The sequence below is a fragment of the Variovorax sp. YR752 genome (assembly GCF_943372545.1).
In genome coordinates this window covers 1-55,242 of sequence record NZ_CALRZC010000012.1, presented here as the reverse complement: position 1 = coordinate 55,242, position 55,242 = coordinate 1, and the positions used below count along the sequence as shown (strand labels likewise).

Annotated in this window: 59 protein-coding genes; 36 read left to right on the top strand and 23 right to left on the bottom strand. The window is 67.9% G+C overall.

Annotated features, from left to right (window positions below):
• Positions 1–93 precede the first annotated feature (93 nt).
• Positions 94–996: a LysR family transcriptional regulator gene (locus tag AAG801_RS04695; protein ID WP_341887387.1), complete on the top strand. Its 903-nt coding sequence runs from the start codon at positions 94–96 to the stop codon at positions 994–996.
• Positions 997–1,014: 18 nt separating this feature from the next.
• Here the strand turns inward: AAG801_RS04695 and AAG801_RS04690 are convergent, their stop codons facing one another.
• Entirely contained in the window at positions 1,015–2,016 is a 1,002-nt protein-coding gene (locus AAG801_RS04690) for a tripartite tricarboxylate transporter substrate binding protein (RefSeq protein ID WP_341887386.1), read from the bottom strand.
• A 125-nt stretch (positions 2,017–2,141) separates the two neighbouring features.
• Here AAG801_RS04690 and AAG801_RS04685 point away from each other — a divergent pair, with 125 nt between their 5' ends.
• Positions 2,142–3,032, top strand: coding sequence for a LysR family transcriptional regulator (locus AAG801_RS04685; protein ID WP_341887385.1), 891 nt, complete (start codon positions 2,142–2,144; stop codon positions 3,030–3,032).
• 342 nt (positions 3,033–3,374) lie between these two features.
• Here the strand turns inward: AAG801_RS04685 and AAG801_RS04680 are convergent, their stop codons facing one another.
• From AAG801_RS04680 to flgA, 5 genes are all read right to left on the bottom strand, one after another.
• The gene (locus AAG801_RS04680) at positions 3,375–4,211 is read right to left on the bottom strand and encodes a winged helix-turn-helix domain-containing protein (protein ID WP_341887384.1); all 837 of its coding nucleotides are present in this window, start codon (positions 4,209–4,211) and stop codon (positions 3,375–3,377) included.
• A gap of 121 nt (positions 4,212–4,332) precedes the next feature.
• On the bottom strand, positions 4,333–4,764 hold the full coding sequence (locus AAG801_RS04675; RefSeq protein ID WP_341887383.1) for a YadA-like family protein: 432 nt from the start codon (positions 4,762–4,764) through the stop codon (positions 4,333–4,335).
• Positions 4,765–4,772: 8 nt separating this feature from the next.
• Positions 4,773–5,228, bottom strand: a complete 456-nt coding sequence (locus AAG801_RS04670) for a flagellar protein FlgN (protein ID WP_341887382.1) — start codon at positions 5,226–5,228, stop codon at positions 4,773–4,775.
• A complete protein-coding gene (flgM, locus tag AAG801_RS04665; protein ID WP_070061524.1) occupies positions 5,225–5,521 on the bottom strand; it encodes a flagellar biosynthesis anti-sigma factor FlgM in 297 nt (98 codons plus the stop codon). Before flgM ends, AAG801_RS04670 begins: the two co-directional genes overlap by 4 nt.
• A gap of 96 nt (positions 5,522–5,617) precedes the next feature.
• Positions 5,618–6,316: a flagellar basal body P-ring formation chaperone FlgA gene (flgA, locus tag AAG801_RS04660; protein WP_341887381.1), complete on the bottom strand. Its 699-nt coding sequence runs from the start codon at positions 6,314–6,316 to the stop codon at positions 5,618–5,620.
• A gap of 220 nt (positions 6,317–6,536) precedes the next feature.
• On the opposite strand from flgA, the gene flgB reads away from it, so the two are divergent.
• The 18 genes from flgB to AAG801_RS04570 all read left to right on the top strand — a co-directional run bounded on the left by flgB (position 6,537) and on the right by AAG801_RS04570 (position 25,686).
• A complete protein-coding gene (gene flgB / locus AAG801_RS04655) occupies positions 6,537–6,944 on the top strand; it encodes a flagellar basal body rod protein FlgB (RefSeq protein ID WP_341887380.1) in 408 nt (135 codons plus the stop codon).
• Positions 6,941–7,336, top strand: coding sequence for a flagellar basal body rod protein FlgC (gene flgC / locus AAG801_RS04650; RefSeq protein WP_153285680.1), 396 nt, complete (start codon positions 6,941–6,943; stop codon positions 7,334–7,336). The genes flgB and flgC overlap by 4 nt, the downstream gene beginning before the upstream one ends.
• A 44-nt stretch (positions 7,337–7,380) precedes the next feature.
• A complete protein-coding gene (locus tag AAG801_RS04645) occupies positions 7,381–8,067 on the top strand; it encodes a flagellar hook assembly protein FlgD (RefSeq protein WP_101489166.1) in 687 nt (228 codons plus the stop codon).
• Between the two features lie 85 nt (positions 8,068–8,152).
• Positions 8,153–9,367, top strand: coding sequence for a flagellar hook protein FlgE (gene flgE / locus AAG801_RS04640; protein WP_099792042.1), 1,215 nt, complete (start codon positions 8,153–8,155; stop codon positions 9,365–9,367).
• Between the two features lie 13 nt (positions 9,368–9,380).
• Positions 9,381–10,127: a flagellar basal body rod protein FlgF gene (locus AAG801_RS04635; RefSeq protein ID WP_341887379.1), complete on the top strand. Its 747-nt coding sequence runs from the start codon at positions 9,381–9,383 to the stop codon at positions 10,125–10,127.
• A 23-nt stretch (positions 10,128–10,150) separates the two neighbouring features.
• Entirely contained in the window at positions 10,151–10,933 is a 783-nt protein-coding gene (flgG, locus tag AAG801_RS04630; protein ID WP_062469245.1) for a flagellar basal-body rod protein FlgG, read from the top strand.
• A 107-nt stretch (positions 10,934–11,040) separates the two neighbouring features.
• Positions 11,041–11,628 carry a flagellar basal body L-ring protein FlgH gene (locus tag AAG801_RS04625; RefSeq protein ID WP_341887404.1) on the top strand — a complete coding sequence of 196 codons (588 nt, stop codon included), beginning with the start codon at positions 11,041–11,043 and terminating at the stop codon, positions 11,626–11,628.
• Positions 11,628–12,749, top strand: coding sequence for a flagellar basal body P-ring protein FlgI (locus AAG801_RS04620; protein ID WP_341887378.1), 1,122 nt, complete (start codon positions 11,628–11,630; stop codon positions 12,747–12,749). The genes AAG801_RS04625 and AAG801_RS04620 overlap by 1 nt, the downstream gene beginning before the upstream one ends.
• Positions 12,750–12,759: 10 nt before the next feature.
• Complete coding sequence (gene flgJ / locus AAG801_RS04615) at positions 12,760–13,752, top strand: flagellar assembly peptidoglycan hydrolase FlgJ (RefSeq protein ID WP_341887377.1); 993 nt, start codon at positions 12,760–12,762, stop codon at positions 13,750–13,752.
• 75 nt (positions 13,753–13,827) lie between these two features.
• Positions 13,828–15,393, top strand: a complete 1,566-nt coding sequence (locus AAG801_RS04610) for a methyl-accepting chemotaxis protein (RefSeq protein ID WP_341887376.1) — start codon at positions 13,828–13,830, stop codon at positions 15,391–15,393.
• 7 nt (positions 15,394–15,400) lie between these two features.
• On the top strand, positions 15,401–15,682 hold the full coding sequence (locus AAG801_RS04605; protein WP_341887375.1) for a hypothetical protein: 282 nt from the start codon (positions 15,401–15,403) through the stop codon (positions 15,680–15,682).
• 187 nt (positions 15,683–15,869) lie between these two features.
• Positions 15,870–17,444, top strand: a complete 1,575-nt coding sequence (locus AAG801_RS04600; RefSeq protein WP_341887374.1) for a methyl-accepting chemotaxis protein — start codon at positions 15,870–15,872, stop codon at positions 17,442–17,444.
• Positions 17,445–17,459: 15 nt separating this feature from the next.
• Positions 17,460–19,082: a methyl-accepting chemotaxis protein gene (locus tag AAG801_RS04595; protein WP_341887373.1), complete on the top strand. Its 1,623-nt coding sequence runs from the start codon at positions 17,460–17,462 to the stop codon at positions 19,080–19,082.
• Positions 19,083–19,098: 16 nt separating this feature from the next.
• Positions 19,099–19,605 carry a chemotaxis protein CheW gene (locus tag AAG801_RS04590; protein ID WP_341887372.1) on the top strand — a complete coding sequence of 169 codons (507 nt, stop codon included), beginning with the start codon at positions 19,099–19,101 and terminating at the stop codon, positions 19,603–19,605.
• Positions 19,606–19,615: 10 nt separating this feature from the next.
• Positions 19,616–21,334 (top strand): methyl-accepting chemotaxis protein, encoded by a 1,719-nt coding sequence (locus tag AAG801_RS04585; RefSeq protein WP_341887371.1) that lies wholly within the window; start codon positions 19,616–19,618, stop codon positions 21,332–21,334.
• Positions 21,335–21,459: 125 nt separating this feature from the next.
• The gene (flgK, locus tag AAG801_RS04580) at positions 21,460–23,412 is read left to right on the top strand and encodes a flagellar hook-associated protein FlgK (protein ID WP_341887370.1); all 1,953 of its coding nucleotides are present in this window, start codon (positions 21,460–21,462) and stop codon (positions 23,410–23,412) included.
• A gap of 35 nt (positions 23,413–23,447) precedes the next feature.
• Entirely contained in the window at positions 23,448–24,659 is a 1,212-nt protein-coding gene (flgL, locus tag AAG801_RS04575; RefSeq protein WP_341887369.1) for a flagellar hook-associated protein FlgL, read from the top strand.
• Positions 24,660–24,792: 133 nt separating this feature from the next.
• Positions 24,793–25,686, top strand: a complete 894-nt coding sequence (locus AAG801_RS04570; protein ID WP_341887368.1) for a DMT family transporter — start codon at positions 24,793–24,795, stop codon at positions 25,684–25,686.
• 15 nt (positions 25,687–25,701) lie between these two features.
• On the opposite strand, the gene kdsA is transcribed toward AAG801_RS04570, so the two are convergent.
• The 3 genes from kdsA to AAG801_RS04555 form a co-directional block, all read right to left on the bottom strand.
• Positions 25,702–26,553: a 3-deoxy-8-phosphooctulonate synthase gene (kdsA, locus tag AAG801_RS04565; protein ID WP_341887367.1), complete on the bottom strand. Its 852-nt coding sequence runs from the start codon at positions 26,551–26,553 to the stop codon at positions 25,702–25,704.
• Positions 26,554–26,651: 98 nt separating this feature from the next.
• A complete protein-coding gene (locus AAG801_RS04560; RefSeq protein ID WP_341887366.1) occupies positions 26,652–27,308 on the bottom strand; it encodes a dihydrofolate reductase family protein in 657 nt (218 codons plus the stop codon).
• Between the two features lie 80 nt (positions 27,309–27,388).
• Positions 27,389–28,576: a homoserine O-acetyltransferase gene (locus tag AAG801_RS04555; RefSeq protein WP_341887365.1), complete on the bottom strand. Its 1,188-nt coding sequence runs from the start codon at positions 28,574–28,576 to the stop codon at positions 27,389–27,391.
• Between the two features lie 238 nt (positions 28,577–28,814).
• On the opposite strand from AAG801_RS04555, the gene AAG801_RS04550 reads away from it, so the two are divergent.
• The 3 genes from AAG801_RS04550 (at position 28,815) to AAG801_RS04540 (ending at position 31,229) form a co-directional block, all read left to right on the top strand.
• Positions 28,815–29,879, top strand: a complete 1,065-nt coding sequence (locus tag AAG801_RS04550) for a histidine kinase (RefSeq protein WP_341887364.1) — start codon at positions 28,815–28,817, stop codon at positions 29,877–29,879.
• Complete coding sequence (locus AAG801_RS04545; RefSeq protein WP_341887363.1) at positions 29,876–30,670, top strand: LytTR family DNA-binding domain-containing protein; 795 nt, start codon at positions 29,876–29,878, stop codon at positions 30,668–30,670. The genes AAG801_RS04550 and AAG801_RS04545 overlap by 4 nt, the downstream gene beginning before the upstream one ends.
• 187 nt (positions 30,671–30,857) lie before the next feature.
• Positions 30,858–31,229 (top strand): hypothetical protein, encoded by a 372-nt coding sequence (locus AAG801_RS04540; RefSeq protein ID WP_101489190.1) that lies wholly within the window; start codon positions 30,858–30,860, stop codon positions 31,227–31,229.
• A 76-nt stretch (positions 31,230–31,305) separates the two neighbouring features.
• Here AAG801_RS04540 and AAG801_RS04535 read toward each other — a convergent pair whose 3' ends face one another.
• The 14 genes from AAG801_RS04535 to fliF form a co-directional block, all read right to left on the bottom strand.
• The gene (locus tag AAG801_RS04535; protein ID WP_341887362.1) at positions 31,306–32,187 is read right to left on the bottom strand and encodes a hypothetical protein; all 882 of its coding nucleotides are present in this window, start codon (positions 32,185–32,187) and stop codon (positions 31,306–31,308) included.
• 110 nt (positions 32,188–32,297) lie between these two features.
• Positions 32,298–33,095 carry a flagellar biosynthetic protein FliR gene (gene fliR / locus AAG801_RS04530; RefSeq protein WP_341887361.1) on the bottom strand — a complete coding sequence of 266 codons (798 nt, stop codon included), beginning with the start codon at positions 33,093–33,095 and terminating at the stop codon, positions 32,298–32,300.
• Positions 33,092–33,361 carry a flagellar biosynthesis protein FliQ gene (fliQ, locus tag AAG801_RS04525; RefSeq protein ID WP_099792007.1) on the bottom strand — a complete coding sequence of 90 codons (270 nt, stop codon included), beginning with the start codon at positions 33,359–33,361 and terminating at the stop codon, positions 33,092–33,094. The genes fliR and fliQ overlap by 4 nt, the downstream gene beginning before the upstream one ends.
• Positions 33,358–34,116, bottom strand: coding sequence for a flagellar type III secretion system pore protein FliP (gene fliP / locus AAG801_RS04520; protein ID WP_341887360.1), 759 nt, complete (start codon positions 34,114–34,116; stop codon positions 33,358–33,360). The genes fliQ and fliP overlap by 4 nt, the downstream gene beginning before the upstream one ends.
• Positions 34,113–34,604, bottom strand: a complete 492-nt coding sequence (gene fliO, locus AAG801_RS04515) for a flagellar biosynthetic protein FliO (protein ID WP_341887359.1) — start codon at positions 34,602–34,604, stop codon at positions 34,113–34,115. The genes fliP and fliO overlap by 4 nt, the downstream gene beginning before the upstream one ends.
• Entirely contained in the window at positions 34,601–35,029 is a 429-nt protein-coding gene (gene fliN, locus AAG801_RS04510; protein WP_099792001.1) for a flagellar motor switch protein FliN, read from the bottom strand. Before fliN ends, fliO begins: the two co-directional genes overlap by 4 nt.
• Complete coding sequence (gene fliM / locus AAG801_RS04505; protein WP_341887358.1) at positions 35,022–36,023, bottom strand: flagellar motor switch protein FliM; 1,002 nt, start codon at positions 36,021–36,023, stop codon at positions 35,022–35,024. The genes fliN and fliM overlap by 8 nt, the downstream gene beginning before the upstream one ends.
• 30 nt (positions 36,024–36,053) lie before the next feature.
• A complete protein-coding gene (gene fliL, locus AAG801_RS04500; protein ID WP_341887357.1) occupies positions 36,054–36,569 on the bottom strand; it encodes a flagellar basal body-associated protein FliL in 516 nt (171 codons plus the stop codon).
• 118 nt (positions 36,570–36,687) lie between these two features.
• A complete protein-coding gene (locus tag AAG801_RS04495) occupies positions 36,688–38,010 on the bottom strand; it encodes a flagellar hook-length control protein FliK (RefSeq protein ID WP_341887356.1) in 1,323 nt (440 codons plus the stop codon).
• A gap of 19 nt (positions 38,011–38,029) precedes the next feature.
• Positions 38,030–38,491 carry a flagellar export protein FliJ gene (gene fliJ / locus AAG801_RS04490; protein WP_341887355.1) on the bottom strand — a complete coding sequence of 154 codons (462 nt, stop codon included), beginning with the start codon at positions 38,489–38,491 and terminating at the stop codon, positions 38,030–38,032.
• Positions 38,488–39,912 (bottom strand): flagellar protein export ATPase FliI, encoded by a 1,425-nt coding sequence (fliI, locus tag AAG801_RS04485; protein ID WP_341887354.1) that lies wholly within the window; start codon positions 39,910–39,912, stop codon positions 38,488–38,490. Before fliI ends, fliJ begins: the two co-directional genes overlap by 4 nt.
• A gap of 4 nt (positions 39,913–39,916) precedes the next feature.
• A complete protein-coding gene (fliH, locus tag AAG801_RS04480; protein ID WP_341887353.1) occupies positions 39,917–40,681 on the bottom strand; it encodes a flagellar assembly protein FliH in 765 nt (254 codons plus the stop codon).
• Positions 40,668–41,669 carry a flagellar motor switch protein FliG gene (fliG, locus tag AAG801_RS04475; protein ID WP_341887352.1) on the bottom strand — a complete coding sequence of 334 codons (1,002 nt, stop codon included), beginning with the start codon at positions 41,667–41,669 and terminating at the stop codon, positions 40,668–40,670. The genes fliH and fliG overlap by 14 nt, the downstream gene beginning before the upstream one ends.
• Entirely contained in the window at positions 41,662–43,350 is a 1,689-nt protein-coding gene (fliF, locus tag AAG801_RS04470) for a flagellar basal-body MS-ring/collar protein FliF (RefSeq protein WP_341887351.1), read from the bottom strand. Before fliF ends, fliG begins: the two co-directional genes overlap by 8 nt.
• A 282-nt stretch (positions 43,351–43,632) precedes the next feature.
• On the opposite strand from fliF, the gene fliE reads away from it, so the two are divergent.
• From fliE to cheA, 13 genes are all read left to right on the top strand, one after another.
• On the top strand, positions 43,633–43,953 hold the full coding sequence (gene fliE, locus AAG801_RS04465; protein ID WP_101489201.1) for a flagellar hook-basal body complex protein FliE: 321 nt from the start codon (positions 43,633–43,635) through the stop codon (positions 43,951–43,953).
• A gap of 164 nt (positions 43,954–44,117) precedes the next feature.
• A complete protein-coding gene (locus tag AAG801_RS04460) occupies positions 44,118–45,767 on the top strand; it encodes a flagellin (RefSeq protein ID WP_341887350.1) in 1,650 nt (549 codons plus the stop codon).
• A 94-nt stretch (positions 45,768–45,861) separates the two neighbouring features.
• Complete coding sequence (locus AAG801_RS04455; RefSeq protein ID WP_341887349.1) at positions 45,862–46,299, top strand: flagellar protein FlaG; 438 nt, start codon at positions 45,862–45,864, stop codon at positions 46,297–46,299.
• 55 nt (positions 46,300–46,354) lie between these two features.
• Positions 46,355–47,803 (top strand): flagellar filament capping protein FliD, encoded by a 1,449-nt coding sequence (fliD, locus tag AAG801_RS04450; protein ID WP_341887348.1) that lies wholly within the window; start codon positions 46,355–46,357, stop codon positions 47,801–47,803.
• Between the two features lie 14 nt (positions 47,804–47,817).
• Positions 47,818–48,237: a flagellar export chaperone FliS gene (gene fliS, locus AAG801_RS04445; RefSeq protein WP_341887347.1), complete on the top strand. Its 420-nt coding sequence runs from the start codon at positions 47,818–47,820 to the stop codon at positions 48,235–48,237.
• Between the two features lie 2 nt (positions 48,238–48,239).
• A complete protein-coding gene (locus AAG801_RS04440; RefSeq protein WP_341887346.1) occupies positions 48,240–48,602 on the top strand; it encodes a flagellar protein FliT in 363 nt (120 codons plus the stop codon).
• Positions 48,603–48,633: 31 nt separating this feature from the next.
• Complete coding sequence (locus AAG801_RS04435; protein ID WP_341887403.1) at positions 48,634–49,848, top strand: flagellar hook-length control protein FliK; 1,215 nt, start codon at positions 48,634–48,636, stop codon at positions 49,846–49,848.
• Positions 49,845–50,129, top strand: a complete 285-nt coding sequence (locus AAG801_RS04430; protein WP_153285642.1) for an EscU/YscU/HrcU family type III secretion system export apparatus switch protein — start codon at positions 49,845–49,847, stop codon at positions 50,127–50,129. The genes AAG801_RS04435 and AAG801_RS04430 overlap by 4 nt, the downstream gene beginning before the upstream one ends.
• Before the next feature lie 299 nt (positions 50,130–50,428).
• Positions 50,429–50,857, top strand: coding sequence for a flagellar transcriptional regulator FlhD (gene flhD, locus AAG801_RS04425; protein ID WP_341887345.1), 429 nt, complete (start codon positions 50,429–50,431; stop codon positions 50,855–50,857).
• Complete coding sequence (gene flhC / locus AAG801_RS04420) at positions 50,854–51,444, top strand: flagellar transcriptional regulator FlhC (RefSeq protein WP_341887344.1); 591 nt, start codon at positions 50,854–50,856, stop codon at positions 51,442–51,444. The genes flhD and flhC overlap by 4 nt, the downstream gene beginning before the upstream one ends.
• Before the next feature lie 62 nt (positions 51,445–51,506).
• Positions 51,507–52,367: a flagellar motor stator protein MotA gene (gene motA / locus AAG801_RS04415; RefSeq protein WP_341887343.1), complete on the top strand. Its 861-nt coding sequence runs from the start codon at positions 51,507–51,509 to the stop codon at positions 52,365–52,367.
• A 13-nt stretch (positions 52,368–52,380) separates the two neighbouring features.
• Entirely contained in the window at positions 52,381–53,289 is a 909-nt protein-coding gene (gene motB, locus AAG801_RS04410; protein WP_341887342.1) for a flagellar motor protein MotB, read from the top strand.
• Between the two features lie 52 nt (positions 53,290–53,341).
• On the top strand, positions 53,342–55,242 hold a 1,901-nt coding region (gene cheA, locus AAG801_RS04405), incomplete at its 3' end, for a chemotaxis protein CheA (RefSeq protein ID WP_341887341.1).

Genomic DNA, 55,242 nt, shown 5'->3' with positions numbered 1-55,242 from the left:
AGTGGAGTGGCGGAGAAAACGGCTACTCTAGAAGTCACCTGAAGCGGCGTCCAATCCATACACGGGATGCTGCAATCCAAGAATTGAATCGCCGTGTTCCAGCTGACCCAACTCCGATGCTTTGTGGCCGTGGCCACTGAACTTCACTTCGGACGTGCGGCCGTCTCGCTGAACATGACCCAGCCGCCCCTCACACGTCAGATCCAGCTGCTGGAGCACGAACTCGGCGTGCTGCTGCTCGAGCGTTCGGGCGGCAACGTGCGGCTCACGCCCGCGGGTGTCGTGTTCCTGCGCGAGGCCGAAGACATCCTGCGCCGCAGCCAGTCGGCCGCGCTGGCCGCGCGTCGTGCGATGCGCGCCGATGCAGGCTGCGTGACGATGGGCTTCATTCCCGCGGCGAGCTTCACGCTGCTGCCGCAGCTGCTGGCGTCAGTGCAGGCGAAATTGCCCGATGTGCAGATCGTGTTGCGCGAGATGCAGACGCTCGACCAGCTCGAAGCCATCGGCACCGATCGCATCGAGCTGGGCATCGTGCGGCCGTTTGCCCCGCGCAGCTTTGCCGAATCGGCGGCGATCTTTCGCGAACCCTTTGTGCTTGCGATGCCCAGCGGGCACCGCCTGGCCGAGCAGGCGTGCATGCGCCTGTCGGACCTGGAAGGCGAGGCGTTCATCCAGTTCTGCCCGTCCGAATCGCGCTACCTCTACGAGCTGATTGCGGGCAGGCTGCGCGCGCAAGGCGTTGCGCCCGAAACGGTGCAGACCTTGAGCCACACGCATTCGATCCTGGCGCTCGTGGATGCGGGCGTGGGCGTGGCGCTGGTGCCGCGCTCGGCGCAGAAGCTGGGCTACGCGGGCGTGTGCTTCAGGCCGCTGGACGAGGTCGACAGCTTCGATGTCGAGGTCCACCTGGCTTGGCGCCGCCGGGGTCGCCAGGGCGTGGTGGATGCGGTGCGCCTCCTGATTCAAGAGGCGTACCCGGTGCCGGCCAAGGCGTAGCCGCCGGCATGCAAACGCTCAATCGAGCGTGATGTTCATGGCCTTCACGTCGCGGCCCCAGCGCGTGAGTTCGCGGTCGATCTGCGCGGCAAAAGCCTTGGGTTCGCTGGTGACGGGCTCCACGCCCTGCATGTCGAACTGCGCGCGCACCTCGGGCTTGTGGATGATCTTGTGCACCTCGCGCGCCAGGCGCTCGACGATGGCCGGGTCGGTGCCGCCGGTGGTGAACAGGCCGTACCAGGACGTGAAGGCGTAGCCCGGCAGGCCGGCCTCGGCAACGGTGGGCACGTCGGGCAGGGACTTCACGCGCTGCTTGCTGGTCACGGCCAGGATGCGGGTCTGGCCCGTCTTGGCCGACACGATCGCAGGCGGAATGCCCGAGAAAATCGCCTGCACCTGGCCACCGGCCACGTCGGTGAGGGCTTGGCTGTTGCCCTTGTACGGGATGTGCACGATGTTCACGTTGGCTTGCTGCGCGAACAGCGCGCCCGCCAGGTGCAAGGTCGAGCCGGTGCCCGACGACGCGTAGTTGATGAGCCCCGGCTCCTTGCGTGCCGCCTCGATGAAGGCCTTCACGTTCTTGTAGGGCAGCTTGGCGTTGACCAGCAGTGCGTTGCCCGACTCGGCCACCAGCGAGACCGGCGCGAGGTCTTTGCGCGGGTCGAAGCTGAGGCTTTTGGCCAGCACCGGCGCAATGGTGTTGCCGCCGATGGAACCCAGCAGCAGCGTGTGGCCGTTCTTCGGTGCCTTGGCGACGAACTCGCTGGCGATGAGGCCGCCGGCGCCCGCGCGGTTCTCGACCACCACGGTCTGCCCCAGGCTCTGCTGCAGCTCCTTGGCGAGGATGCGCGCCAGGATGTCGTTGCCGCCGCCGGGTGCAAAGCCGACGATCATCTTCAGCGGCTGCGTGGGCCAGGCCTCGGCGGCGGTGGCGGCAGTGCCCGCCAAGCCCATGGCGCCGGCGAGCAAGGCGAGCGTGGTGCGGGCAGCGAACAGTCGGCGGGTGGGGTGCGTGGTCAAGGGTGAGTCCGGAAACGGGGAAGGGCACCCGCGAACGCGCGAGCGGAAGCATCAATTCTGATGATGGAAAAGCTTTTGAGAAAGCGATAATTTCTTCGTCAACTTGAAAGAAATGCTTTCTCATCATGCCCAGCCTGCGCGTGCTTCGCACCTTCCTCGCCGTGGCCACCGAAGGCTCGTTCACCGCCGCCGCGCAGCGTGTTGCGCTCACGCAGGCGGCGGTCGGCCTGCAGATGCGCACCCTCGAAGGCGACCTCAAGCGCCCGCTCTTCGCGCGGCGCGGCAAGCTGGTCACGCTCAACGAGCAGGGGCGGGCGCTGGTGCCGGTGGCCACGCAGATCGTCACGCTGTACGAGCAGGCCCGGCACGGCACGCAGGCCGACGCGCCGCTGGCGGGCACCGTGCAGTTCGGCGCCATCGTGTCGGGGCTGGGGCAGCTGGTGCGCGCCACGCTGGAGCTCAAGCGCCGCCACCCGGCGGTCGACCTGCATGTGGTCTCGGGCAAGTCGAACCCGCTCATCGCGCAGGTCGAAAGCCGCGACCTCGATGCCGCGGTGGTCGTGCACAACCCGGCCGTCCATCGGCCGTCGCTCATCTGGACGCCGCTGTATGCCGAACCGATGGTGCTGCTCACGCCGGCCGCCTCGCGCCCGGCCAGCCCGCGCGCGATGGTGGAGCGCTACCCCTTCATCCGCTTCGACCGCGGCGAGCACACCGGCGAGCTGGTGGAGCGCACGTTGCGCCGGCTGCGCGCCAAGCCGCAGGAGTTTCTGGAGCTGAACTCGATCGAGGCGATCGTCGACCTGGTGCGCGACGGGCTGGGCGTCGCCGTGTTGCCGCACTTGGCGGAGCGTGACTGGGGCGCCGACCCGATGCTGCGGCTGCTGCCGATCCCGCAGGCCGCCGAGCGCCGCGAACTCGCACTGGTGCAGCTGCGCAATGCACCGCGGGCAGAAATCATCGCAGCCGTGGCGCAGCAGTTCCTCGCGGCCATGGCGCCGGACGGCCAACCTTAATCGTCAGGGTCCTGAGGCCCGGCCAGCAGCCCGAGCACCAACCCGCCGAGGACGATGGCCAGGGCAAGAATCAGCGATGCCTCTGCGAGTAGTCTCATGGTGTCCTGCAATGAATCTCCCCCTCACGGTGTGGCTTGTCATTGAACGCAAGTTCGCTGACCGGCGGCTGAGTGCGGAAGCAAGAAGGGTTTTGTGCGGGGCTTCAGCCAGGCTTCAGGTTGGCCGCCGATACTGGCGGCGACGGTCTTCTGGCGTTGGTAGAGGACGCTTCGGCACCCGCCCTTCGGGGTGGTTCCTCGAGGCCGGAGGTCGTCACAGTTTTCATCGCCGGGCCATGCGCTCTCAGGCCCGCGCGCTCTCGCCGAGCCACACCGGCTCGTTCGATGTGTCGGGAAAATCGGCGGTGTCGATCAGCGGCGCTTCATCAACTTCAGACACGCGCCGCGCCACCGGCGCCATGTGCCGCAGCTCGTAGCCCCGCCCATACACCGAGACCAGCACGAACTCGCCGCCCTTGTGCAGCGACAGCTTGCGGCGGATGCTGGCCACGCAGCAGTCCAGCGTGCGGCTCGTGCGTTCGATGCGCGCGTCCACCCACAGCGAAGCCAGCAGCCAGTCGCGCTCCAGCAGGCGTCCGGCATTGCGGAACAGCAGCAGTGCCAGTTCGAATTCGCGCGGCTTCAAGCGAACCTCGGTGCCGCCGTAGGCCACCACGCGGCGCTCGCCGAGGAACTGGTAGTCGCCGAAGCACGCGGCCGTGGCCTGCGGTTGCAGCAAGGTGCGGTTGCGCCGCAGCGATTCGCGCACGCGCAGTTCCAGCTCGAACTCGTCGACGGGCAGCACCGCGAAGTCGATGCTGGTGCCCTGCGTCTCGCCGCCCGCGGCCGACAGCACATCGACGAGCAGATCGCGCTGCGAGGCGCGCGCCACCAGAAAAATGGGAATGCGCAGCGCGCGGCACATCGCCGTGAGGATCGGCCACGCGCCTTCGTCCTTCAGCACGACCAGCAACAGGCCGAACTGCTGGCCCTGCGTGACGGCCAGCAAGAATTCGGTGCTGTCGCCGAAGCACACGGGGTCGCAGCCCATCAGGCGCAGGCGGTTGCCCCAGCCGGCCTCTTGCGCTTCGTCGCAACCGACCATCGCGATGCGGCGCGCGCCTTGCTGCGCGGCCATCATGCGCGGGCTCCTCGTCGTGCGACCTTCTCGTGGCGGGGCATTGGCGTGGAAAGAGGCGTCTTCATGTCGGTGGCATCCATGCGAAGGTGGTGAAGGGCGTCCCGGAGCGATGGCATGCGGGTCAGGGGCGTGCGGCGGCGGTGCTGCGCGGCAGCTTCCAGCCGATGCCCGCGTTGAATCCCCACGCCCGGCCCGTGCTCGACACCGCCATGCCCCAGGCCGTGTCGCCGTCGCCCGACGTGCGCTTGAAGCCCAGCGACGCGGCCGTGTAGCCCCGGTAATTGCCGAAGGCCAGGCCGACGGCCTGTTCGCCCGGCCGGTACGACGGCACATACGCGGCCGACATGGCGATGGCCATGGCCGCGCCCGAGTACGCGATGCGTGCCGTTTCGCCGACGGCCATGCGCACCGGGTGCAGCTGCCCCAGGTTGATGGCGTCGTCCGAGCGCACGGCGGGCGCGAGTTCGAAGGCATGGGCGCCGGCGCACGCGAGCCACAGCAGCACCAGCGAGATCGCGGTGCGTGCAGGGGCGAAACGTGCGGACGCGTTCACGAGACTGCTCAGCCGGCCGCCAGCCGGGTGCCCGCGCCGGCCTGCGTCTTGCGCACGCCGTCGGGGCCGTAGAAGGGTTGGGCGCGCGCCTGCAGGAAGTGCAGCGCCTGCTGCGTGAAGTCGAGGTGCGCGTACACCAGCGTGCCGTTGTGCAGGTTGCGGTTGCGCGCGTCTTCGGCGAGCGCGAGCAGTTCGCGCCAGGCCTGGCGCGTGGGTTCACCGCCCGCTGCAGCGGCCGCGTCCGCACCCGCGCGGCCGGGCGCAAAGCCCAATGCCGCCTGCAGCGATTCGCGCTGCTGGTCGAGTTCGGCCATGCGGTCCAGCAGCGCGGTCTTGCGGCCGGCAATGGCGTTCAGTGCGTCGAAGGCGCTGTCCGACATGGCCTGCGCCTCCTCGTCCAGCGCCACGAGAAATTCTTCGATGCAGCCCGCTTCCGCACGCAGCTGTGCCAGCAAGGTGGTCATGCCTCGCCCTTCGGTGCGAGCAGCTCGCGCACGCTGGCCAGCAGGCCGTCGGCGATGCGCTCGGGACGGATCTCGTAGCGGCCGGCGCGGATGTCCTCGCGGATCGCGGCCACGCGGGCTGCGTCGAAATCACTGCCTCCCACGGCGGCGGGCATCGCATGGACGAGCGCGGAGACGGGCGCTGCTTCCTTCGGGCGCTGCACGGCCTCGGCGGGCGTCGACGGAGCCGGCGCACCCGGTGCGGGGGTGCGGTGCAGGGGCGTGGCCGAAGGGGCGGTGGGATCGATTTTCAAGGTGATTCCTCAGGGGCTGACCCGTATATCGGCAGCCGGTGCAAGAACTTTAGGAAGGGCGTGCATGAAGTGAAGCCTGCGCAAACGCGGCGGCCGCTACTGCACCAGCCGGACCTGTCCTTCCTCGTCGGCCACGCCGCGAATCACCCGGCCGTCCAGGGTCTTGGCCTGTACCACCGCGCCCACCGCGGCGCCGCTCAGGGCCTTGCCCTCGGTGCTGACCACAAAGCCCGGCCCCTGCGCCACCACCTTCACAGCCTGGCCCTGCTGGATCACGGCGACGCCGCGCAGCAGTTCCTTGCGGATCGGCGCGCCGGGCGCGACGCGGTTGGCGCTCACCATCCCGGCCAGCTCGGCCGCGCTGGTGACCACCGAGCGCGGCAGCCGCGTGAGGTCGCCGGTGCGCTCGACCACATCGCCGGCGCCCAGCGGGCGGCCCGCGTCGATGGCACGCGCGGCCACCAGGTAGCGGCCTTGCACCGCAACGCGCGCCTGCACGAAGCGCGTCCACGGTCGTTCGGCGTGGCAGCGCACGCCCACCGAGATGCGGCCCCAGGGTGTGACGCCCGGCGGCAGGAACACCTCGGGCGCGTCGCACGGGGGCAGCGCCGACGTGCCACGCCCTTCGAGGCTGACCGTCACCTGGCCGGGCAGGCCGGCGCTTTGCACCTGGAGGTAGGTTTCGACGGCCGCCGCAGCCGCGTCGCCCGCGATCGCACCGGTCGACATCGCGCACGCCAGCCCCAACGCACATGCGGTGCGCAGCAGGTGTCGGCGAAGCGGCGAGAGGGTCATCGAAAGCGAAGGAAGTGGGCGAAAGATCGAAGGCACCGGTGCAAGGAAGCCACGACCGGCGCCCCTGGATTTTTATGAATTTGCCCTGCGAGCGAAGGTGCGAGCAGCAGGCGAAACCCCCCTTTGTTCGGGCGATTGCCAACGCGCGGCATGCATAGACTCGCTTTCCATCGGTCGCTGCGCCCCGTGCACTGGCGACGCCTCAACAGATGGAACAAAGATGATCGACAAGCTGGATGCGGCGTTTCGCTTCCACCGCGAAGCGCTCCATCTCCGGGCAGAACGCCAGGAGGTGCTCGCGGCCAACATCGCCCATGCCGACACGCCGAACTACAAGGCGCGCGACTTCGACTTCGGCGCGCGCCTGAGCGAAGCCGTCGAGCGCGGCCGCGCCGCATCGTCGGTGTCGATGGCCACCACCTCGTCGCGCCACCTCGCGGGCCAGGCGCAGGCCACGGCCGGCCACGACCTGCAGTACCGCGTGCCGCACCAGTCCAGCCTCGACGGCAACACGGTCGAGATGGACGTCGAGCGCGTGGCCTTCGCCGACAACGCGCTGCGCTACGAGTCGAACCTCACCCTCATCAACGCCAAGATCAAGTCGCTCCTGTCGGCGGTACAGCCATGAACATCTTCGACGTGGCGGGCTCCGCCATGACCGCGCAATCGCAGCGCATGAACGTGACCGCGAGCAACCTCGCCAACGCCGAGAGCGTGGCCGGCCCCGACGGCCAGCCCTACCGCGCCAAGCAGGTGGTGTTCGAGGTGGCAGCCTCGGGCCGGCGCGACATCGGCGGCGTCAGGGTGTCCGGCGTCATCGAAGACCCGTCGCCCGCCAAGCTGGTGTTCGACCCCAAGAGTCCGCACGCCAATGCGCAGGGCTACGTGGCGATGCCCAACGTCAACGTGGTCGAAGAGATGACCAACATGATCTCGGCCTCGCGCAGCTACCAGGCCAACGTCGAGGTGCTCAACACGGCCAAGACGCTGATGGTCAAGACGCTGACCATCGGCCAGTAACCCACGCACGCACGCACCCCCCCCGCAGGAAGAACCCCGACCCCATGGCCCTTTCCGACACCTCGTCCATCAGCGGGCTGAATGCGCCCACGGCGGCGAACAGCAACAACAACGTGTCCAGCGCCGACAGCGAGCAGCGCTTTCTCAAGCTGCTCGTCACGCAGCTGAACAACCAGGACCCGCTCAACCCGATGCAGAACGCCGAGCTCACCTCGCAGCTCGCGCAGATGAGCACCGTGAGCGGCATCGAGAAGCTCAACGCCACGCTCTCCGGCCTCGTCAACCAGACCGGCGCCAACCAGCTGCTGCAGGCGACCTCGCTCATTGGCTACAACGTGCTGTCGCCCGGCGACGTGCTCACCACCAAGAAGCCCGAAGACGGCAAGGACCCCGCCACGCAGGCCTTCGCCGTCCAGCTGCCGGGCACCGCCGCCGACGTCGAGATCAAGATCGTCGACAGCACCGGCAAGGTGATCCGCACGCTCGACGCGGGCGCCATGAAGGAAGGCGTCAACGCCGTCACCTGGGACGGCAAGGACGACCTGGGCGTCGCGGTGCCGCCGGGCGCCTACCGATTCACGGTCGATGCCAGCAACAACGGCACGACGGTGAAGGCCACCGCGCTCACCTTCTCGCAGGTGGCCGCCGTGAAGCAGGGCGCCGACGGCGTCACGCTCGAACTGGCCTCGGGCGCCAGCATCGGGCTGGGCGACGTGCGCCTGTTCCTCTGAGTCTTCGTCTTCGGCGTGGCCCACGCGGGCCGCGCCCTTCGCGCCCTTTGCACTCTTCTTCCTCGCATCGAACAAGGACCCTTTCATGAGTTTTTCCCAAGGCATCAGCGGACTCGGCGTGGCCGCGGCAAACCTCGACGTCATCGGCAACAACATCGCCAACTCGGGCACGGTGGGCTACAAGTCGGCCGCCGCCACCTTCCAGGATGTGTACGCCGGATCGCGCGTCGGCCTGGGCGCCTCGGTGTCGGGTGTGACGCAGAACTTCACGCAGGGCGTGACGCAGTCGAGCACGCGCCCGCTCGACGTGGCCATCCTGAACGGCGACGGTTTCTTTCGCCTGGCCAGCACCAGCGGCGAGGTCTTCTACTCGCGCAACGGCCAGTTCACGCGCGACAAGGACGGCTACATCGTCAATGCGCAGGGCCTGCAGCTCACCGGCTACGGCGCCAATGCCAGCGGCGGCATCAGCGGCGGCACGCCGGGGCCGATCCAGGTGCAGGGCGGCATGATGCCGCCCAAGCCCACGGCCAACGTCGACGCGCAGTTCAACCTCGACGCGCGCAGCACGGTGCCCGCCAAGACGCCGTTCAGCCCCACCGACGCGGCCACCTACAACTACCCGAACGCCATCGGGCCCATCTACGACTCGCTGGGCAACCCGCACGACGTGGCCGTGTACTTCGTGAAGACGGCGGCCAACACCTGGAACGTGTACGGCACCTCCGACGGCGCACCGCTGAACGGCGGCGCCGCGCTGTCCAACGTCACGTTCGACGCCAAGGGCGTCATGACCGCACCGGCCTCGGGCGCGTTCAACATCGGGCCGCTCACCTTCACCAACGGCGCCTCGCCGCTCACCACCTCGGTCGACCTCACGGGCACCACGCAGTTCGGCAGCGCCAACGGCATGAGCAAGCTGGGCCAGGATGGCTACAAGTCGGGCGAGCTCACCGCGTTCTCGATCAACCCCGACGGCACCATCACCGGCAAGTTCTCCAACGAGCAGACGCGCCTGCTGGGCCAGGTCGTGCTGTCGTCGTTCGCCAACCCGAACGGCCTGGAGCCCAAGGGCAACAACGTGTGGGCCGAGACGCAGGCCTCGGGCAATGCGCTCACCGGCACGCCGGGCGAAGGCACCAAGGCCGGCTCTCTGGCCTCGGGCGCGCTGGAGTCGTCCAACGTCGACCTGACCTCCGAGCTGGTGAACCTCATCGTCGCGCAGCGCAACTACCAGGCCAATGCGCAGACCGTGAAGACGCAGGACCAGGTCATGCAGACCCTCATGAACATCCGCTGACCGGGAGCATCGCGTGGATCGAATGCTGTATGTCGCCATGAGCGGCGCCAAGCAGGCCATGGAGCAGCAGGCCGTGGTCGCCAACAACATGGCGAACGTCTCGACGCCGGGCTTTCGCTCGCAGATCGCGACCTTTCGCGCCGTGCCCGTGGTCGGCGAAGAAGCGCCCACGCGCGCCTTCGTGGCCGCCACCACGCCCGGCGCCGACTTCACCCACGGTCCGCTCACGCAGACCGGCCGCGCACTCGACGTGGCCGTGGGCGGCGAGGGCTGGCTGGTGGTGCAGGCGCCCGACGGCGGCGAGGCCTACACGCGCGTCGGCAACCTGCAGATCGGCGCCGACGGCCAGCTCACGACGATGGGCGGGCGCCCCGTGGTGGGTGACAACGGTGCGCTCACCGTGCCGCCGGGTTCGGCCGTGAGCATTGCGTCGAACGGCCTCGTGGGTTCGCGCGACGCGGCCTCGACCGTGCTCACCGGCATCGCCGAAGTGGGCCGGCTCAAGCTGGTCAACCCGTCGACGACCGACCTCGTGCGCGGCGACGACGGCCTGTTCCGCATGCGCGCCGACCTGCCGCCGGCCGAGGCCGACGAGGCCGTCACGCTGATCTCGGGCGCCATCGAGGGCAGCAACGTGCAGCCGGTCGATGCCATGGTGGCCATGATCGCCAACGCGCGCAGCTTCGAGATGCAGATGAAGTCGCTGCAGACCGCCGACATCAACGCGCAGACCGCCAACAAGCTGCTGGCCTACGGCTAATCCCCTTCCCAAGAACTTCCGAAATGATCCGCTCCCTCTACATCGCCAAGACTGGCCTGGACGCGCAGCAGACGCAGCTCGACGTCGTGTCGAACAACCTGGCCAACGTCGGCACCACCGGCTTCAAGCGCAGCCGCGCCGTGTTCGAAGACCTGGTCTACCAGAACCTGCGCCAGGTCGGCGGCCAGAGCTCCGACCAGACGCGCCTGCCCTCGGGCCTGCAGGTCGGCACCGGCGTGCATGTGGTCGCCACCGAGCGCATCCACTCGCAGGGCAACCTCACCAAGACCGACAAGCCGACCGACGTGGCCATCAGCGGCAGCGGCTTCTTCCAGGTGCTGATGCCCGACGGCACCACCTCGTACACGCGCGACGGCTCGTTCCAGACCGATCGCGACGGCCAGCTGGTCACCGCCAGCGGCTTCCCGGTGCAGCCGGCCATCACCATCCCGGCCAACGCCACCAGCATCACCGTGGGCCGCGACGGCATCGTGTCGGTGGTGCAGGCGGGCGGCACCAACACCGTGCAGGTCGGCCAGCTGCAGCTTGCGACCTTCGTCAACCCCACGGGCCTGCAGAGCCAGGGCGAGAACCTGTACGCCGAGACCGACGCCTCGGGCGCACCCAACCAGGTGAACCCCGGCGTGGACGGCGCGGGCACGCTGAGCCAGGGCTATGTCGAGGCCTCCAACGTCAACGTGGTGGAAGAGCTGGTCAACATGATCGCCACCCAGCGCTCGTACGAGATCAACAGCAAGGCGGTCCAGACGTCCGACCAGATGCTGCAGCGCCTGGCCCAGTTGTGATGCGTGCGGGGGAGCGTCTTTTTTGCCGGGCGTCGGCGCTGCTGCTCGTGGCCTCGCTGGCCGCCGGCTGCGCGCAGGTGCCGCGCGAGCCGCTGGTGCACCAGCCGATGACGGCGCGTGCCGACCAGTACGCGGCCGTGCAGGCGCGGCGTGCGCCCGGCGCGATCTTCCAGGACGGCCCCGGCGCCAACGCGCTGTTCGAAGACCGTCGCCCGCGCAATGTCGGCGACATCCTCACCATCGTCATCAGCGAGAAGGTCAACGCGACCAAGAACTCGGGCGCCAACGCCAGCCGCACGGGCAACACGACCGGCGTGTTCGCGGCCATTCCCAAGCTCATCGGCGGCCTGCTCGACGGGCAGGAGACCAAGCTGTCGGGCACCAACACGCTCAACGCCAAGGGCGGCGCCAACGCCAACAACACCTTCAACGGCGTGATCACCGTCACAGTGACCGACGTGATGAGCAACGGCAACCTGCTGGTGAGCGGCGAGAAGCAGATGGGCATCAACCAGGGCACGGAGTACATCCGCTTCTCGGGCGTGGTGAACCCGCGCACCGTGTCGGGCAACAACACCGTGCCCTCGACGCTGGTGGCCGATGCGCGCATCGAGTACTCGGCCAAGGGCTACATCGATGAAGCCCAGCACATGGGCTGGATGCAGCGCATCTTCTTGAACGTGATGCCATTCTGATGACACACCTCCCGTTTTCACGCACCTCGAACCGCTGGCGCGTTGCCGCGTTGTGCGCGCTCCTGTTCATCGCGCCCGCACACGCGGAGCGCCTGAAGGAACTCGCCAGCATCCAGGGCGTGCGCGACAACCCGCTCATCGGCTACGGCCTCATGGTCGGCCTGGACGGCACGGGCGACCAGACGATGCAGACGCCGTTCACCACGCAGAGCCTGAACAACATGCTGCAGCAGCTGGGCATCACGATCCCGCAGGGCGTGAACATGCAGCTGAAGAACGTGGCGGCCGTCATGGTGACGGCCACGCTGCCGTCGTTCGCGCGGCCGGGCCAGAATATCGATGTCACGGTGTCGTCCATGGGCAATGCAAAAAGCCTGCGCGGCGGCACGCTGCTGATGACACCGCTCAAGGGCGTGGACGGCGCAACCTACGCCGTGGCGCAGGGCAACATGGTGGTGGGCGGGGCGGGTGCTGCGGCCAACGGCAGCAGGGTGCAGGTCAACCAGCTGAGTTCGGGGCGCATTCCCGCCGGCGCGCTGGTGGAGCGCACGGTCGAGGCGCCGGTGGGCGCGGAGGGCTCGTTCACGATCGAGCTGAACCGCTCCGACTTCGGCACGGCGCAGCGCGCCATGGACGCCATCAACCGCCAGTTCGGCGCCGGCACCGCCGAGGCGATGGACGCGCGCGTGATCCGCGTGCAGGCGCCCGAGCCGCAGCGGCGCGTGGGCTTTCTCGCGCAGCTGCAGGAGCTCGAGGTCACGCCCACGCAGGCGGGCGCGCGCGTGGTGGTGAATGCGCGCACGGGCTCGGTCGTGATGAACCAGGCGGTGCGCGTGAAAGACTGCGCCGTGGCGCACGGCAACCTGTCGGTGGTGATCAACACCGAGCCGGTGATCAGCCAGCCGGGCGCGTTCTCGGGCGGCAGCACGGTGGTGGCGCAGACCTCGCAGATTTCCGTCAACCAGGGCGGTGGTGCGATCCAGATGGTGCGCGGCGGTGCGTCGCTGGCCGATGTGGTGAAGGGGCTGAACAGCCTGGGCGCCAACCCGCAGGACCTGGTGTCGATCCTGCAGGCCATGAAGTCGGCCGGTGCGTTGAGCGCCGAACTCGAGATCATTTGAGGCCGACGGCATGACCATCTCCGCCAACACCGCATGGACCGGCACCGACGCGGCCAGCCGCAGCGGCGCGCTCGACCAGCGTTTTGCGCTCGACGTGCAGGGCGTCGATGCGCTGCGCCGCACCGTACGCACTTCGCCCGAAGAGGGCCTGCAGCAGGTCTCACGCCAGTTCGAGGCGCTGTTCATGAACATGGTGCTCAAGAGCATGCGCGAGGCGACGCCTTCCGGTGGCCTGCTCGACAGCCAGGACCAGAAGGTCTATTTGTCGATGTTCGACCAGCAACTCACGCAGAACCTTTCGGGGCGCGGCGTGGGGCTGGCCGAGGCGATGCTGACGCAGCTGCGGCGGCAGATGCCTTCGGCGGCGCCTGAAGCCGACGATGGCATCGGCACACGGCCCTTGTCGCTCGAAGCGCCTCCCGGCCTGCCGTACGGTCCGCGCGCGGGCATTCCCATCGGCTCGTCGCCTGGTGCGCGCGTGTCGACGGCGGCCGACCTCGGTGTCTATCAAATGAAGAGCGGCCCTGCACCGGCCGCGAACGCCTCGCTGCAAGGCCAGGTCGATGCGTTCGTGGACCGCATGGGCGCGTCGGCACAGGCGGCCAGCGCCGCCAGCGGTGTGCCCGCTCCGCTGATCCTGGCGCAGGCCGCGCTCGAATCCGGCTGGGGCAAGCGCGAGATCCGCGCCGACGATGGCACCCAAAGTTTCAACCTCTTCGGCATCAAGGCCGACAAGAGTTGGAAGGGCGCCACGGTCGAGACGACCACCACCGAATACATCGACGGCGAGCCGCAGAAGGTGCGCGCCAAGTTCCGCGCCTATGCCTCGTACGAGGAGGCCTTCACCGACTACGCGCGCTTCATCACGCGCAACCCGCGCTACGCGAACGTGCTGGCCACCGCCGACCCGGCGCAGGCCGCGCACGGCCTGCAGCGCGCGGGCTATGCCACCGACCCGAAGTACGGCGAGAAGCTGGTTCGCATCATGCAGAAGTTCGGCTGAGCCGCTCGCACAGCCTGACTTGACTGCCCGGACCCAAGAACAACGACACCAGAGGCCCCGAGAGGAGACAAGCGAATGACGATCAAGAATTGGACGACCGGAATGCGGCTGGGCGCCGGCTTTGCGCTGGTGCTGGCGCTGCTGGTGGCCGTGGCGGGCATCGGCGTGCTGCGGCTGCAGGATGTAGGCGAAGCCACGCAAGACCTGGCCTCGCGCACCCTGTCGAAGGAGCGCCTGGCCACGGCCTGGCAGCTGGGAACGGCCACGAACAGCGTGCGCACTTTCTCGCTGCTCAAGAGCGACGACGCGCAGGTGCAGGCCTACCTGCAAAAGCAGATTGCCGCGACCAGCGCCACCATCTCCGAGACGCAGACGGCGCTCGAGGCGCTGCTCAGCACGCCCGAAGAATTGGCGCTGAGCGCCGACATCCAGAAGCGGCGCGGCGACTACATCGCGCTGCGCAAGCAGATCCTCCAGCTCAAGGCCGACGGCCAGAAGGACGAGGCCGCGACGCGCACCGACACGCAGCTGCTGCCGATGCTCGACGGCTACGACGCGAGCATCCGCGCGATGGTGACGCACCAGCAGCAGCACATCGACAGCACGGCCGCCGCCATCGATGCGCAGTACCGCGCAGGCCGCCTCTACATCGCTGCGCTGGCCGCGGCTGCGCTCGCGCTGGGCGCGGTGCTCGCATGGCTGCTCACGCGCAGCATCGCCCAGCCGATCGCCGAGGCGCTGCTGATCGCCGAGACCGTGGCCGCCGGCGACCTGAGCCAGGAGTTCGAAACCGACCGCGGCGGCGACTTCGGCCGGCTGCTGCGCGGCATGGGCGAGATGGAAGACACGCTCACCGACCTCGTGACGCGCATCAAGGCATCGACCGATTCGATCGCGGTGGCGTCGCGCCAGATTGCAGCGGGCAACCAGGACCTGTCGTCACGCACGGAAGAGCAGGCCAGTTCGCTGGAGCAGACGGCGGCGTCGATGGAAGAGTTGACCTCGACGGTGAAGCAGAACGCGGACAACGCACGGCAGGCGAACCAGCTGGCCGTCTCTGCGTCCGAAGTGGCAGTCAAGGGCGGTGCTGTCGTGTCGCAGGTCGTGGACACGATGGGCTCGATCAATGCGTCGTCCAGGAAGATCGTGGACATCATCGGCGTGATCGACGGCATTGCATTCCAGACCAACATCCTCGCGTTGAACGCCGCTGTTGAAGCGGCACGCGCCGGTGAGCAAGGTCGCGGATTCGCGGTCGTGGCTTCGGAAGTACGCAGCCTTGCCCAACGCTCCGCCGCAGCCGCGAAGGAAATCAAGACCCTGATCGGCGACTCGGTAGAGAAGGTCGAAGAAGGCAGCAAGCAAGTCGCCGAAGCCGGCCGCACGATGGAAGAGATCGTGGGCAGCGTGAAGCGCGTGACGGACATCATGGGCGAGATCACTGCGGCCAGCCAGGAGCAGACCTCGGGCATCGAGCAGATCAATCAGGCGATCACGCAGATGGACCAGGTGACGCAGCAGAACGCGGCGTTGGTCGAGGAAGCCTCGGCGGCGGCGCAGTCGCTGCAGGAGCAGGCGAGCAACCTCGTGGAGGCTGTCAGCACCTTCAAGCTCGACGCCGACGAAGCCGTCGCGGCTTGAACGCCCCGTGTCTACGCATTTCCATCCGAAAGCCGTGCGCCGCGTCGGCATGGGCTTCGCTGCATTGCTCCTGCTGCTGGCCGTGGCGCTGTTTCTCGGCTTCCACATCGGCACCGGCTGCGCCTGGGCGCTGCGGGCCGTGTGGGCGCTCGCGGGTGCGGCCTGCCTGACCGGCCTTGGCCTCGCGGGCCTCGCAGCGCATGCGCGGGCCCGTGCGAGCCGCCACCACGTCAAGGTCGCCGAGCGGCTGGACCGGGTGTTCCAGCACGTCAACGCCACCGACGCCTGACAGAGAACGCATGCGCCCGCGCCCCGATTCGCACCAAACTTTAGAAAAAAGACTCAAGTCTGGCGCCGCGCTGCCGATAACAGGGAGACGGGGTGGCGCAGGCCGCCCCGCCATGCCGTCATGTCATGCCGGTGGCCCGCCGCGCGATGCGGCCACCGCTCCCCGTTATTGAAGGAAGAAAAGCGCAATGAGTTTGAAGGATCTGAAAATCGGCACCCGCCTCGGGCTCGGCTTCGCGGCGTTGCTGCTGCTGATGGCGTTCATTGCGGGCACCGGCGTGCTGCGCCTCACGAACGTGGGCCAGGCGACCGACGAGATGGTGCAGGGCGCGCTGGTCAAGGAGCGCCTGGCGACCGAATGGCTCAGCCTGCTCAAGTCGAACACCGTCGCCAACTACGCGATGGTGAAGACCACCGATCCCGAGATCGCGGCGTATTTCGCCAAGCTCCAGGCGGCCGGCTCGGCGCGCATCACGCCGGCGCAGAAGCAGCTGGAGGCGATGCTCGCCAGCCCGGAAGAAAAGGCCCTCTATGCCGCGGTGGTCGCGGCGCGCGTCATCGTGCTCGAGACCGTGGGCACGCTCAACAAGCTGAAGGACGAGAAGAAGCTCGACGAAGCCAATGTGCTGGTCGACACCAAGTTCAGCGCGGCGCTTTCCGTTTACGCCAACGCGGTCGAGAGCCTCGCGAACCACCAGCGCGAGAAGATCGACGCCGCCGCCAAGGGCATCGCGGCCGATCACACCGACGGCCGCACCACGCTGCTCGCGCTGTCGGCCATTGCCCTGGTGCTGGGCGCGCTGTTCGCCTGGCGCCTGACGCTGGGCATCGTGCGCCCGCTGGGCCATGCGCTCGAAGTGGCAGAGACCGTGGCGGCCGGTGACCTGAGTGCGAACATCCGCGTGGACAGCCGCGACGAGACAGGTCAGTTGATGCAGGCGCTGAAGGACATGAACGCGAATCTCGCCAAGGTGGTAGGTGAAGTGCGCACGGGCACGGAGACGATTGCCACGGCCTCGGGGCAGATCGCGTCGGGCAACCAGGATCTGTCGTCGCGCACGGAAGAGCAGGCGAGTTCGCTGGAGCAGACGGCGGCGTCGATGGAAGAGCTGACCTCGACGGTGAAGCAGAACGCGGACAACGCGCGGCAAGCGAACCAACTGGCGGTCTCCGCTTCTGAAGTTGCAGTGAAGGGCGGCGCGGTGGTGTCGCAGGTGGTGGACACGATGGGTTCGATCAATGCGTCGTCCAAGAAGATCGTGGACATCATCGGCGTGATCGACGGCATCGCGTTCCAGACCAACATCCTGGCGTTGAACGCTGCTGTTGAAGCGGCGCGTGCCGGCGAGCAAGGCCGAGGCTTTGCGGTGGTTGCTTCGGAGGTTCGCAGCTTGGCTCAACGCTCCGCCGCAGCCGCCAAGGAAATCAAGACCCTCATCGGCGACTCGGTAGAGAAGGTTGAAGAAGGCAGCAAGCAAGTCGCTGAAGCCGGCCGCACGATGGAAGAGATCGTGGGCAGCGTGAAGCGCGTGACGGACATCATGGGCGAGATCACGGCCGCGAGCCAGGAGCAGACCTCGGGCATCGAGCAGATCAACCAGGCGATCACGCAGATGGACCAGGTGACGCAGCAGAACGCGGCGCTGGTCGAAGAGGCTTCGGCTGCGGCGCAGTCGCTGCAGGAACAGGCCGGCAGCCTGTCGCAGGTCGTCGGCGTGTTCCGCCTCGGCGGCAGCAGCAGCCACGCCTTGGCGCTGGCTTGAGGCGACGCACCGGCCATGCGCGTCAATCTGCCCGTCACCGACATCGAATACGAACTCTCGAAGGAAGAGGCCCTGGTGTCCCGCACCGACCTCAAGGGCCGCATCACCTACGTCAACCCGGCCTTCGTCGCGGCCAGCGGCTTCACGGCCGCCGAACTGCTGGGCAAGGCGCACAACATCGTGCGCCACCCCGACGTGCCGCCCGAGGCCTTTGCCGACCTGTGGCGCACCCTGGACCAGGGCCTGCCCTGGACCGGCCTCATCAAGAACCGCCGCAAGAACGGCGACTTCTACTGGGTGCTCGCCAACGTCACGCCGATCCGCCACCAGGGCCGCGTGGAGGGCTACATGTCCGTGCGCAGCCGTCCCGCGCGCGAGGACGTGGTGGCCGCCGACGCGCTCTACCGCCGCATGCGCGAGGGCGAGGCCAAGGGCCTCGAACTGCTGCAGGGCGAAGTGGTGCGCAGTGGCTGGGCGCGTCCACTGGCGCGGCTGCGGCGCATTCCGGTGCGGCGGCGCGTGTTCGGCGTGACCGTCGCGGCGGCTGCGCTGTCAGCGGGCCTGGGCGCGATGGGCTGGATGGAAGCGTCCCGCCTGGTGGCCGCGTCCGGCGCGCACAGCTGGCTGCCCAACGCCGTGGCAGCGGGCAGCCTTGGTGCCGCACTGGCGTGGCTGAGCCTCGGCGCGTTCCTCGGGCGCACGGTCTTCCGTCCGCTCGACGAGGCCATCGAGGTCGCGCGAACCATCGCGGGTGGTGACCTGGTGCGTTTCACGGTGCGACCCGGCGACGAGATCGCGGGGCTGCTGCGCGCGTTGAATCAGATGAGCGCCAACCTCTTCGCGATCGTCGCGGACGTGGGTGCGAACGTGGCGGGCGTGATGTCGGCGTCGAGCCAGATCGCCTCGGGCAACCAGGACCTGTCGTCGCGCACCGAGCAGCAGGCCAGCTCGCTCGAACAGACGGCCGCGTCGATGGAAGAGCTGACCTCGACGGTGAAGCAGAACGCGGACAACGCACTGCAGGCGAACCAACTGGCCGTCTCCGCGTCGGAGGTCGCCGTGAAGGGCGGCGCCGTGGTGTCGCAGGTCGTGGACACGATGGGCTCGATCAACGCCTCGTCGAAAAAGATCGTCGACATCATCGGCGTGATCGACGGCATCGCGTTCCAGACCAACATCCTCGCGCTGAACGCGGCCGTGGAAGCCGCGCGCGCGGGCGAGCAGGGCAAGGGCTTTGCGGTGGTCGCGTCGGAAGTGCGAAGCCTGGCGCAACGCTCGGCGGCTGCCGCGAAAGAAATCAAGACCCTCATCGGCGACTCGGTGGAGAAGGTCGAGGCGGGCAGCAAGCAGGTGGCCGAGGCCGGCCGGACCATGCAGGAGATCGTCGGCAGCGTGAAGCGCGTGACCGACATCATGGGCGAGATCACGACGGCGAGCCAGGAGCAGACCTCGGGCATCGAGCAGATCAACCAGGCCATCGCGCAGATGGACCAGGTGACGCAGCAGAACGCCGCGCTGGTCGAAGAGGCCACGGCCACGGCGCAGTCGCTGCAGGAACAGGCCGAGGGCCTGGTCCGGGCCGCAGGGGTATTCAGGACCGGGGCGGGCGAGGGTGCCGGCGTCCGGGATGCGTATTGAACGAGGAGAAGAACACATGCTGAACCACACCAGAGACAACACATCGCCGTCCGCATCCGCCGTGGCCAACCGCCTGGAGGTCGTGACCTTCAAGCTCGGCGACGAGGAATACGGCATCGACATCCAGAAGGTGCAGGAGCTGCGCGGCTATGACGCCGTGACGCGCATCGCGAACGCGCCCGACTACATCAAGGGCGTGGTCAACCTGCGCGGCATCATCGTGCCGATCATCGACATGCGCATCAAGTTCGAGCTGGGCGCACCCACCTACGACCAGTTCACGGTGGTGATCGTGCTGAACATCTCGGGCCGCGTGGTGGGCATGGTGGTGGACAGCGTGTCGGACGTGATCACGCTCACGGCTGAGCAGATCAAGCCGGCGCCCGAGATGGGCTCGGTGCTCGACACCGACTACCTGATCGGCCTGGGCACGCTGGACGAACGCATGCTGATCCTGGTGGACATCGACCGGCTGATGTCCAGCGAAGAAATGGGCCTCATCGAATCCGCCGCCACCGTTTGAGGACCACCCCATGACATTCTTTTCGAACCTTCGCATCGGCACCCGCCTGACCATCGCCTTCGGCATCGTGTTGGGCCTGTCGGTGATCTCCAGCGCCGTGGCGCTGATCTCCGCACGCAACAACGCCGAAGCCACGCGGATCATGATGCAGAGCCCGCTGGCCAAGGAGCGGCTCATTGCCGACTGGTACGTGCTGACCTACTCGGCCATTGCGCGCACCTCGATGATCGCGCGCACCACCGACGAGGCGCTGCCGATGCTGTTCGCCGACGTGATCTCCGAGAGCGTGAAGAAGGGCACCGAGACCATGGCCAAGGTCGAGGCGCTGCTGGTCACCGACGAAGAAAAAGCGACCTACAAGTCGATCGTCGAGCTGCGCGCCAAGTACCAGGCCGCCAAGGACGACGTGACCCGCGCCAAGGCCAGCGGCAACACGGTCGAGACCGTGCGCGCCTACCAGCTGTCGTTCCAGCCGGCCGCCAAGGCGTATGAAAACCGCGTGCTCGAGCTGCTGGCCATCGAGCGCCGCGCCATCGACGACATGAGCCACGCCATCGACGCGGCGAATGCGAAGAGCTTCAACCTGCGGCTGCTGCTGACGGCGCTCACGGTGCTGCTGGGCGGCCTGTTCGCGTTCTTCATCTCGCGCAGCATCGTGCGCCCGCTGGCCAAGGCGGTCGGCGTGGCCGAGACGGTGGCCGCCGGCGACTTGAGCGCGAACATCCGCGTGGACAGCCGTGATGAGACGGGCCAGCTGATGCAGGCGCTGAAGGACATGAACACCAATCTGGCGAAGGTGGTGGGCGAGGTGCGCACGGGCACGGAGACGATTGCCACGGCCTCGGGGCAGATCGCTTCGGGCAACCAGGATTTGTCGTCGCGCACCGAAGAGCAGGCGAGTTCGCTGGAGCAGACGGCGGCGTCGATGGAAGAGCTGACCTCGACGGTGAAGCAGAACGCGGACAACGCGCGGCAGGCGAATCAGCTGGCTGTCTCCGCATCCGAGGTCGCTGTCAAGGGCGGTGCGGTTGTGTCGCAGGTGGTGGATACGATGGGCTCGATCAATGCGTCGTCCAAGAAGATCGTGGACATCATCGGCGTGATCGACGGCATCGCTTTCCAGACCAACATCCTTGCGTTGAATGCTGCTGTGGAAGCGGCACGCGCCGGCGAGCAAGGCCGAGGCTTTGCGGTCGTGGCTTCGGAAGTCCGCAGCCTCGCACAACGCTCTGCCGCAGCCGCCAAGGAAATCAAGACGCTGATCGGCGACTCGGTGGAGAAGGTCGAAGAAGGCAGCAAGCAAGTCGCCGAGGCGGGCCGCACGATGGAAGAGATCGTGGGCAGCGTGAAGCGCGTGACGGACATCATGGGCGAGATCACGGCGGCGAGCCAGGAACAGACCTCGGGCATCGAGCAGATCAACCAGGCGATCACGCAGATGGACCAGGTGACGCAGCAGAACGCGGCGCTGGTCGAAGAAGCGTCGGCAGCCGCGCAGTCGCTGCAGGAGCAGGCCGGCAGCCTCGTGCAGGCCGTGAGCGTGTTCAAGCTCGACGCGAACGCGGTCGCGACGACCCGCGCGAGCTTCACGCGCATCACGCCGATTCCCAAGCCGCCGAAGCCGACGCCCAAGCCGCGCGCCAAGGCGCTGCCCACGCGCCGCGAACCGACCGGCACGCCGCAGCTCGCGATGGCCGGCGACGCCAAGGGCGACTGGTCGGAGTTCTGAGAAAGACGGCATGAACGTACGCGCCCTCAACTTCGGGCGCGCGCTGCCGATAACTACGGGGAGGCATCGCGCGCGATGCCGCTCCCACACACCCCTTTGACAGGTAAAGCCTTATGTCCGGAAGCATGTTCTACACAGGTCTGAGCGGCCTCGCGGTCGCCCGCACCGCGCTGATGACCACGGCCCACAACACCGCCAACGTGTACACGGCCGGCTACAGCCGCCAGATCGCGCAGATCGCCACGGCCGGCGGCATTGCCAGCGGCTCGGGCTTCATCGGCTCGGGTGCCAACGTGACGACCGTGGCGCGCAGCTACGACCGCTACCTCACGGCGCAGCTGGCCACCGCGCAGTCGCAGTCGGCCGCGCTGGCCACCAACGGCGTGCAGGTCAACCGCATCGACACGCTGCTGGCCGACAAGACCTCGGGCATCGCGCCCCTGATGCAGAGCTTCTTCACCAGCGTGCAGGGCGTGGCCAACACGCCGGCCGACCCGGCGGCGCGCCAGCAGATGATCAGCGCGGCGCAGTCGCTGGCCAGCAAGTTCCGCGCAACCGACCAGTACCTGTCGGACCTGAACACCTCGGTCAACGAGCAGATCGTGGGCAGCGTGAGCCAGATCAACACCTACGCCGCCAAGATCGCCAGCCTGAACCAGCAGATCAGCCAGATGAGCGCCGTGGCCGGCGGCCAGGCGCCGAACGACCTGCTCGACCAGCGCGACCAACTCGTGAGCGAGCTGAGCCAGGTGGTCGACGTGCGCGTGCTGCAGCAGGACGACGGCAAGTACAACGTGTTCATCGCCACCGGCCAGTCGCTGGTGGTGGGCGACCATGCGTCGAAGATGGCGGCGGTGGCGTCGTCGTCGGACCCGACGCGCCAGGTGGTGGCGCTGTCGGGCTTTGCCGGCAACACCGTCGAGCTCGACGACAGCGCCTTCACCGGCGGCGTGCTCGGCGGCCTCATGGCCTTTCGCAAGGACACGCTGATTCCCACGCAGAACGCCATCGGCCGGCTCGCCATGTCGGTGGCCGACGCGGTGAATGCGCAGCACAACCTGGGCGTGGACCTGAACGGCGTGCTGGGCCAGAACTTCTTCTCGCAGGCCGTGCCGGGCACGATCGCCAATGCCGGCAACACCGGCACCCTCGAGTTCGGCGCCACGCTGACCGATGCGTCGAAGCTCACGACCAGCGACTACAACGTGAGCGTGACTGACGTGGCGGGCACGCTCACCTACACGGTCACGCGGCTTTCGGACAAAACGCCGATGGGCAGCTTCACCACCTTTCCGATCAGCTTCGACGGCGTGAGCCTCACGGCCGCGAGCGGCACGGCGCAGGCCGGCGATTCGTTCCTGGTGCAGCCCACGCGCACCGGCGCGCGCGACGTCGACGTGCTGGTGCGCGACCCGGCCAAGGTGGCCGCCGCATCGCCCGTGATCACCGGCAACACCGCAGGCAACAAGGGCAGCGGCGCACTGGGCGCGGCCACGGTCGACGCCGCCTACCCGGGCTCGCCGCTGGCCGGCAACGTCACGCTGAGCTTCAACGCGGGCACCGGCACGCTGTCGGGTTTTCCGGCCGGCTCGGCCGTGACCGTCACGCGCGCCGACGGCACCGCCACCAGCTACCCGGCCGGCACGCCCGTGCCGTACACGGCGGGCGCGAAGATGAGCTTCGACGGCATCACCGTGAGCATGACGGGCGCGCCCGCGCAGGGCGACACCTTCACCATCGGCAAGAACGCGGGTGCTGTCTCCGACGGCGGCAACGCATTGCTGCTGGGCGCGCTGCAGCGCAAGACCACGATGTCGAACGGCACCGCGACCTTCAACGGCGCCTACTCGCAGCTGGTGAGCGACGTCGGCAACCGCGCCATGTCGATCAAGGTCGCCGCCACCACGCAGGACAGCGTGACCGGCCAGATCAAGGCCAGCCAGCGCGCGATTTCCGGCGTCAACCAGGACGAGGAAACCGGCAACCTGCTGATGTTCCAGCAGATGTACCAGGCCAACGCCAAGGTGATCCAGACCGCCTCGGCGATGTTCGACGCGATCCTCGGCATCAGCAACTGAGCTCCACACCCCCCGCACAGATTTCAGGACCCGCGATGCGCATCAGCACCCAATCCTTCTTCGAACAGAGCCTGCAGTCGATGGGCCTGCAGCAGCAGAAGCTGTTCAGGGTCCAGCAGCAGCTGGCGACCAACTCCAAGTTCTTGTCGGCCGGCGACGACCCGGTGGGCGCGGCGCGCGCACTCGGCGTGAGCCAGACGCTGGCGGAGGGCGCCCAGTTCGCCACCAGCCGCCAACGCGCGGCGCTGGCGCTGTCGACCGAAGAGAACGCGCTCGACTCCGTGACGTCGATCCTGCAGCACGTGAAGACGCTGGTCGTGCAGGCCGGCGGTGGTGGCCTCTCGGATGCCGACCGCGGCTCGCTCGCCACCGCGATCCAGAGCAGCCTGGAGCAGCTCGTGGGCGTGGCCAACAGCGACAACGGCAATGGGCAGTACCTGTTCGCCGGCTTCAAGAGCGGCAGCCCGCCCTTCGTGATGGCCGACGGCGGTGGCGTGCAGTACGTGGGCGACCAGGGCGAGCGGCTGATGCAGATCGACGTGGCGCGCCAGATGTCGACCTCGGACGACGGCCGCAGCATCTTCCAGACGGTGCAGGGCGGCGCGGGCTATGTGGCCTCGGGCGCGCCCGCCAACACCGGCTCCGGCGTGTTTGGCGCGGTGAGCACCACCGACGCCACGGCCCCGAACTACGGCAAGGACTTCACCATCCGCTTCACCGGCACCGACTACACGGTGATGACCAAGGACACGCCGCCGGTCGTGGCCGCGAGCGGCACGTTCACCGCCGGAACCCCGATCTCGTTCGGTGGCGTGCAGATTGCCATCAGCGGCACGCCGGCCAACGGCGACAGCTTCGACGTGTCGACCGCGAAGAACGCCGGCACCGACATCTTCGCGGCCCTGGGCGAGCTGGTGACCGCGCTGCGCGCACCGCTCAACGGCGGCGGCGCCGCGGCTCAGGCGCAATTGCGCAACGCCTTGAGCACCGCCAACGTGAAGGTCACGAACGCGCACGACAACGTGCTCACCGTGCTGTCGTCGGTGGGCTCGCGCCAGGTCGAACTCGAGGCGCTCGACAGTGCGGGTGCGATGAACAAGCTGCAGGAAGAAAGTTATTTGTCGTCGATCGAGGACCTCGACCCGTACGCCGCGATCTCGGATTTCTATCAGCGGCAGTCGTCGCTGCAGGCGACGCAGATGACGTTTGCGCGGTTGAACAGCATTTCGCTCTTCAACTACCTGTAAGGGTGGAAGGGGCCGCCGTGGTGACTTGCGTCACGACGGTGGCCCATGCAGCACCAGGCGTTCGCAGGGCCTATGCTTGGCGGTCAAGAACAAGCCCCGTCTCTGCCGGCCACTGCCGCGAGACAACGTCACCATGCACCCGACCGGAACCCTGCGCGGCATCGCCGCGATGCTGTTGGCTTGCGCCTTCTTCGCCTGCATGGACGCGCTGCTCAAGAACCTGGCCGGGCACTACCCGCCGGTGCAGGTGATGGCGCTGCGCGGCCTCACGGCGCTGCCGTTGGTGTGCCTGTACATCGCCTGGCGGCGCGAGGCCGCCGGCGTTTTCAACCGCCGGCTGCGTTGGCCTTTGCACCTGCTGCGCACCGCGCTGAACATGACGATGCTCGTGCTCTTCGTGCACGGCTTGAAGTCCCTGGGCCTGGCCGAGGCCTACACCCTCACGTTCATCGCGCCGCTGCTGATGGTGCTCATCGCCGTGCCGCTGCTGGGCGAGTCGATTCTTCCGCGCCACTGGATTGCCATCGGGCTGGGCTTCGCCGGTGTCGTGATCGCATTGCGGCCCGAGCAGGGCGCCTTTCTCTCGACGGGCGCCGTGGCGATTCTGGTGGCCGCCGTCTGCTATGCGCTGTCGAACATGCTGGGCCGGCTCATCAGCCGCACCGAACCGAGCACCGCGCTGGTCTTCTGGACCACCGCGGGCATGGCGCTCGGCGGGAGCCTGCTGGCGGCACCGCAATGGGTGCCCCTCCAGGCCGAGCACACGTGGGTGCTGGCAGGCTTGGCCGTCAGCGGCTTTCTGGGCCAGCTGGCCATCGCCGAGGCCTTCCGCCACGGCCAGGCCGCGGCCATCGCGCCCTTCGAATACAGCGCCCTCGCGTGGGCGCTGGTGCTGGACTGGGTGTTCTGGCAGGCCGCACCCGATGCATGGACGCTGGGCGGCGGCGCGTTGATCATCGCGAGCGGGCTGTGGCTGGCGCGAAGCGAGGCACCCAGGTCTGCGCAGAAAAGGCGGAAGGCTGCCTGAACCGCGGCGCCTCGTTCAGGCGCGGATGTTCAGCGGCGCGAACGACTTCACCAGGTCGTCCAACGCCTTCAACTGCGTGAGGAACGGCTCCAGCTGGTCCAGCGGCAGCGCGCTGGGTCCGTCGCATTTCGCCTGCGCCGGGTCAGGATGCGCTTCGAGAAAGAGGCCCGCCAGGCCCACCGCCAGACCCGCACGCGCCAGCTCGGCAACTTGCTCGCGCCGCCCACCAGAGGCGACGGCGTTCGCCTCGCGTTGCTGCAGCGCATGCGTCACGTCGAAGATGACGGGCAGGTTCCCCGTGACCTTCTTCATGGTGCCGAAGCCGAGCATGTCCACCACCAGGTTGTCGTAGCCGAAACAGGTGCCGCGGTCGCACAGGATGACGGGGGAGGTGCCCGCCTCCTTGATCTTCTCCACGATGTTGAGCACCTGCGTCGGGCTCAGGAACTGGGGCTTCTTGACGTTGATGACCTTGCCTGTCTGGGCCATCGCGACGACCAGGTCGGTCTGGCGGGCGAGGAACGCAGGCAGCTGCAGAACGTCGACCACTTCGGCAACGGGTTTCGCCTGCCATGGCTCGTGCACGTCGGTGAGAACGGGCACGCCGAACGCCGCCTTGACGGCCTCGAAGATCTTCAGGCCCTCTTCCAGTCCGGGGCCGCGGTAGGAGTGGATCGACGAGCGGTTCGCCTTGTCGAAGCTGGCCTTGAAGACGTAGGGGATGCCGAGCTTTTGCGTGACGCGGACGTACTCTTCCGCAGCACGCAGGGCCATGTCCTTCGACTCGAGGACGTTCACGCCGCCAAACAGGACAAAGCCGTTGTTGTTGCTGACGTGGATGGCGGGGGTGATGGCGACGGTGGTCAAGGCGAGCTCCTCTGTACGGTGTGGGCTGCATTCTCGCGGTTCGGCATCTGGCCAGAAGCCGTCGATCGATCGAGCGGGCGAGGGCTGCCTTGCTGGCGTCAAGCCGCGTTGCGGCGCAGGAACATGTGCGTGGCGCGCTCGCCTGCGACCTGCCGTTCGCAGCGGTAGCCCAGTGCGGGCAGATCCAGGCCTGCGAACAGCGGCTCGCCCTTTCCCAGCAGCACCGGTCGCACGGCCAGGTGAAGTTCGTCGATGAGCCCGGCCTTCAGGTACTCACGCACGGTTGCCGCGCCGCCGCCCACGCGCACGTCGCGCGCACCGGCGGCCGCCTTTGCCTGCGCCAGCGCCTCGTGGATGCCGCCGGTGACGAAGTGGAAGGTGGTGCCGCCCTGCATCGTCAGGGGCGCGCGGGCATGGTGGGTCAGCACGAAGACCGGCACGTGGTACGGGGGCTCGTCACCCCACCAGCCTTTCCAGCTTTCATCGGGCCAGGGGCCGCGCACCGGGCCGAACATGTTGCGACCGAGGATCCAGGCCCCCATCTCGGCGAAGCCTTGTTCGGCCATCTCGTTGTCGATGCCGGTCTCGCCGTTGGCCTCGCCCGTCTTTTGCATCTGCTGCCAGACGCGCGTGGGAAAGAACCAGTCCATGAGTTCCGGGCCGCGAACACCCAGCGGGTGCGCCAGGCTCTGGTCCGGGCCGGCAGCAAAGCCATCGAGCGAAACGCCGAAGCTGCGCACGAGCAATCGGGTCATGGCGGGTCTCCTGAAAAACGGAGCCGCAGTTTAGCGCTGGGCGCGCCCGCCATTGGGGGGCGCAGCCCCTCACCGCATGCCTACTTCGCCAGGAGCGACGCAATCGCCGGCCCGGCCTGACCGATGGTGGCACCCAGTGCATCGGCATGGCCATTGGGACTGTTCATCTCGACATACTCAGCCGGCGTGCCCTGCGCCTTGAGGATCTCCACGGCGCGCTTCGAGAGGACCGGCGGAAAGATCTGGTCCGAGCTGATGCCCACGAACAGCGACTTGGCCTTGATGCGGTCTGGTTTGGCGCTGGGCAGCTGCAAGGCCTTCAGCGTGTACAGCCAGCTGTTGGCGTCCATGCCCTTGGCACGCGCTTCGCCGATCTTCTCGAGGGTGGCATCGACCGCAAACTGGTTCGCGGCCGCTTCGCCGGGGTTCTTGCCCGGGTCGGCCCACTTCTGGCCGAAGGCCTTGTCGGCCCAGGCGAAGCTGAGCGCGTCGAGCGTGACCAGCCGCATGGCCTGTGTCATGCCGGCCAGCGGCTCGGCCTTGCCGTGGTAGTCGCCGTTGGCCCAGTTCGGGTCCAGCTTCACGGCCGCGCCCCACGAGCTCATCTTGGCGATGGCGTAGGCCGGGCTGTCGACGCCAGGTCCCACGATGGACACCAGGCGCTGCACGCGCTCCGGGTAGGCCGAGGCCCATTCCACCGACATCCAGGCGCCGGCCGACGCGCCCGCCACGGCGTAGAGGGTTCGAATGCCCAACGAATCGAGCAGGGCCTTCTGCACCTCCACCGTGTCCCGCGCCGCCAGCACCGGGAAGCGCGGGCCATACGGTTTGCCGGTGGCGGCGTCGATGCTGGCCGGGCCGGTGCTGACGACGGTGGCCGATGCGCGATTGGGGTTGCTCAACGCGTCGGTCGCGATGACGAAGAACCGATCGGTGTCGATCGGCAGGCCGGCGCCGATGATCGTGTCCCAGTAACCCGGCGCGGCGTCGCTCGCCGCATACCGCCCGGCGGCGTGCGAGGTGCCGGTGATGAAGTGATTGATGAGGATCACGTTGTCTCGCGCCGCATTCAGGCGGCCATAGGTCTCATAGCCGATGCGCACGCCCTTGATGGCCTGGCCGTTCACGGTCGTGTAGGCGGGCAGGGTGAACACCTGCTTTTCCACGATGCCGTCGAAGGCCTGTGCGTTCGACGTGACGAGGGCTGCACAGACGGCGGCCGCGGCGCAGAGCAGCGTGTTCGAAAGAGAAAAAGAAGATCGTTGCATGGGGACTCCCGAGTGGTGAGGCACGCACTGTCGGCCGCCGCTGCCAGGCGTGCATCCGGTTTGGCGCCCAAACGCCCGGCGGAGGGTGCCAACGGTCGTGAGGCGGCATCGAGCGGTCGCCGTTCGGTCCACTAAAACGACGGCTCGAGGACAAACTCGCCCCCACGGGCCTCTGATCAGTAGCGACATGGCCTGCCAACCTCTACAGTGCCGCGATGCATGCAGCCGACTGCCGCCCGTGATCCGTGTTGACTCCTCCCTTCCCGCCCGCTGGCTTGGCGCAGCGCGGCTGACGGCCGGCGCGTTCCTGCTGTGCGCGATCGCGACCGGGCTGCTCTTCTGGGCCGCGCCTGCGCTCGGAACGCCGGCGCGCCTGTTCGTCTTCGTCGGATGCGTCGGCATGGTGTTCATCGCGTGCATCGCGGTGCTGGGCCGCTCTAGATGGCTGCGGCGAATGCAGGCGCTGCCCCGTTGGCTTCTGACCGGCGCGATCGCCATCCCGACGGGGTACTTCGGGGGCCACCTGGTCGCGCTCCTGATCCTGGGCGAACCGATCGGCCGCGTCGTGGGGCATGAAAGCGACTACATGGTGGCGTTCGCATTCGGCCTGGTGCTGGCCGTGTTCGTCCTCTACGTTGCTGCGACGCGTGACCAGCTTGCCAAGGAGGCGATCGCCCGGTCCGACGCCCAGCGCCTCGCCACCGAATCGGAACTGCGGCTGCTGCGCGCGCAACTCGAACCCCACATGCTGTTCAACACGCTGGCGAACCTGCGCTCGCTCGTCAGCGAAGACCCGCGACAGGCCGAGCGCATGATCGACCAGCTGATCGTCTACCTGCGCAGCACGCATGCAGCGTCACGCGACGAAGTGACGACGCTGCAGTCGGAGTTCGCCCAGCTGAGGGCGTACCTCGACATCATGTCCTTGCGCATGGGGCCCAGGCTGGCCTACCGGCTCGACCTGCCCGCCGAACTGGCGCGAATCGCCGTCCCGCCGATGCTGTTGCAGCCGCTGGTCGAGAACGCCATCCGGCACGGCCTGGAACCGAAGTTGGGCGCAGGAAGCATCGACGTGCTGGCGCGGGCGATCGAAGGGGGCATCGAGGTCGCGGTGGACGATTCCGGCCTGGGCCTGTCGCCGCACCATCTCGCTTCGAGTGATGACCAGGCCGGCGAGGTCTGCGGCTCCGGACTGAAGAATGTGCGTGACCGCCTCCAGGCCCTCTATGGCGTGCGCGCGTCCCTGACTTTGCAAGCGCGATCGCCATGCGGCGTTCGCGCCGTCGTGAGGATTCCATCGTGAACGCGTGGCGTGCCGTGATTGCCGAAGATGAACCGGTGCTGTCGAGAACACTGCAGCGGTTGCTGTTCGAAGCCTGGCCCGATTTGGAGATTGCGGGCGTCGCCGAAGACGGCCTGAAGGCGATCGAGCTGGCCCAGACCCTGGCGCCCGATGTGATGTTCCTGGACATCAAGATGCCGGGCAAAACCGGCCTGGAAGTCGCCGAGGCCGTCGCGGACGAGTGGCCCGACGATCAGGCCGAACCGCTCTTCGTCTTCATCACCGCGTACGACAATTTCGCGATCTCGGCGTTCGAGCATGCGGCGATGGACTACATGCTCAAGCCGGCGACGCTCGAACGCCTGCAGGTCTGCGTGCAACGTCTGAAGCAACGGTTGCACGAGCGCGCGCGAACACCGGCGGCCGGTGGCATGGCGGCCCTGATGCAGCGCGTTCAGTCGATCACCGACCCGGCCGACGCGCCTGAAAAGATCAAGGTCATCCGCGCCGGCGTCGGCAACACCGTGCGGATGATTCCGGTCTCGGAGGTGATCTGTCTGGAAACCGCCGAGAAGTACGTGAATGTCGTCACGGCCCAGGGTGAGGCGCTGGTGCGCATGAGCCTGCGCGATCTGGTGTCGCGCATCGACGCCGCCGACTTCACGCAGGTGCATCGCGGCGTGCTCGTCAACACCCACTGCATCGAAAGCGCCACCCGCGACGAGAACGGGCGCTACAGCCTGTCTGTGCGGGGCCTGCAGCGAACGCTCAAGGTCAGCCGTGCGTTCGGGCACCTGTTTCGCGCCATGTAGTGGCAGCCCGACGGCCGCGTTGCCGGACGTGGTGCCGACCGCCTGCACGCAGGGGGCTGCCGGCCCCCGCCCGGCCAGTTGGGAATGTGACATTTGGGAACGTTCTTCACCGTGGCGATGTACGCGGTGCCGCAAGGCCGGGCGTTGGTGATGCATCAGGGCGATTTCTTGCCCTCCTGGAGATGAAATGACTTTTTCCCGAACCGCTCTCAAGCTGGGTGCCGCAGGTCTCGTGGCTGCCGGCGCCTTGTTCACCGCCGCATCGGCCAACGCGGCCACCAGTTGGTCCATTGGCGTCAACTTGCCCGGCGTGGTCGTGAGCGAGCCCGCACCGGTCTATTACGAGCCGGCGCCGGTCTACTCGAGGCCGGCCCCGACCTACTACCAGCCTGCCCAGCCGGTCTACTCCGTGCCGGCACCTGTCTACTACGAGCCTGGATCTCGTTGGGAGGAGCGTCGCGCGCAACGCTGGGAAGAGCGCCGCGCGGAGCGTCGTGAATGGCGTCGCCGCCAATGGGAGCGTGAGCAGCACCAACGCTACTACGAAGAGCGTGACTGATGCCGGCAACGGCTGTCCGTGAGTGGATCGACGCGCAAGTTCGCATCGCGAAACCGACGGCCTGCTGCCTGCATGGTCAGCGCCTCGGGGCGCGCAATTTCGCGATGCCAAAGCCCAATGCCACGGCGACGCACAAGAATGACAGCACGGCCAGCCAGGTGGATTGGGTGAAGTAATAGGCGCCCAAGGCCGCACCCGCAGCCACGAAGGCGCCCAGCCATTCCAGGGCGGGGTCGAGCCAGCTCTTGGCAGCGTGCACCTTGGGTTCCGCGACCGCGCGATCGTGTGCGTCGATCTGCTGTGTTGTCGGCGGTCTGCGGGCCTTGCTTTTTTGTCGCGGGTCGGGAAAGTGTTCTCGCAACGCCGGCGTGGGCCAGGCGCCATCGCTGGATGAAGCGATGCCGCTCAAGGTCCAGGCCGGGTCCACATCGTGCCTTGCAAGATCCGACATCAGGCTGTCGAGCGCCTTGCTGTCGTGGAGACCGTCGATGTCCTCAAGATCGGCGCGCAGCCATGGCTCGGCGTCGGCCGCATCTGGCAAGCCAGAGGTGCGCAGCAGGAGGTAGTCCCCAAAGTGCTGCGCAATCAGTGCTTCAAAGGACGCGTAGATCGGCCGGTAGCGTTCTCCAATGGCGCCGAGGATCGCTTCACGCCGTGTCGTCAACCGCGCAACCGCTGCGGCCTTGTCAATGACGAGGTAGGGATAGGTCGCGTCGGCGCCGAAATCGTCCATGCATTCCTCGCGGTCGACGGCCGAGGCTTCGTCATCGATGTCGTATTCGTCGATGAAGCGCGCGTGCCGGATGTCGCTGGTGCTGAAGAGTGCGCGCCAGAACATCGGGAAGAACGCGTTGGCCTCCAGTTCGGCGCCATGGCCGAAGAAGCTGCGCCATTCGTTGCGGCTGCCTTCCGGCATCCGGGGCAGGGAGGAGCTGGACAGGTAAACAGGGTGTGACATGCGCGACCTTCCGTGTTGCGACCGGAATGATCTCAGGGGGAGTGGCTTTTCATCAAGTGACCCTGCTGTTCTTCAAAACCGCTGAACGGCCGCAAGCAGATGTCCACCCCTCAAGGCCGCAGCCCCTGCGTGAACCGCAGCATGTTCGAAAGCGACTCCGCAAACCGCGGCTCCAGAAACGCCGCCAGGTGTGGCATCAGCAACTGCAGCATCACCAGCCCCGCCAGCAGCGTCAGCGGAAATCCCACCGCGAAGATGCTGAACTGCGGCGAGGCGCGGTTCAGGATGCCCATGGCGAGGTTGAGCGTGAGCAGCGCGGTGATCAGCGGCAGCGCCAGCAGCAGGCCGCTCGCGAAGATGTCGCCGCCCGCCAGCACCAGAAACATCCAGCCGCCGGCCGCCAGCGGCGCGTCGGCGATGGGCAGCGTGTGAAAGCTCGCGGCCAGCGCTTCCAGCATGAGCAGGTGGCCGTCCAGCGCCATGAAGATGAGCATCGCCAGCATGTTCAACAGCCGCGACACCACCATCGTGCTGCCGTGGCTCATGGGGTCGAAAAAGGACGCGAACGACAGGCCCATCTGCAGGCCGATGTATTCGCCCGCGGCCAGCACGGCGGTGAACACGAGCCGCATCGAGAAGCCCATGGCGGCGCCGATCAGCACTTGCTGCACAACAATCCAGAAGCCGCCCGCCGACACCACGGGCACTGCGGGCAGGGGCCCGATGGTGGGCGAGATCACCAGCGCCAGCACGGCGGCGATGCCGACCTTCACCTGCCGCGTCGCCCAGGGTTCTCCGAACACCGGCGCCGTGGAGACCATGGCCAGCATGCGCACGAAGGGCCAGAGGAAGGCCACCAGCCAGGCCTCGAGCTGGCCCGAGGTGACGGAGAAAACCGAGGGCGTCACGCCAGCATCTGCGGGATGCTGGCGAACAGGGCGCGCATGTAGTCGAGCATGCGGTCGAGCATCCACGGCCCGGCGATGACCAGCGTCGCGAACACGGCGAGCAGCTTGGGAATGAAGGACAGCGTGGCTTCGTTGATCTGCGTGGCCGCCTGGAAGATGCTGACAACCAGGCCGATCACCAGCGCCACCAGCAAGAGCGGCGCGCCCAGCAGCAGCGAGATTTCCATGGCCCGGTGGCCCATGGTCATGACGGCTTCGGGCGTCATAAGTAGAAGCTCTGCGAGAGCGCGCCGATGAGCAACTGCCAGCCGTCGGCGAGCACGAACAGCATGAGCTTGAAGGGCAGCGCGATCGACGCGGGGGGCACCATCATCATGCCCATCGACATCAGCACGCTCGCCACCACGAGGTCGATGATGAGAAAGGGAATGAAGATGGTGAAGCCGATCTGGAACGCCGTCTTCAGCTCGCTGATGACGAAGGCCGGCAGCAGGATGCGCAGCGGCACGTCTTCGGGCCCCTGCATTTCGGGCACCTTGGCGAGCCGCGCGAACAGCGCCAGGTCGGTCTCGCGGGTCTGCTTGAGCATGAAGGTCTTGAAGGGCGCGATGCCGCGCTCCAGCGCTTTTTCGGCGCTGAGCTTGCTTTCGGAGAACGGCACGTAGGCCTCGGTGTAGGCCTTGTCGAACACCGGCGACATCACGAAGAAGGTGAGGAACAGCGACAGCCCCACCAGGATCTGGTTGGGCGGCGAGGTCTGCGTGCCGATAGCGGTGCGCAGCAGGCCCAGCACGATGAGGATGCGCGTGAAGCTGGTCATCGACAGCAGCAGCGCGGGCAGGAAGGTGAGCGAGGTCAGCAGCACCAGCGTCTGCACGCTCAGCGACCAGGTCTGGCTGCCGCCGGGGCCGGGCGTGCTCGTGAGGCCGGGCAGCCCCTGCGTCCACGCGGCAGCGGGCAGCGTGGCGACGAGCAGCAGCAGGGCGGTGCGCAGGCCGCGGTGCAGGGCGGGGCGCGTCATGGGGCGGTGCGGGTCTTGCCGGCGAGGGAATCGCGCAGCTTCTGTGCGAACAGGCCCATCGGGTTCTGTGGCGACATGGGTGTGACTGCCGCAGGCGTTGCCTGGGCCGGCAGCGTGTGCAGCGTGTTGACCTGGCTGCCGGTGACGCCGAGCACCAGCCACTGGCCGGCCACTTCCACCACGACCACGCGCTCGCGCGGGCCGACCATGGCGGTGGACACCACCTTCACGACCTGGCCGCCGCCCAGCCGCTGCAGGCCGAAGCGCCGCGCCAGCCACGCGCACAGGAAGATCAGGCCGACGACCGCCGCCATGCCGAAGCCCGCCTGCAGCAGGCCCGCCCCGCCGACCGCGGAGGGCGGCGCGGCTTCGCGCACCGGCGTGGGCACGGTGGGCAAGGCCGCGTGCGCGGCGTGGGCCATGTGCAGGCCCAGTGCGAGCAGCGCGGTTCCCCGCACGAACAGCGAAGACACCCACACCAGGTTCATGCGCGCGCGAGCTTCTGCATGCGCTCGGAGGGCGTGACGATGTCGGTCAGGCGGATGCCGTACTTCTCGTTCACCACCACCACCTCGCCCTGCGCAATGAGGTAGCCGTTGATCAGCACGTCCAGCGGCTGGCCGGCCAGGCCGTCGAGCTCGACCACCGAGCCCTGCGACAGCTGCAGCAGGTTCTTGATGGTGATGCGCGTGCGGCCGATCTCGGCGGTGAGCTGCACCGGCACGTCGAGCACGCGCGCGATGTCCACGGGCGTGGTGGACGACGCAGCGGGTGCGTCCTGGATCTGCTGGAAGACGTGCGCGGTGGCCGGCGCCACGGCCGGTTCGGGCGTGGGCGCGCTGGCCGCGGTCTGCTCGGCCAGTGCGCTGGCCCAGTCGTCCGCGTCGCTGGCGGCAGAGGTGTTGTCAGTCATGGTCGTTCTTCGAATCGCTGTCTTGGTGGGAGATCATGTGTTGCACGCGCAGGGCGTAGCGCTCGTTGGAGGTGCCGTAGCCGCAGGCCATCACCGGCACGCCGCCGACCTTGGCGACCACCGTCGCCGGCAGCTCGATGGGAATGACGTCGCCCACGCGCAGCTTCATCACGTCGCCCAGCGTCGAGGGCATGGTCACGAAGTCGGCGGTGAGCTCGACGTCGGCGGCCTGCATCTGGCGCGACATCTGCGTGACCCAGCGCTTGTCGACCTCGACCTCGTCCTGGATCGGGTTGGACAGCAGGTCGCGAATCGGCTCGATCATCGAGTAGGGCAGGCACACGTGCAGAAAGCCGCCGATGGGGCCGAACTCGATCTGCAGCGTGGTGTTGATCACGACCTCGTTGGGCGCGACGATGTTGGCGAGCTTGCCGTGCATCTCGGCGCGCACGTAGTCGAAGGCCAGCGGGAACACGGGCTGCCACGCGTCGCCGTAGCACTGCAGCGACAGGTCGAGCAGGCGCTTGATGATGCGTTGCTCGGTGCGCGTGAAGTCGCGCCCTTCCACGCGCACGTGGTAGCGCCCGTCGCTGCCGAACAGGTTGTCCACCACGAGAAACACGAGCTTCGGGTCGAACACGAAGAGCGCGGTGCCGCGCAGCGGCTTCATGTGAATCATGTTGATGTTCGCGGGCACCGGCAGGTGCCGCACGAACTCGCCGAACTGCTGGATCTGCACCGGCCCGACCGAGATGTCGGGGCTGCGGCGCATGAAGTTCAGCAGCGCGCTGCGCAGGCCGCGCGCAAAGCGGTCGTTGATGACCTCCAGCGTGTGCATGCGGTTGCGCACCACGCGGTCGGGCGCGCCGAGGTCGTAGGCCGGCAGGCCGTCGGGCGGCAATGCCGGTGCGGCGGCCTGGTCGAGGTCGCCGCCGGTGACGCCCTGCAGCAGCGCATCGACCTCGTCCTGGGAGAGCACCTGTTCATACGCCATGGATCGCGGGTCCGCAAACGGGCATCGTCGTCACTGCACGACGAAGGAGTTGAAGGACACGCTCGCAATGCCCAGCTCGGGCAGGCCCTCGGCCAGCGGTGCGTTCAGGGCGCTGTGAATCTCCGTGGCCAGCCGGGCCTTGTCTTCCGACGTGACCAGCGATTCGGGCGGGCGGTTCGACAGCAGCACCAGCAGGCGGCTGCGCAGCTCGGGCATGAACTCCACGATCTGCGCCTTGGCCTGCTCGTCGCGCAGCTTCAGCGCCAAGCCGATCTGCAGGAAGCGCGAGCGGCCTTCGGACTGCAGGTTGACGGTGAGCGGCTCCAGCATGAGGAAGATGGGCTTCTCGGGCACTGGCGCCTTGGCCGTTTCGGCGGCAGTGTTTTCGGTGAAGCGGGGAAGCACGAAGACGTACGCGGCCGCGCCGGCCGCAGCCAGGCCGAGGGCGGCCACGCATCCGATCAGCAGTTTCGAGGTGCGGCGCGAGGCCGGCGGGTCGGTCGCGACCGACGCAGCCGCGGTGGCGGCGGGAGAAGAGGTAGCCATGGTGAAACGGTGGACGGGTCCGATCTATTCTTTGCGAAGTCCCTTGCGAACGAACGGCCGAACAAGCGCACAAAGGCGCTTCACATCCGTTCATTGCGGGAGGCGGGAGGGGGCGGTTTCAGGCGAAGGTGTCGACGCCCGGGCCCGTGCGTGAGGTGGCAGCGGGGCGGGGTGCCGCCGTGGTCGTGCGGGCGATGTCGGCCGTGGCAGACGTGCCTTGCGGTCGCCATGCGCCCTGCCGCTGGTGTTGTTGCTGCTGTTGTTGCGCGAACGCGGTGTCCTGCCCGAACGGTGCGCGCGTGTCCGCGCCGACCGAGGTCTGGCCCAGCGTGATGCCCTGCTCCGACAGGCTGGTGCGCAGCTGCGGCAGCGCGGCCTCGACGGCCTTGCGCACGCTCTCGTGGGCCGACACGAACGCGGCCTGCGCCTGGTGCTTGCCGATCGACAGCGTGACCTTCAGCGGGCCGAGGCCGGCGGGGTTGAGGTCCAGCTCGGCCGTGTGCGTGCCGGTGAGGCTCATGCGCGCGAGCTGCTGGCCGAGTGCGGGCGCCCATTTCTCGCTGCCGACTTCGGGGGCGAGCGTATGCACGAGGGGACGTGCGGCGGGGCTCTCGGCCGTGCGCTCGGTGGAGGTGGCGGTGGGTTGTTGAAGTGCGAAAGAAGCGGCTGGGGTTGCCGCGTCGTCGCTTGAAGCGGTGGCAGGCGCTGCGGCGACAGGTGCGGCTTCTGCCGTCACGGGCTTCGTGTCGCCGGCGGGCTGGGCTTGCGCAGCGGCTGCGAGTTGTTCGGTGGTGGTGGTGCTCACGGTGCGCGGTGCGCCGGCGCGGCCCGGTGCGGCGGTGCCGACGGGTGGGCCTGCAGGTGCAGCAGCCGGCTTCTTTCCGTCGACAGCCATCGGCTGCGCGGCCACGGCGGCGCGCACGATCTCGTACAGAGAGGGTGGGGCTGCGCTGTCGGCTTCGGGCGCTGCGCTCTGCGCGGCGGCGATTGCAGTGGGAGCGGACGCGTCTTCAGTGGCGAGAGTCGGCTCTGGAGCGATTGCGGCATCGCTGCTCAAACGCACTGTGCCCGCAGGCAGGGCGACTTGCGCATCGGGCGTCAGGACAGTTTCTGGCGCACCGCTGCTCTGTGTGGTCGCAAGTCCTGCAAGAGCCAATGCCTGTTGCGGCGTGACAGCCGCAGCAAGAAAAGCGAGATCCGGCTCCGCAGGCTGTGCGTCCCGCATCTCTTCCGCGAGATCGGCCTTGCGCGGCGGCTTGGCCTCCGCGACCACGGTGTCGGCATCACTCGATGCCTTCTCGGCCTGGCTCGCACGCGAACGTTCGAGCGCCGCACCGAACGCACGGCCCTGGGCCTCGTCGGCACTGCGGCCACGTGCGCCGGCCTGCGCCACCGGGGAGGTGGCAGCAGGCGTGACGGACGGCGGGATCATGGGAGGCATGTCGGTTCCTGGAGGAGGTTCAGTGGGTGGGGTGCGAGGCGCGGTCGAAGAACTGGCGGGCGGCGCGCTCGTCGCTGTCGCGCTGTTCGCGCTTGGCCTGCGCCATCAGCTCCTGCGTGCGCACGCGATCGGCCAGCGTGTCGAACGAGCTGAGGCGGCGCTTCTCGCGCTGCCAGTCGGTGCGGCCGCGGTCGAGCTGGTGCCCGGCCCGCTCGGCGATGGCGCGCTGCTGCGCGATCGCGTGGTCGAGCGTGCCGAGAAAGTTGCGGTAGTTGCGCCACTGCGAGGACGGCAGGCCGCCGCGCATCAGCGTGTCGAGCTGCGCGTGGTAGTCCTGGCGGTACTGCAGCAGCAGATCGAGCTTCTGCTGCGCGCTCAGATGCGCGCTTTGCAGTGCGCCCAGGCGGCGCGCGGCGTCGTCGGTCTGGCTCTGCGCCAGGTCGATGAGCATGCCGAGGGGGAGCTTGTTGCTGCTGCTCATGGGCGTCCGTGAGATGGGGTGGTGAACAGGCTGTCCATGTGGGCGATGGCCTCCTCGTAGCCGGTGCGTTCGTGCATCGACTGCTGCAAGAAGGCCTCGATGCGCGGGTACATCGCGATCGCCTGGTCCAGCTGCAGGTCGTGTCCGGGCGCGTAGGCGCCCACGCTGATCAGGTCGCGGTTGCGCTGGTAGCGCGACAGCATCTGCTTGAAGCGGCGCACGGTGTCGAACTGCGTGGACGGAATCAGCGACGTCATCGTGCGGCTGATCGACGCCTCGATGTCGATGGCCGGGTAGTGCCCCGCCTCGGCCAGCGTGCGCGAGAGCACGATGTGGCCGTCGAGAATCGCGCGCGCCGAATCGGCGATCGGGTCCTGCTGGTCGTCGCCTTCGGACAGCACGGTGTAGAAGGCGGTGATCGAGCCGCCGCGCCCCTGCGCGTCGCGCGCGCCGTTGCCTGCACGTTCGACCAATGCAGGCAGCCGCGCGAACACCGAGGGCGGGTAGCCTTTGGTGGCGGGCGGCTCGCCCACGGCCAGCGCAATCTCGCGCTGCGCCATCGCATAGCGCGTGAGCGAATCCATGATGAGCAGCACGTCCTTGCCCTGGTCGCGAAAGTATTCAGCCAGGCAGGTGGCGTAGGCCGCGCCCTGCAGGCGCAGCAGCGGTGAGTTGTCGGCCGGCGCGGCCACCACCACGGCGCGGGCCAGGCCTTCCTCGCCCAACGTGTTCTCGATGAAGTCCTTCACCTCGCGCCCGCGCTCGCCGATGAGGCCGACCACGATCACTTCGGCGCTGGTGTAGCGCGCCATCATGCCCAGCAGCACGCTCTTGCCCACGCCCGAGCCAGCAAACAGGCCCATGCGCTGGCCGCGGCCGACGGTGAGCATCGCGTTGATGGCGCGCACGCCCACGTCGAGCACCGAGTCGATGGCCGCGCGCGACAGCGGGTTGATGGGCGGCGCTGCGAGCGGCACCTGGCGCGCGACATCGAGCGGGCCGAGTCCGTCGAGCGGGCGGCCGGCCGCATCGACCACGCGGCCGAGCATGCCTTCGCCGACGGGCAGGCGCTTGGTATGCGCGTCGCCGGTCGCACCGGGCTCGCGCAGGCCGGGCCGCGCGAACACGCGCGCACCGGGCAGCAGACCTGCGACCTCGGTCTGCGACATGAGGAAGAGACGGTCGCCGGCGAAACCGACGACCTCGGCTTCGGCATGCCGCTGCGGATGGCCGGGCGGCAGTTCGATGAGGCAGTCGCTGCCCACGGGCAACTGCAGGCCCACGGCTTCGAGCACGAGGCCGACGGCGCGCGTGAGGCGGCCCGAGGCGGTCGTGGTCGTGCAGCGCGCGACGTCGGCACGCGCCTGCTCCAGCGCGGCGCGCACGCTGTTCAGATGAGGGTTGGTGGCCGCAGTCTGCATCGGCTCAGGAGGCGTCACCACGCAGCGCCGCACCCACACGCTCCCATCGCGTGGCCAGGCTGGCGTCCAGCTCGCCCGTGGCCGACTGCACGCGGCAGCCGCCGCGCGCCAGGCTGTCGTCGGCGCGCAGCTGCCAGCCGGCCGCCTCGATCTCGCTGCCCAGGCTGTTCTTCACCAGCGCGATGTCGTCGGGGTGCAGCAGCAGGCGCGGCTCGCCGCGCAGCGCGGGTTCGGCATGCAGCAGGTCGCGCACCAGCGGCAGCACCCATTCGGGCTCGGCCTGGTAGGTGCGGTGCACGACCTGGCGCGCCACATCGAGTGCGAGCGCCAGCACGGTTTCGGCCAGTTCGGCTTCGGCGCCGCGCAGCGCCTCGGGCAGCGAGCGGGCCAGCGCGCGCAGGCGTTCGGCGTGCACGCTGGCCGCGGCGAGGCCGGTGGCCAGGCCTTCGGTGTGGCCGACCTGGCGGCCTTCGGCCAGCCCGGCGGCGCGGCCCTCGGCTTCGCCTGCTGCCCGTGCTTCCTTGCGGATGCGGGCCAGCTCGGCGAGGTCGACTTTGGGCGCTGCGGGCGCAGGCGGCGGTGCAGGGCGCTGCGCTGTTTGGCGTGAAAGGGCGGTGCCCGACGGCGCCTTGCCATCGAGCGTGCCCATCTCCCAGCGCTCCCAGGCCGAGAGCGCGGGCGTGCCGGCACCGGCCTGGCGCGCGGCCGCGTGGATGGCGGCGAGGCGCTCGCGCGATCCTCCGAAGGCGCCGGGGTCAGACGAAGTCATCGGTGCCAGGCGCCGCGATCACGATCTCGCCGGCGTCCGCGAGCCGGCGCGCCACCTGCAGGATGGCCTTCTGCTCGGTCTCGACCTGCGACACGCGCACGGGGCCACGCAGCTCCATGTCCTCGCGCAGTGTTTCCGCGGCGCGCTGCGACATGTTGCTGAGGAACTTGTCGCGCAGCTCCAGCGGCGCGCCCTTGAGCGCGATGATGAGCGAGTCGGACTCGATGTCCTTGAGCAGGCGCTGGATGCTGCGGTCTTCCAGGCCCAGCAGGTTCTCGAACACGAACATCTCGTCGACGATGCGCTGGGCCAGCGCCTCGTCCTGCTCGCGCACATGGGCAATGGCTTCTTCTTCCACCGTGGTGCTCATCAGGTTGACGATCTCGGCCGCCGTGCGCACGCCGCCCAGGCGACTGCGGCGCAGGCCCTGGCCCGCGAGCATTTCGGTGAGCACTTCGGTCAGCTCGTTGAGCGCCGACGGCTGCACGCCGCCGAAGGTGGCCACGCGCATGATCACGTCGTGGCGCAGGCGCGCGGGCAGCTTCTCGAGCACCTCCGACGCCTTCATGCGGTCCAGGTGCACCAGCAGCGTCGCAAGGATCTGCGGGTGCTCGTCGCGGATGAGCTCGGCCACTTCGCCGGCCTCGAGTTCGTTCAGCCGCTCGATGCCGCCGTGCGGCTCGTCGGGCTGCAGGATGTCCTCGAGCAGGTTGCTCGCGCGGTCGTCGCCCAGCGCCTTCTTGAGCACGGCGCGGATGTAGCTGGTGGAGCCCAGGTGCAGCGCCGACAGTTGCTCGGTCTCCTGGCGGAACTCGGCCAGCACCGAGGCCAGCTCGTCGCGCGACACCGCGCTGAGCTTCGACATCGCTAGGCCCAGCGCCTGCACCTCGGAGGTGGGCAGCAGGTGCAGCGCGGCGGCGGCGCGGTCTTCGCCCAGCGCCATGAGCAGGATGGCGCTCTTGCGGGTTCCTGCCTCGCTGTTAGTCATGGGTGTGCATCCAGTGCTGGATCAGGGCGGCCACGAGCTTGGGGTCCTTGTCGGCGGTCTGCTGGGCGTAGTCCATGTCGGCCTTCTGGTGTGTGGACTCGCGCTGCTGCAGTGTTTCTTCGGGTTCGGCGGAAGGCGCGGCGGCGTCAGCGACCACAGGCGTCGCAGGTTGTGCGGGCGGCAGCGGTGCCAGGTGCCGGCGCATCAGCGGACGCACCACGGCGAACCATGCGAACAGCGCGAGCAGGCCGATGAGCAGGTACGGGCCCAGCGCCTTGCCGAGCGCGAGGTTGTCGCGGTCGCGCCAGAACGGAAGCTCGGGCGCGGGGCCGGCCTCGGCGTCGCGGGCGAAGGCGCTGTTGACCACGTTGAGCGAATCGCCGCGTTCGGTGCTGAAGCCCATCGCTTCCTTCGCGAGGTTGCGGATCTGCTCCAGCTCGGCCGGCGTGAGCGCGTGGGCGCTGGCCTTGCCCGCGGCATCGACCGTGTCGCGGTGGTTCACCACCACGGCGACCGACAGGCGCTTCACGCCGCCAGCGGCCTGCTGCACGTGGCGGATGGTGCGGTCGAGCTCGTAGTTGGTCGTGACGTCCTTGCGCGTGTTGCTCGGGCCGGCCGGTGCAGGCGTAGGAGGCGCGGTCGCCGTGCCCGGTGCGTTGGGCGCGTTCGGTGGCCTGGGCGCCGTGATCGGCGCCGTCGGGTTCACCGGCGGCTGGTTCGACAGCGCGCCCGGCACGCCGCCGGGCGGTGCGCCGTTCTGCTGTGCCGATTCACTGGACTGCTGGCTGCGGATCGCGGCCTGCGTCGGGTCCTGGTTGGGCTTGTACTTCTCGTCGGTGTGCTCCACCACCGAAAAATCGATGTCGGCCGCGACCTGTGCGCGCACGTTGCTCGCACCCACCAGCGGCTGAAGAATGGCTTCGATGCGGCGCACGTAGCCCTGCTCGATCTCCTGCGCGTACTTGAGCTGGCTCACGTCCAGCCCCTGGCTGGTGCCACGCGCCGACGACAGCAGGTTGCCGCGCTGGTCGACCACCGTGACGTTCTTGGCGTCCAGGTCGGGCACGCTGCTGGACACCATGTGCACGATGGCGCTCACCTGGCCTTCGTCGATGCTGCGCCCGCGCATCAGCGTGAGCACCACCGAGGCCGAAGGCTTCTTCTGGTCGCGCACGAACAGCGACGGCTTGGGCAGCGCCAGGTGCACGCGCGCCGCTTCGATGGTGCCGATCGATTCGATGGAGCGCGCCAGTTCGCCTTCGAGCCCGCGCTGGTAGTTGACCTGCTCGGCGAACTGGCTAGTGCCGAACTTCTGGTTGTCCATCAGTTCGAAGCCCACGCCGCCGGCCTTGGGCAGGCCCTGCGCTGCGAGCTTCAGGCGCGTCTCTGCCACCTTGTCGCCCGCGATGAGGATCGCGCCGCCGCCCTCGGCGAACTTGTAGGGCACGTTCATCTGCTGCAGCGACGCGATGATCGCGCCGCCGTCGCGGTCCGACACGTTGGTGTAGAGCACCTTGTAGTCAGGGCCGCGGCTCCACAGCAGGGCAGCGGCCAGCACCGTCACCAGCGCCGCGGCGCCAATGATCAACGGCAGGCGCGGCTGCGCGCGCATGCGCTCCAGCATCGGGGGCAGGCCATTGCCGCCCGCCGGCAGGCTGCCCGTGGGCGCGGCCGTGTTCATCGGCGCGCCTTCGCTGCGGCCGTCGCGCCGCACAGGGCCGGCGCCGGGGTGAGAGAGAGGATTCGGTAGGGGGATGTCATTCCAGGGGCCGGCGATCTCGGCCAAGGCCTGTTCGTTTCGCGAACGATTTTCAGCAGGCGCCGCCCAATTCGATCGGTCGAACAGCCGGGGGTTTTGCCCTCAGTTGCGCGTTTGAATCGGGGTTGTCCCTTGGTACGCTGCCTGCCGGTTGGAGGGCTCGCGCGCTCCGTGTCAAGTCAGCTGGAAGTGAACTTTTCCCCCATGTCCTCCATCAATGCCATCGAATCCGTCCTGCAGCAGATGCGCGCCACCGCGCTCGCCAGCGGCATGGGGCCTGCGACCTCTGCGCCGGCCGGCGCGGGCAGCTTCGCCGCCGAGCTGCAGCGCTCGCTCGCCAACATCAGCGGCGCGCAGCAGCAGGCCTATGCGCAGGCCGAATCGTTCGAGCTGGGCAAGCCCGGCGTGGCGCTCAACGACGTGATGGTCGATCTGCAGAAGGCCAACGTGGCGTTCCAGACCGGACTGCAGGTGCGCAACCGGCTGGTGTCGGCTTATCAGGAAATCATGAGCATGCAGGCATGACGAGGCAGGGTGGCGACGTCAAACTTTTTTCGTCGTCGCCCTAAAGGTTTGCGGACACCCGCCGATATCCCCTTCAACGATGGCTTGAGTCTCACCGTGGAAGCGGGTCCAGCGTTACGGCCGATGGCCGGAGTCCACAACCTTTTGTCAATCAGGAGTCGAACATGGCGCAAGTCATCAATACGAACAGCCTTTCTCTTCTCACGCAGAACAACCTCAACAAGTCGCAATCGGCCCTGAACACGGCCATCGAGCGCCTGTCTTCCGGCATGCGCATCAACAGCGCCAAGGACGACGCGGCCGGCCAGGCCATCGCCAACCGCTTCACGGCCAACATCAAGGGCCTGACGCAAGCTTCGCGCAACGCCAACGACGGCATCTCGATCGCCCAGACGACCGAAGGCGCGCTGACCGAAGTCAACAACAACCTGCAGCGCATCCGCGACCTGTCGGTGCAAGCCGCCACCGGCACCAACTCGGCCACCGACCTGGACTCGATCCAGTCGGAAATCGGCCAACGCCTGGACGAAATCAACCGCGTCTCGGAACAGACCCAGTTCAACGGTGTGAAGGTCCTGTCGGCCGACGCCGGCAAGCTGACGGTGCAAGTGGGCGCGAACGATGGCGAAACCATCGACATCGATCTGAAGGAAATCAGCGCCAAGACCCTGGGTCTGGACAACTTCAACGTGAACGGCAAGGGCGCCACCAACAAGGCCGCCACCGAAGCCGACCTGCTGGTCGCCGGCTGGGCCAAGGGTGCCACCACCAACGGCAACACCGCCTACACGAAGAACACCGTGGCCGCCACGGCCAACGACGTGCTCGGCAAGATGCAGGACAAGGGCACGGTCGCCATCGGTGCGGCCACCTACACCTACAGCGCTTCTTCGAAGAGCTACACGCTGGCTGAAACGGGCCGCACCGGCGCCGCGCTGACGGATTCGCTGAAGGCACCGGCTGGCCAGAGCCTGTCCGCGACCGTGACCCTCGGCGGCAAGGCGACGGACGTCAAGATCGACAGCTCGGGCGGCATCACTGCCGCCGATGGTTCGGCCCTGTACATCGACGCCACCGACGGCAACCTGACGGCCACGGACAACGGCGGCGGCGCCGTGCTCGCAACCGTCGCGTCGCTGACCACGGCGATGGACACCGCTGGCGACACGATCAAGATCAACAACACGGGCACCGTGTTCACGACCACGGCTGCTGGCGTGATGGACGTCAAGAACGAGCCCGTGGCTGCTGCGACGGTCAATGCCCGCGTCAACTCGTTCGCGGCTGTCGCGGCGATCGACATCGACGGTGCCGGTGGCGCCACCGCTCCCTTCAGCGTGGCCGTCAACGGCGCGGTGACGGGTGCCGCTGCTGCTGCGCAGTTCGTCGACATCAGCGGTGCCATTGGCGCCGCCACGTCGGAAACGATCACGATGCACGAAAACGGCGCCGTGACCGACAGCAAGGCCAACACCGTCTACGCAGACGCCACGAAGACCGGCGCCCTGACCACCAAGACGGTCAGCAACACCACCGCAACGACCGACCCGCTCAAGGCCCTGGACGCCGCCCTGTCGAAGGTCGACCAGCTGCGCTCGTCGCTGGGTGCGGTGCAGAACCGTTTCGACTCGGTGATCGCCAACCTCGGCACCACGATCTCCAACCTGTCGTCGTCGCGTTCGCGCATCGAAGACGCGGACTACGCCGTGGAAGTGTCGAACATGACGCGCGCGCAGATCCTGCAGCAGGCCGGTACCTCGGTGCTGGCACAGGCGAACCAGACCACGCAAGGCGTGCTCTCGCTGCTGCGTTGATTCGCGAAGACCACCGGGCGCCCCTCACAAGGGTGGCGCCCGGTGTCTTTGTTTTTTGCTCGCAGGCCTTCGGGGACACCCGAAGCTGCCTGCGTTGTCCTGTGCGGCCACGTGGTTGGCGCGGCCGCACCGGACAACGAACACCCGAAGAAGAAACGGCACGCAGACCCTGTCCCAGCCCGTACCCGCCGCCTCTGCCGCGACAGAAAGCCCCTGGCTGCAGCAACTGCTCGCCGGCCGCACCGGCGCCGCTGCTGCAGCCGCGACCGAGGTCGCCGCACTGCGCAAGGCCGAGGTCGAGGAGGCGACGCCCGTGCAGATCGAGATGGCGGTGAAGTCCGTCAACGCGTCGCTCGAAAGCCGTTCGATCAGCCTGCAGTTCGAGGTCGACCGCGACACCGACAAGCTCGTTGTCAAGGTGGTCGACCGCAGCAACGGCGAAGTCATTCGCCAGATTCCGACCGAAGAGGTCGTTCGCATCGCCAAGGTCATGGACCAGCAGGCCGGGCTTCTGGTGAGCCAGCAAGCCTGACGGCGCGCTTCTTCCAGACCTCTTCATTTCATCCGCATTTCAGGACACCCTCGACATGGCATCGATCAGCAGCATCGGCGTTGGCGCCAACCTTGACCTGGGCGCTTTGCTGACCCAGCTGCAGACGGCAGAAAACCAGCCGCTCGTGGCCCTGAAGGCCAAGCAGACCAGTTACGACAGCAAGCTCTCGGCCTACGGCACGCTGCAAAGCGCGCTCACCGGCATCCAGGCGGCGGCCAAGAAGCTGGGCGACCCGGCGCTGTTCCAGGCCATCACCGGCACGCCGAGCGTGAGCGGCATCCTGGCCGCCAGCGGCACCGACCCGCGTTCGGCGGGCACCTACGCCATCGACATCTCGCAGCTCGCACAGGCGCAGTCGGTCATCGCGAAGGGGCAGACCAACACCACCACCGCGATCGGCAGCGGCACGATCACCATCGACTTCGGCAAGGTGTCCGGCGGCACGCTGGACCCGGTGACCGGCCAGTACACCGGCGCCACCTTCGACAAGGACACCACGCGCACGGCCAAGCCGATCACCATCGATGCCGGCAACAACACGCTGGGCGGCATCCGCGATGCGATCAACGCGGCCAACGCGGGCGTCTCGGCCACCATCGTGAACGACGGCAGCGGCACGCCCAACCGGCTGGTGCTCACCTCCACGCAGACCGGCGAAACCTCGGCCATGCGCATCTCGGTGGACGGCGACGCCGCGCTGCAGAACCTGCTGAACAACGACCCCGCCGGCACGCAGAACCTGCAGCAGACCGCGGCGGCGCAGAACGCGAAGCTCACCGTCAACGGCATCGCTGTCACCAGCACGACCAACTCGGTGACCGACGCCATCCAGGGCACCACGCTCACGCTGGTGCAGACCGGCAAGCTCAACCTCGTGATGAAGGCCAGCACGACGGCGGTGAAGACGGCCATCACCGATTTCGTGAAGGCCTACAACGCGCTGCAGAGCACCGCGAAGTCGCTCACGGCCTTCGACGCCGAAGCAGAAACGGCCGCGCCGCTGGTGGGCGACTCGACCTTGCGCAACCTGCAGACGCGCATCCGCCAGGCGCTCACGAGCCCGCAGCCGGGCGGTGCGAACGACCTGAAGGTGCTCACGTCCATCGGCATTTCGTTCCAGAAGGACGGCACGCTGGCCATCGACAACGACAAGCTCGACAAGGCCATCGACACCAACCTGGAAGGCGTGTCGAAGCTCTTTGCCAGCGGCACCGGCAGCACCACCGGCTACGGCAAACAGCTGACCGCGGTGATCGACGACCTCACGGGCAGCAAGGGCGCACTCAAGGCCGCCACCGACGGCGTGACGACTTCGCTCAAGCAGCTCGACACCCAGTACACCGCGATGAAGGAACGCGCCGACGCGACCGTGGAGCGCTACCGCAAGCAGTTCGTGCAGCTGGACGTGGCGATGAGCAGCATGAACAACACGCTGAAATACCTCGCCCAGCAGTTCGACGCGATGAACGCCAGCAAGGGCTGAGGACAGGACACCCCATGTACAGCTCTCACCACTCCCGCACCGGCGCCGGCGTCTACGCGCGCGTCGGCATCGAGACGCGCGCCATGAGTGCGTCGCCGCTGCAGCTCATCCACATGCTGTTCGACGGCGCCAAGACCGCCATCGGCGCGGCGCGCCTGCACATGGCGGCCGGCGACATCGGCGCCAAGGGGCAGGCGATTTCGAAGGCGATCAACATCGTCGACAACGGCTTGAAGGCCAGCCTCGACGCCGAGGCGGCCGGCGAGGCCGGCACCGACATCGTCGGCAACCTGTCGTCGCTCTACGACTACGTCGTGCAACGCCTGCTGCTGGCCAACCTGCGCAACGATGTGCAGGCGCTGGACGAGGCCGACCGCCTGCTCGACCACCTGTCTTCCGCCTGGCGGGAGATCGACGACAGGCCTTCCAACTGATGATGCAGAGCGTGACCTGGGGGCAGGAACAGATGGCCGTGCGCAGCGAGATCGTTCATTGCTACGAGCAGCTGGCCACGTGCATCTCGACGATGCTGGCGCTGGCCCGTGCGAAGGATTGGGGGCAACTGCCCGAGCTGGAGGCGCGGTGTTCGGCGTCGGTCGAGCGCCTGAAGGCGATCCAGCCGCTGGCGTCGCTGGAGCCTGCACAGCGCGACCTGGTGCTGCGCCTGCTCGAGCGCATCTGCACCGAGCAGGCCGAGCTGTCAGGGCTCATCAAGCCGCAGCTCGACGACCTGATCCGCCGCATGGATTCGCTGAACCACCAGAAGAACCTGGGCAAGGCCTACGGCCTCGCGCACTGACGCGAACCGACAGGACAACACCACCGTGGCCATGCTGGGACTCACCGGACTGATCGATGCACTGATGGCCGCGCGCCTGACGCCGCGGCTGGACCTGCTCGGCCTCAAGCCGGAGACCGCGGTGGGCGCGCCCGGTGCGGCGGTGGCCGTGCCGAAGACGGCGAACGACGTGCGCCTGCCTTCGCGCGCGGCGCTGGACCGGCTGGTGCCGTCGGGCGCGTCCGGTGGTGAGGTGGCTGCGCCTTCGGCTGGCGGTGCACCGTCTTCCATCGACACGCGGTTGTCGGTGGCTGCGCGTGTGATCGGCGCGGTGCTGGCCGACCTGCAGGCCGAGCCGGGGCCGGTGCGTGGCGAGGCGCCGTTGTTGCTGCCCGTGGCGCGGCAAGGCGCGAACACCGCTGCACTCGCGGGCACGCTGGCGCAGACGGTGTCGGACAGCGGGTTGTTCTACGAATCGCACCTTGCAGAATTCGCTGCGGGCACCCGCACGCTGGCGCAGATGGCGCGCGAGCCGCAGGCGCGCTGGGCGAGTCCGGTGATGGTGGCGACGACGTTGGCACCAACGGGGCAGGGCGTGGTGACTGCCGCGACGGCGTTGACTGTGGCTGATGGTGTGACGCAGCCCGCGCCGAATGCAGCGGCGCCGGCCGACGCGCCGGAATCTGACATCACGCAACCTGCGCGCGTGGTCGCGCGCAGCGAGACCGCTGCTGCTCCCGCACCGGATGCGGCGCGCGTGCAAGCGGCCTACGGGTTGTCCGATGCCGTGTCGGAAGTGCCCGCGCCCCGCATCGCAGAACACGCACGCGCCGCAGTCGACGTCACCAACACGCCCGCCCCACGCGGCGCCGAAGTGATCCATCCGCAAGCCGTCACCGTCGTGCATCAACAGCTCGACCTGCTGGCCAGCGCCGCCTTCCGATGGAACGGCCAAGCCTGGCCCGACGTGCCAATGGCGTGGGCCATCGAGGAAGAGCAGGCCCAGTCCGGCGCACGCGAAGGCGAGCCATCCGATGAAGAAGGCACACGCCGCTGGTCGACCACCGTGTCGCTCGTGCTGCCGCGCCTGGGCGAAGTCGATCTGCGCCTGAGTCTCAGCGGGCCGACCGTGCAGGCGCACCTGCATGCGCGCGAAGACAGCACCGTGGCCCGCCTGCGCGGCGACGCCGGCCGGCTCGCGCAACGTTTTGAAGCCGTGGGCCTTCAGCTGCAGCAGTTGCAGGTCACGGCGAAGGAAGCGGGATGAGCGATGACCTTCGCAACCGCCACAGCGCCGTCGTGCTCTCGCACGCGGACACGCGCAAGGCGCCCGTCGTCGTCGCCAAGGGCTATGGCGTGGTGGCCGAATCGATCATGCGCGAGGCGCGCACGCACGGGCTCTACGTGCATGCGTCGGCCGACCTCGTGAAGCTGCTGATGCAGGTCGACCTCGACCGCCAGATCCCGCCGCAGCTGTACCAGGCGGTCGCGGAAGTGATGGCCTGGATTCACCGGCTGGAAGGCGGCGCCGAGGCTGCGGCGCCGTGACGAAGCGGTGTTCTATGGAAAGTCATTGATCTATTGAGGGATTTAAAAATCCAGCCTGCCGATTCACGCAGGTTGGTACCCGATAGTCTTTTTAAATTCAATTGGCGACGTGATTGCCAATGACGGAATACACACGCCAGTAACAATTGCTTGCGCTGCCCGAGCACTCGCCCGAACCGTGCATGAAACCGATTCCCCAGAGGGAAAGTCAGGCTTTCCCGTCGACCGTCCATTTAACTTTTTGGGCTACTCTGTCTTCTAAGTGTAAATAAGTGTGTATATAATGTATACATGTTGGATTGGACGGCGAAGTCGACATGGAATCGGAAATGGAAGTAGACGTGGAAAATTGCAATGTCAACGCAGGCGGTGTGATTTCGAAGGAAATCGGCGAGATCAATCTGGCCTACATGCTGCTCGCGCAGAAGCTGGTGAAACGGGACCGGGCCGAGGCCATGTTCCGCCTCGGCGTGGGGCGCGAGCTGGCCGATCTGCTCATGAACATGTCGCTCAGCCAGATCGTGAAGCTGGCCGCGTCCAACTTCCTGCTGTGCAGCTTTCGCCTGGACGACCGGCCCATGTTCGCCGTGGTCGGCGAGGGCAAGGAGTCGGCGCTGCAGCAGGCCCACATGTCGATCCTGATGAGCGCGCGCCAGGCGCAGGCACAAGCCCACACCCATACCCACACCCCGCCGCAGATGCGCAAAGCGGGTTCGGCCAGCGCATGACCGCCAAGAGCATCCTGGGCGAGGTCCGGCAGGTGCAGCTCGCGGTCGAGCTCATCGGCCTGGGTGCGCGCCTGCAGTTCCTGGAGGCCGTGGTCGCGCTGAGCCGCGAGCGGCTGATCCGCCTGTACAAGGAACTCAAGGGCGTCTCGCCGCCCAAGGGCCTGCTGCCGTTTTCTACCGACTGGTACATGACCTGGCTGGCCAACATCCACTCGTCGATGTTCTACAACATCTACCGCTTCATGCGCGACGAGGCCGGCGAGGACGAACTGCCCGCGCTCATCAAGGCCTACCGCCTGTACACCGAGCAGGTCGAATCGCAAGGCAGCGAGGTCGTGCTCGACTTCACGCGCGCCGAGACCATGGTGCGTTTCTTCGACAGCGACATGTTGCAGCTCAGCCCATGCAGCCGCTGCGGCGGCCACTTCGTGGCGCATGCCCACGACCACAAGCACGGCTATGTGTGCGTGCTGTGCCGCCCGCCCTCGCGCGCGGGCAAGGCGCGCAAGCCCAAGCTCGCGCCCGTGCGCCGCGCCGGCCTCATCGCGGGCGGCCCGGTGCTCGACATCGGCGGCGCCGTCTCGTGAAAGTGCCCCGGCGCCCGGCGCGGGTTTTTTGTTTTGGACGCCTCAGGGCATAGGGGAAGCGCGTGCTGGTTCTGTTGGGATATCTGGTGGTGATCGGCGCCGTGTTCGGCGGCTACGGCCTCATGGGCGGCCACTTCGGCGTGCTGTTCCAGCCGGTGGAGCTGCTGATGATCGGCGGCTCCGCGCTCGGCGCGTTCATTGCGGGCAACAACGGCAAGACCATCAAGGCGACCATCCGGGAGCTGCCGCTGTTGCTGCGTTCCTCGAAGCACAACCGCCAGCTCTACATGGACCTGCTGGCGCTGCTGTACGAGCTGCTCGCCAAGGCCCGCAAGGAAGGCATGATGAAGCTCGAGTCCGACGTGGAAGCGCCGGCGCAGAGCGAAATCTTCGGCCGCTACCCGACCATCCTGGCGCACGAGGGCATCACCGTGTTCCTCTGCGACTACCTGCGCCTGGTCATCAGCGGCAACACTGACGCCCACGAGATCGAGGCCCTCATGGACCACGAGATCGAGACGATCCGCCACGAGGCCGCCGTGCCCGGCCACAGCCTCTCGCGCGTGGGCGACGCACTGCCCGCACTGGGCATCGTCGCGGCCGTGATGGGCGTGGTGCACGCGCTGGGCTCGGCCCACCTGCCGCCGTCTGAAATGGGCGCGCTCATTGCGCACGCCATGGTCGGCACCTTTCTGGGCGTGCTGCTGGCCTACGGCTTCGTGTCGCCGCTGGCCTCGCTGATCGAGCAGAAGGTCGAAGAGGCCATGAAGGTTTATCAATGCGCCAAGGTCACGCTGCTGGCCAGCCTGAACGGCTACGCGCCGCAGCTGGCCGTGGAGTTCGGCCGCAAGGTGCTGTTCTCGACCGAGCGCCCGTCCTTCACCGAGCTGGACGACCACGTCCGCGAAGTCAAGGCGCGCTGATCTTCAAACCGCCATGAGCGACGCGAAGCCCCGCATCATCATCAAGCGCGCCCACGGTGGCGGGCATGGCGGCGGCCATGCGGGCGGCGGCTGGAAGATCGCTTATGCCGACTTCATGACGGCCATGATGGCTTTCTTTCTCGTCATGTGGCTGCTGTCGATTTCGAGCCCGAAGCAGCGCGAAGGCATTGCCGAGCACTTTCGCATGCCGCTGCGCGTGGCGCTGGCCGGCGGCGACAAGAGCAGCATGAGCACCAGCATGATCCCCGGCGGCGGCGTCGACGTGATGCATGCCGAAGGCGAGGTGCGGCACACCGAGGCGGACAGCGAAGACGCGGCCGACGCCAGCCGCCTGGCCGAGATGAAGAAGAAGCTCGACGAGCTGATCGAGAAGAGCCCGGTGTTCCAGCAGTTCCGCTCGCAGATCCTCATCGACATCACGACCGAAGGCCTGCGCCTGCAGATCGTGGACAGCGAGAACCGCCCGATGTTCGAGCTGGCCAGCGCCCGCGTGGTGCCGCACATGCGCGCCATTCTTCGCGAGCTGGCGCCGGTGCTCAACGGCCTGCCCAACAAGCTCACGCTGTCGGGCCACACCGACGCCATCGTCTACACCAACGACCGCGCGTACGGCAACTGGGAGCTCTCGGCCGACCGCGCCAACGCCTCGCGGCGCGAGCTGGTCACGGGCGGCATGACCGAGGACAAGGTGCTGCGCGTGATCGGCCTGGCCGACAGCATGCACCTGGACCGCGCCGACCCGCGCAACCCCATCAACCGGCGCATCAGCATCATCTTGCTGAACCACCGCACGCAGGAGCGCATCGAGCGCGAGAACAGCAACGACGCCGGCGCCACGCGCATCGGCCTGCCGCCACCGGCCGCGCAGGCGCGCACGGCGGCGGGACACACGGCGGGATAACAAGAACAAGGAAGCGGCCGCGCGCGTGAGCGTGGGCCTCGGAGCACCACAGATGGACCTCAGTCAATTCACCCAGGCCTTCTTCGTCGAAGCCATCGAGCTGCTGGCGGAGATGGAGCAGCTGTTGCTCGACCTCGACGTCGAGGCGCCCGACAGCGAACAGCTCAATGCCATCTTCCGCGCGGCGCACTCGATCAAGGGCGGCGCGGCCACGTTCGGTTTCACCGCCTTGACCAACACCACGCATGTGCTCGAAACGCTGCTGGACAGGGCCCGCCACGGGCTGCTGCACCTGAGCGCTCCGATGATCGATGCCTTTCTGGAAACGAAGGACGCCTTGCAAGAACAACTCACCGCCTACCAGGCCGGCAAGGAGCCGGACGCCGACCGGGTCGCCCACATCTGCGGCGTGCTGCAGCAGCTGGCGATGGAGAGCAACCACGCCGCAGCGCCCGCGCCGGCCCCTGTGCCCGCACCGGCGCCTGTCGTTCAAGCCGCTGCGCCGGCCGACGAAGGCAGCAGCGACGGCGTGCTCGTCATCCGCTTCGCGCGCCTGTCCGACAGCGAATGCGAGCTGCTCGCCGGCGAGCTGACCAACCTCGGCACCGTGCTGACGCGCACGCGCAGCAACGACCAGCTGACCGTGCGGCTCGCGACCACCTGCGACCCCGACGACATCGTGGCCGTGTGCTGCTTCGTCATCGACGAATCGCAGATCGACATCACGCGCGAAGTGGCCGACGTTGCCCCGCCCGTGGTCGAAGTTGCAGAACCCGTCGTGCAACCGCCCGCTGCACCAGCGCCTGCGCCGGCCGCCGCCGCGCCCGCACCGGCCAGCGCAAAAGAGTCCAGCTCCATCCGCGTCGATGTCGAGAAGGTCGACCAGCTCATCAACCTCGTGGGCGAACTCGTCATCACGCAGTCGATGCTCACGCAGGCCGCGACCGTGCTCGACCCCGTGGCCTACGAGCGCTTCCTGAGCGGCCTGGGCCACCTGGAGCGCAACGCGCGCGACCTGCAGGAATCGGTGATGTCCATCCGCATGATGCCGATGGACTACGTGTTCAGCCGCTTCCCGCGCGTGATCCGCGACGTGAGCGCCAAGCTCGGCAAGCAGGTGCGCCTGGACACCTACGGCAAGGAAACCGAGCTCGACAAGGGCCTCATCGAACGCATCGTCGATCCTCTCACGCACCTGGTGCGCAACAGCCTGGACCACGGCATCGAGGCCCCCGACGTGCGACTGGCCAAGGGCAAGGACGCGACTGGCCAGCTGCTGCTGTCGGCGCAGCACCACGGCGGCAACATCGTGATCGAGGTGAGCGACGACGGCGCGGGCCTGAACCGCGAGCGCATTCTCGCGAAGGCGCGCCAGCAGGGCTTGCCGGTGAACGACGCCATGCCCGACGAAGAGGTGTGGCAGCTGATCTTCGCGCCCGGCTTCTCCACCGCCGAGCAGGTCACCGACATCTCGGGGCGCGGCGTGGGCATGGACGTGGTCAAGCGCAACATCCAGGAGATGGGCGGCCACGTCGAGATTCATTCGCGGGGCGGCCAGGGCACGTCCACGCGCATCGTGCTGCCGCTCACGCTCGCCATCCTCAACGGCATGTCGGTGCGCGTGGGCAGCGAGGCGTACATATTGCCGCTGAGCTACGTCATCGAGTCGCTGCAGCCGCTGCCCGAGCACCTGCACTCCATCACCGCCGACGGCCACGTGATCCGCGTGCGCGGCGAGTACCTGCCACTCATCGAGCTGCACCGCGTGTTCGACGTGGCCGGCGCGCAGACGCAGCCCACGCAAGGCATTCTGGTGATCGTGCAGGCCGACGACAGCCGCTTCGCGCTGCTGGTCGACGAGCTGCTCGGCCAGCACCAGGTGGTGGTGAAGAACCTGGAGACCAACTACCGCAAGGTGCCGGGCATCTCGGCTGCCACCATCGTGGGCGACGG

Excerpts from the sequence above, each read along its gene's own strand:
- flgG (WP_062469245.1), top strand. The coding sequence starts at position 10,151 with ATGATCCGCTCCCTCTACATCGCCAAGACTGGCCTGGACGCGCAGCAG.
- AAG801_RS04625 (WP_341887404.1), top strand. The coding sequence starts at position 11,041 with ATGACGGCGCGTGCCGACCAGTACGCGGCCGTGCAGGCGCGGCGTGCG.
- fliJ (WP_341887355.1), bottom strand. The coding sequence starts at position 38,491 with ATGAGCAGCAGCAACAAGCTCCCCCTCGGCATGCTCATCGACCTGGCG.
- fliO (WP_341887359.1), bottom strand. The coding sequence starts at position 34,604 with ATGAACCTGGTGTGGGTGTCTTCGCTGTTCGTGCGGGGAACCGCGCTG.
- AAG801_RS04620 (WP_341887378.1), top strand. The coding sequence starts at position 11,628 with ATGACACACCTCCCGTTTTCACGCACCTCGAACCGCTGGCGCGTTGCC.
- AAG801_RS04435 (WP_341887403.1), top strand. The coding sequence starts at position 48,634 with ATGCTGGGACTCACCGGACTGATCGATGCACTGATGGCCGCGCGCCTG.
- AAG801_RS04535 (WP_341887362.1), bottom strand. The coding sequence starts at position 32,187 with ATGTCACACCCTGTTTACCTGTCCAGCTCCTCCCTGCCCCGGATGCCG.
- AAG801_RS04590 (WP_341887372.1), top strand. The coding sequence starts at position 19,099 with ATGCTGAACCACACCAGAGACAACACATCGCCGTCCGCATCCGCCGTG.
- AAG801_RS04585 (WP_341887371.1), top strand. The coding sequence starts at position 19,616 with ATGACATTCTTTTCGAACCTTCGCATCGGCACCCGCCTGACCATCGCC.
- fliE (WP_101489201.1), top strand. The coding sequence starts at position 43,633 with ATGTCCTCCATCAATGCCATCGAATCCGTCCTGCAGCAGATGCGCGCC.
- fliS (WP_341887347.1), top strand. The coding sequence starts at position 47,818 with ATGTACAGCTCTCACCACTCCCGCACCGGCGCCGGCGTCTACGCGCGC.
- flgA (WP_341887381.1), bottom strand. The coding sequence starts at position 6,316 with ATGACCCTCTCGCCGCTTCGCCGACACCTGCTGCGCACCGCATGTGCG.
- fliF (WP_341887351.1), bottom strand. The coding sequence starts at position 43,350 with ATGAACACGGCCGCGCCCACGGGCAGCCTGCCGGCGGGCGGCAATGGC.
- fliL (WP_341887357.1), bottom strand. The coding sequence starts at position 36,569 with ATGGCTACCTCTTCTCCCGCCGCCACCGCGGCTGCGTCGGTCGCGACC.
- motB (WP_341887342.1), top strand. The coding sequence starts at position 52,381 with ATGAGCGACGCGAAGCCCCGCATCATCATCAAGCGCGCCCACGGTGGC.
- flhC (WP_341887344.1), top strand. The coding sequence starts at position 50,854 with ATGACCGCCAAGAGCATCCTGGGCGAGGTCCGGCAGGTGCAGCTCGCG.
- AAG801_RS04430 (WP_153285642.1), top strand. The coding sequence starts at position 49,845 with ATGAGCGATGACCTTCGCAACCGCCACAGCGCCGTCGTGCTCTCGCAC.
- flgC (WP_153285680.1), top strand. The coding sequence starts at position 6,941 with ATGAACATCTTCGACGTGGCGGGCTCCGCCATGACCGCGCAATCGCAG.
- fliM (WP_341887358.1), bottom strand. The coding sequence starts at position 36,023 with ATGGCGTATGAACAGGTGCTCTCCCAGGACGAGGTCGATGCGCTGCTG.
- AAG801_RS04495 (WP_341887356.1), bottom strand. The coding sequence starts at position 38,010 with ATGCCTCCCATGATCCCGCCGTCCGTCACGCCTGCTGCCACCTCCCCG.
- AAG801_RS04600 (WP_341887374.1), top strand. The coding sequence starts at position 15,870 with ATGAGTTTGAAGGATCTGAAAATCGGCACCCGCCTCGGGCTCGGCTTC.
- flgJ (WP_341887377.1), top strand. The coding sequence starts at position 12,760 with ATGACCATCTCCGCCAACACCGCATGGACCGGCACCGACGCGGCCAGC.
- AAG801_RS04595 (WP_341887373.1), top strand. The coding sequence starts at position 17,460 with ATGCGCGTCAATCTGCCCGTCACCGACATCGAATACGAACTCTCGAAG.
- AAG801_RS04645 (WP_101489166.1), top strand. The coding sequence starts at position 7,381 with ATGGCCCTTTCCGACACCTCGTCCATCAGCGGGCTGAATGCGCCCACG.
- AAG801_RS04540 (WP_101489190.1), top strand. The coding sequence starts at position 30,858 with ATGACTTTTTCCCGAACCGCTCTCAAGCTGGGTGCCGCAGGTCTCGTG.
- fliG (WP_341887352.1), bottom strand. The coding sequence starts at position 41,669 with ATGACTAACAGCGAGGCAGGAACCCGCAAGAGCGCCATCCTGCTCATG.
- flgL (WP_341887369.1), top strand. The coding sequence starts at position 23,448 with ATGCGCATCAGCACCCAATCCTTCTTCGAACAGAGCCTGCAGTCGATG.
- AAG801_RS04440 (WP_341887346.1), top strand. The coding sequence starts at position 48,240 with ATGCAGAGCGTGACCTGGGGGCAGGAACAGATGGCCGTGCGCAGCGAG.
- AAG801_RS04685 (WP_341887385.1), top strand. The coding sequence starts at position 2,142 with ATGCCCAGCCTGCGCGTGCTTCGCACCTTCCTCGCCGTGGCCACCGAA.
- AAG801_RS04680 (WP_341887384.1), bottom strand. The coding sequence starts at position 4,211 with ATGATGGCCGCGCAGCAAGGCGCGCGCCGCATCGCGATGGTCGGTTGC.
- AAG801_RS04555 (WP_341887365.1), bottom strand. The coding sequence starts at position 28,576 with ATGCAACGATCTTCTTTTTCTCTTTCGAACACGCTGCTCTGCGCCGCG.
- flgB (WP_341887380.1), top strand. The coding sequence starts at position 6,537 with ATGATCGACAAGCTGGATGCGGCGTTTCGCTTCCACCGCGAAGCGCTC.
- fliQ (WP_099792007.1), bottom strand. The coding sequence starts at position 33,361 with ATGACGCCCGAAGCCGTCATGACCATGGGCCACCGGGCCATGGAAATC.
- AAG801_RS04610 (WP_341887376.1), top strand. The coding sequence starts at position 13,828 with ATGACGATCAAGAATTGGACGACCGGAATGCGGCTGGGCGCCGGCTTT.
- fliD (WP_341887348.1), top strand. The coding sequence starts at position 46,355 with ATGGCATCGATCAGCAGCATCGGCGTTGGCGCCAACCTTGACCTGGGC.
- fliH (WP_341887353.1), bottom strand. The coding sequence starts at position 40,681 with ATGACTTCGTCTGACCCCGGCGCCTTCGGAGGATCGCGCGAGCGCCTC.
- AAG801_RS04560 (WP_341887366.1), bottom strand. The coding sequence starts at position 27,308 with ATGACCCGATTGCTCGTGCGCAGCTTCGGCGTTTCGCTCGATGGCTTT.
- fliI (WP_341887354.1), bottom strand. The coding sequence starts at position 39,912 with ATGCAGACTGCGGCCACCAACCCTCATCTGAACAGCGTGCGCGCCGCG.
- flgE (WP_099792042.1), top strand. The coding sequence starts at position 8,153 with ATGAGTTTTTCCCAAGGCATCAGCGGACTCGGCGTGGCCGCGGCAAAC.
- AAG801_RS04570 (WP_341887368.1), top strand. The coding sequence starts at position 24,793 with ATGCACCCGACCGGAACCCTGCGCGGCATCGCCGCGATGCTGTTGGCT.
- AAG801_RS04670 (WP_341887382.1), bottom strand. The coding sequence starts at position 5,228 with ATGACCACCTTGCTGGCACAGCTGCGTGCGGAAGCGGGCTGCATCGAA.
- fliP (WP_341887360.1), bottom strand. The coding sequence starts at position 34,116 with ATGACGCGCCCCGCCCTGCACCGCGGCCTGCGCACCGCCCTGCTGCTG.
- flgK (WP_341887370.1), top strand. The coding sequence starts at position 21,460 with ATGTTCTACACAGGTCTGAGCGGCCTCGCGGTCGCCCGCACCGCGCTG.
- AAG801_RS04460 (WP_341887350.1), top strand. The coding sequence starts at position 44,118 with ATGGCGCAAGTCATCAATACGAACAGCCTTTCTCTTCTCACGCAGAAC.
- fliN (WP_099792001.1), bottom strand. The coding sequence starts at position 35,029 with ATGACTGACAACACCTCTGCCGCCAGCGACGCGGACGACTGGGCCAGC.